The sequence below is a fragment of the Aquimixticola soesokkakensis genome, from assembly GCF_900172375.1.
GTDB lineage: Bacteria > Pseudomonadota > Alphaproteobacteria > Rhodobacterales > Rhodobacteraceae > Aquimixticola > Aquimixticola soesokkakensis.
This window is the reverse complement of sequence record NZ_FWFS01000004.1, coordinates 222,934-277,459: the sequence shown is the minus strand read 5'-3', so window position 1 is coordinate 277,459 and position 54,526 is coordinate 222,934. Positions and strand designations below refer to the sequence as shown.

63 protein-coding genes, 1 tRNA gene and 1 other RNA gene (2 of these 65 running past the window's edge) are annotated in these 54,526 nt (G+C 60.4%); 53 read left to right on the top strand and 12 right to left on the bottom strand.

The window, feature by feature from the left end:
* From AQS8620_RS07175 to AQS8620_RS07160, 3 genes are all read right to left on the bottom strand, one after another.
* Positions 1-457, bottom strand: partial view of a DNA adenine methylase gene (locus AQS8620_RS07175; RefSeq protein WP_085836154.1) — the 5' portion only. Its footprint begins 338 nt before the window's first position; only the first 457 of its 795 coding nucleotides appear in the window; its start codon is at positions 455-457; its stop codon lies beyond the left edge, outside the window.
* Between the two features lie 365 nt (positions 458-822).
* On the bottom strand, positions 823-1,221 hold the full coding sequence (locus AQS8620_RS07165; RefSeq protein ID WP_085836152.1) for a hypothetical protein: 399 nt from the start codon (positions 1,219-1,221) through the stop codon (positions 823-825).
* The gene (locus AQS8620_RS07160; protein WP_085836151.1) at positions 1,221-1,889 is read right to left on the bottom strand and encodes an XRE family transcriptional regulator; all 669 of its coding nucleotides are present in this window, start codon (positions 1,887-1,889) and stop codon (positions 1,221-1,223) included. The genes AQS8620_RS07165 and AQS8620_RS07160 overlap by 1 nt, the downstream gene beginning before the upstream one ends.
* Positions 1,890-2,075: 186 nt before the next feature.
* Between AQS8620_RS07160 and AQS8620_RS07155 the strand changes: the two genes are divergently transcribed.
* The 47 genes from AQS8620_RS07155 to AQS8620_RS16850 all read left to right on the top strand — a co-directional run bounded on the left by AQS8620_RS07155 (position 2,076) and on the right by AQS8620_RS16850 (position 38,602).
* Positions 2,076-2,369: a helix-turn-helix domain-containing protein gene (locus AQS8620_RS07155; RefSeq protein WP_085836150.1), complete on the top strand. Its 294-nt coding sequence runs from the start codon at positions 2,076-2,078 to the stop codon at positions 2,367-2,369.
* Positions 2,366-2,662 (top strand): hypothetical protein, encoded by a 297-nt coding sequence (locus AQS8620_RS07150; RefSeq protein ID WP_085836149.1) that lies wholly within the window; start codon positions 2,366-2,368, stop codon positions 2,660-2,662. The genes AQS8620_RS07155 and AQS8620_RS07150 overlap by 4 nt, the downstream gene beginning before the upstream one ends.
* 129 nt (positions 2,663-2,791) lie before the next feature.
* The gene (locus AQS8620_RS17040) at positions 2,792-2,947 is read left to right on the top strand and encodes a hypothetical protein (RefSeq protein WP_159453212.1); all 156 of its coding nucleotides are present in this window, start codon (positions 2,792-2,794) and stop codon (positions 2,945-2,947) included.
* 64 nt (positions 2,948-3,011) lie between these two features.
* On the top strand, positions 3,012-3,845 hold the full coding sequence (locus tag AQS8620_RS07145; RefSeq protein WP_085836148.1) for a ParB/RepB/Spo0J family partition protein: 834 nt from the start codon (positions 3,012-3,014) through the stop codon (positions 3,843-3,845).
* Positions 3,845-4,309 carry a hypothetical protein gene (locus AQS8620_RS07140; protein WP_085836147.1) on the top strand — a complete coding sequence of 155 codons (465 nt, stop codon included), beginning with the start codon at positions 3,845-3,847 and terminating at the stop codon, positions 4,307-4,309. The genes AQS8620_RS07145 and AQS8620_RS07140 overlap by 1 nt, the downstream gene beginning before the upstream one ends.
* Complete coding sequence (locus tag AQS8620_RS07135; RefSeq protein WP_085836146.1) at positions 4,306-6,585, top strand: Mu transposase C-terminal domain-containing protein; 2,280 nt, start codon at positions 4,306-4,308, stop codon at positions 6,583-6,585. The genes AQS8620_RS07140 and AQS8620_RS07135 overlap by 4 nt, the downstream gene beginning before the upstream one ends.
* 32 nt (positions 6,586-6,617) lie before the next feature.
* Entirely contained in the window at positions 6,618-7,391 is a 774-nt protein-coding gene (locus AQS8620_RS07130) for an AAA family ATPase (protein ID WP_085836145.1), read from the top strand.
* Positions 7,391-7,984, top strand: coding sequence for a hypothetical protein (locus tag AQS8620_RS07125; protein WP_085836144.1), 594 nt, complete (start codon positions 7,391-7,393; stop codon positions 7,982-7,984). The genes AQS8620_RS07130 and AQS8620_RS07125 overlap by 1 nt, the downstream gene beginning before the upstream one ends.
* The gene (locus AQS8620_RS07120) at positions 7,969-8,346 is read left to right on the top strand and encodes a MarR family transcriptional regulator (RefSeq protein WP_234990404.1); all 378 of its coding nucleotides are present in this window, start codon (positions 7,969-7,971) and stop codon (positions 8,344-8,346) included. Before AQS8620_RS07125 ends, AQS8620_RS07120 begins: the two co-directional genes overlap by 16 nt.
* The gene (locus tag AQS8620_RS07115; RefSeq protein WP_085836142.1) at positions 8,339-8,983 is read left to right on the top strand and encodes a DUF3164 family protein; all 645 of its coding nucleotides are present in this window, start codon (positions 8,339-8,341) and stop codon (positions 8,981-8,983) included. The genes AQS8620_RS07120 and AQS8620_RS07115 overlap by 8 nt, the downstream gene beginning before the upstream one ends.
* Before the next feature lie 28 nt (positions 8,984-9,011).
* Positions 9,012-9,281 carry an HU family DNA-binding protein gene (locus tag AQS8620_RS07110; RefSeq protein ID WP_085836141.1) on the top strand — a complete coding sequence of 90 codons (270 nt, stop codon included), beginning with the start codon at positions 9,012-9,014 and terminating at the stop codon, positions 9,279-9,281.
* An RNA gene (locus AQS8620_RS07105) (hammerhead ribozyme type II) lies at positions 9,280-9,344 on the top strand. Before AQS8620_RS07110 ends, AQS8620_RS07105 begins: the two co-directional genes overlap by 2 nt.
* A complete protein-coding gene (locus AQS8620_RS16860; protein ID WP_143267459.1) occupies positions 9,331-9,687 on the top strand; it encodes a hypothetical protein in 357 nt (118 codons plus the stop codon). Before AQS8620_RS07105 ends, AQS8620_RS16860 begins: the two co-directional genes overlap by 14 nt.
* Before the next feature lie 4 nt (positions 9,688-9,691).
* Positions 9,692-9,919, top strand: a complete 228-nt coding sequence (locus AQS8620_RS07100; RefSeq protein ID WP_143267458.1) for a hypothetical protein — start codon at positions 9,692-9,694, stop codon at positions 9,917-9,919.
* Positions 9,916-10,359 carry a regulatory protein GemA gene (locus AQS8620_RS07095; RefSeq protein WP_085836139.1) on the top strand — a complete coding sequence of 148 codons (444 nt, stop codon included), beginning with the start codon at positions 9,916-9,918 and terminating at the stop codon, positions 10,357-10,359. Before AQS8620_RS07100 ends, AQS8620_RS07095 begins: the two co-directional genes overlap by 4 nt.
* Positions 10,352-10,729, top strand: coding sequence for a hypothetical protein (locus AQS8620_RS07090; RefSeq protein ID WP_085836138.1), 378 nt, complete (start codon positions 10,352-10,354; stop codon positions 10,727-10,729). Before AQS8620_RS07095 ends, AQS8620_RS07090 begins: the two co-directional genes overlap by 8 nt.
* 78 nt (positions 10,730-10,807) lie before the next feature.
* A complete protein-coding gene (locus AQS8620_RS07085; protein ID WP_085836137.1) occupies positions 10,808-11,731 on the top strand; it encodes a lysozyme in 924 nt (307 codons plus the stop codon).
* Positions 11,732-11,734: 3 nt separating this feature from the next.
* A complete protein-coding gene (locus AQS8620_RS07080) occupies positions 11,735-12,049 on the top strand; it encodes a hypothetical protein (protein ID WP_085836136.1) in 315 nt (104 codons plus the stop codon).
* A 2-nt stretch (positions 12,050-12,051) separates the two neighbouring features.
* Positions 12,052-12,567, top strand: coding sequence for a hypothetical protein (locus tag AQS8620_RS07075; RefSeq protein WP_085836191.1), 516 nt, complete (start codon positions 12,052-12,054; stop codon positions 12,565-12,567).
* Entirely contained in the window at positions 12,564-12,809 is a 246-nt protein-coding gene (locus AQS8620_RS07070) for a hemolysin XhlA family protein (RefSeq protein WP_234990403.1), read from the top strand. Before AQS8620_RS07075 ends, AQS8620_RS07070 begins: the two co-directional genes overlap by 4 nt.
* Complete coding sequence (locus AQS8620_RS07065; protein WP_085836134.1) at positions 12,799-13,302, top strand: DUF1804 family protein; 504 nt, start codon at positions 12,799-12,801, stop codon at positions 13,300-13,302. The genes AQS8620_RS07070 and AQS8620_RS07065 overlap by 11 nt, the downstream gene beginning before the upstream one ends.
* Complete coding sequence (gene terL / locus AQS8620_RS07060) at positions 13,299-14,960, top strand: phage terminase large subunit (RefSeq protein ID WP_085836133.1); 1,662 nt, start codon at positions 13,299-13,301, stop codon at positions 14,958-14,960. The genes AQS8620_RS07065 and terL overlap by 4 nt, the downstream gene beginning before the upstream one ends.
* Before the next feature lie 112 nt (positions 14,961-15,072).
* Positions 15,073-16,467, top strand: a complete 1,395-nt coding sequence (locus AQS8620_RS07055) for a DUF935 domain-containing protein (protein ID WP_085836132.1) — start codon at positions 15,073-15,075, stop codon at positions 16,465-16,467.
* Positions 16,468-16,658: 191 nt separating this feature from the next.
* Positions 16,659-18,020 (top strand): PBECR2 nuclease fold domain-containing protein, encoded by a 1,362-nt coding sequence (locus tag AQS8620_RS07050; RefSeq protein WP_234990402.1) that lies wholly within the window; start codon positions 16,659-16,661, stop codon positions 18,018-18,020.
* 103 nt (positions 18,021-18,123) lie between these two features.
* Positions 18,124-18,708 carry a phage virion morphogenesis protein gene (locus AQS8620_RS07045; protein ID WP_085836130.1) on the top strand — a complete coding sequence of 195 codons (585 nt, stop codon included), beginning with the start codon at positions 18,124-18,126 and terminating at the stop codon, positions 18,706-18,708.
* A gap of 340 nt (positions 18,709-19,048) precedes the next feature.
* Positions 19,049-19,477, top strand: a complete 429-nt coding sequence (locus AQS8620_RS16855; protein ID WP_143267457.1) for a hypothetical protein — start codon at positions 19,049-19,051, stop codon at positions 19,475-19,477.
* A gap of 182 nt (positions 19,478-19,659) precedes the next feature.
* Positions 19,660-20,790 carry a hypothetical protein gene (locus AQS8620_RS07040; protein ID WP_085836129.1) on the top strand — a complete coding sequence of 377 codons (1,131 nt, stop codon included), beginning with the start codon at positions 19,660-19,662 and terminating at the stop codon, positions 20,788-20,790.
* Between the two features lie 12 nt (positions 20,791-20,802).
* Positions 20,803-21,141 carry a capsid cement protein gene (locus tag AQS8620_RS07035; protein ID WP_085836128.1) on the top strand — a complete coding sequence of 113 codons (339 nt, stop codon included), beginning with the start codon at positions 20,803-20,805 and terminating at the stop codon, positions 21,139-21,141.
* 11 nt (positions 21,142-21,152) lie between these two features.
* Positions 21,153-22,106 (top strand): major capsid protein, encoded by a 954-nt coding sequence (locus tag AQS8620_RS07030; RefSeq protein ID WP_085836127.1) that lies wholly within the window; start codon positions 21,153-21,155, stop codon positions 22,104-22,106.
* Between the two features lie 14 nt (positions 22,107-22,120).
* Entirely contained in the window at positions 22,121-22,591 is a 471-nt protein-coding gene (locus tag AQS8620_RS07025; RefSeq protein WP_085836126.1) for a hypothetical protein, read from the top strand.
* Positions 22,592-22,670: 79 nt separating this feature from the next.
* Positions 22,671-22,922, top strand: a complete 252-nt coding sequence (locus tag AQS8620_RS07020) for an Acb2/Tad1 domain-containing protein (protein ID WP_085836125.1) — start codon at positions 22,671-22,673, stop codon at positions 22,920-22,922.
* 3 nt (positions 22,923-22,925) lie between these two features.
* Positions 22,926-23,348 carry a gp436 family protein gene (locus AQS8620_RS07015; protein WP_085836124.1) on the top strand — a complete coding sequence of 141 codons (423 nt, stop codon included), beginning with the start codon at positions 22,926-22,928 and terminating at the stop codon, positions 23,346-23,348.
* Complete coding sequence (locus AQS8620_RS07010; protein WP_085836123.1) at positions 23,348-23,785, top strand: phage tail terminator protein; 438 nt, start codon at positions 23,348-23,350, stop codon at positions 23,783-23,785. Before AQS8620_RS07015 ends, AQS8620_RS07010 begins: the two co-directional genes overlap by 1 nt.
* Positions 23,782-23,952 carry a hypothetical protein gene (locus AQS8620_RS17035; protein ID WP_159453211.1) on the top strand — a complete coding sequence of 57 codons (171 nt, stop codon included), beginning with the start codon at positions 23,782-23,784 and terminating at the stop codon, positions 23,950-23,952. Before AQS8620_RS07010 ends, AQS8620_RS17035 begins: the two co-directional genes overlap by 4 nt.
* 2 nt (positions 23,953-23,954) lie before the next feature.
* On the top strand, positions 23,955-24,881 hold the full coding sequence (locus AQS8620_RS07005; protein ID WP_085836122.1) for a phage tail tube protein: 927 nt from the start codon (positions 23,955-23,957) through the stop codon (positions 24,879-24,881).
* 58 nt (positions 24,882-24,939) lie between these two features.
* Positions 24,940-25,317, top strand: coding sequence for a hypothetical protein (locus tag AQS8620_RS07000; RefSeq protein ID WP_143267456.1), 378 nt, complete (start codon positions 24,940-24,942; stop codon positions 25,315-25,317).
* A gap of 98 nt (positions 25,318-25,415) precedes the next feature.
* Positions 25,416-25,691, top strand: coding sequence for a DUF1799 domain-containing protein (locus AQS8620_RS06995; protein ID WP_234990401.1), 276 nt, complete (start codon positions 25,416-25,418; stop codon positions 25,689-25,691).
* Complete coding sequence (locus tag AQS8620_RS06990; RefSeq protein ID WP_085836120.1) at positions 25,688-29,560, top strand: phage tail length tape measure family protein; 3,873 nt, start codon at positions 25,688-25,690, stop codon at positions 29,558-29,560. The genes AQS8620_RS06995 and AQS8620_RS06990 overlap by 4 nt, the downstream gene beginning before the upstream one ends.
* Complete coding sequence (locus AQS8620_RS06985) at positions 29,557-29,979, top strand: hypothetical protein (RefSeq protein ID WP_085836119.1); 423 nt, start codon at positions 29,557-29,559, stop codon at positions 29,977-29,979. The genes AQS8620_RS06990 and AQS8620_RS06985 overlap by 4 nt, the downstream gene beginning before the upstream one ends.
* The gene (locus AQS8620_RS06980; protein WP_085836118.1) at positions 29,976-30,500 is read left to right on the top strand and encodes a hypothetical protein; all 525 of its coding nucleotides are present in this window, start codon (positions 29,976-29,978) and stop codon (positions 30,498-30,500) included. The genes AQS8620_RS06985 and AQS8620_RS06980 overlap by 4 nt, the downstream gene beginning before the upstream one ends.
* A gap of 11 nt (positions 30,501-30,511) precedes the next feature.
* Complete coding sequence (locus AQS8620_RS06975; protein WP_085836189.1) at positions 30,512-30,967, top strand: NlpC/P60 family protein; 456 nt, start codon at positions 30,512-30,514, stop codon at positions 30,965-30,967.
* Positions 30,964-34,308 (top strand): TipJ family phage tail tip protein, encoded by a 3,345-nt coding sequence (gene gpJ / locus AQS8620_RS06970; RefSeq protein WP_085836117.1) that lies wholly within the window; start codon positions 30,964-30,966, stop codon positions 34,306-34,308. The genes AQS8620_RS06975 and gpJ overlap by 4 nt, the downstream gene beginning before the upstream one ends.
* Before the next feature lie 9 nt (positions 34,309-34,317).
* Entirely contained in the window at positions 34,318-36,438 is a 2,121-nt protein-coding gene (locus AQS8620_RS06965; RefSeq protein ID WP_085836116.1) for a sialate O-acetylesterase, read from the top strand.
* Between the two features lie 4 nt (positions 36,439-36,442).
* On the top strand, positions 36,443-37,207 hold the full coding sequence (locus AQS8620_RS06960; protein WP_085836115.1) for a hypothetical protein: 765 nt from the start codon (positions 36,443-36,445) through the stop codon (positions 37,205-37,207).
* Positions 37,207-37,542, top strand: coding sequence for a hypothetical protein (locus tag AQS8620_RS06955; protein WP_085836114.1), 336 nt, complete (start codon positions 37,207-37,209; stop codon positions 37,540-37,542). The genes AQS8620_RS06960 and AQS8620_RS06955 overlap by 1 nt, the downstream gene beginning before the upstream one ends.
* A complete protein-coding gene (locus tag AQS8620_RS06950) occupies positions 37,539-37,730 on the top strand; it encodes a phage upper tail fiber protein (protein ID WP_085836113.1) in 192 nt (63 codons plus the stop codon). Before AQS8620_RS06955 ends, AQS8620_RS06950 begins: the two co-directional genes overlap by 4 nt.
* Positions 37,727-38,602 (top strand): glycine-rich domain-containing protein, encoded by an 876-nt coding sequence (locus tag AQS8620_RS16850; protein ID WP_143267455.1) that lies wholly within the window; start codon positions 37,727-37,729, stop codon positions 38,600-38,602. Before AQS8620_RS06950 ends, AQS8620_RS16850 begins: the two co-directional genes overlap by 4 nt.
* Before the next feature lie 173 nt (positions 38,603-38,775).
* Here the strand turns inward: AQS8620_RS16850 and AQS8620_RS06945 are convergent.
* Positions 38,776-38,849: transfer RNA gene (locus tag AQS8620_RS06945), tRNA-Cys, on the bottom strand.
* A 132-nt stretch (positions 38,850-38,981) separates the two neighbouring features.
* Between AQS8620_RS06945 and AQS8620_RS06940 the strand changes: the two genes are divergently transcribed.
* The 3 genes from AQS8620_RS06940 to AQS8620_RS06930 all read left to right on the top strand — a co-directional run bounded on the left by AQS8620_RS06940 (position 38,982) and on the right by AQS8620_RS06930 (position 42,851).
* Positions 38,982-39,635 carry a protein-L-isoaspartate O-methyltransferase family protein gene (locus tag AQS8620_RS06940; protein ID WP_085836112.1) on the top strand — a complete coding sequence of 218 codons (654 nt, stop codon included), beginning with the start codon at positions 38,982-38,984 and terminating at the stop codon, positions 39,633-39,635.
* A gap of 241 nt (positions 39,636-39,876) precedes the next feature.
* Positions 39,877-41,271, top strand: coding sequence for a TolC family protein (locus tag AQS8620_RS06935; RefSeq protein ID WP_234990400.1), 1,395 nt, complete (start codon positions 39,877-39,879; stop codon positions 41,269-41,271).
* Positions 41,272-41,372: 101 nt separating this feature from the next.
* The gene (locus AQS8620_RS06930; RefSeq protein WP_143267454.1) at positions 41,373-42,851 is read left to right on the top strand and encodes a hypothetical protein; all 1,479 of its coding nucleotides are present in this window, start codon (positions 41,373-41,375) and stop codon (positions 42,849-42,851) included.
* A gap of 3 nt (positions 42,852-42,854) precedes the next feature.
* Here the strand turns inward: AQS8620_RS06930 and AQS8620_RS06925 are convergent, their stop codons facing one another.
* Positions 42,855-44,297, bottom strand: coding sequence for a cobyric acid synthase (locus tag AQS8620_RS06925; RefSeq protein WP_085836110.1), 1,443 nt, complete (start codon positions 44,295-44,297; stop codon positions 42,855-42,857).
* A gap of 210 nt (positions 44,298-44,507) precedes the next feature.
* Positions 44,508-44,828 carry a DUF6280 family protein gene (locus tag AQS8620_RS06920; RefSeq protein ID WP_085836109.1) on the bottom strand — a complete coding sequence of 107 codons (321 nt, stop codon included), beginning with the start codon at positions 44,826-44,828 and terminating at the stop codon, positions 44,508-44,510.
* A 213-nt stretch (positions 44,829-45,041) separates the two neighbouring features.
* Between AQS8620_RS06920 and efp the strand changes: the two genes are divergently transcribed.
* A complete protein-coding gene (gene efp / locus AQS8620_RS06915; protein WP_085836108.1) occupies positions 45,042-45,605 on the top strand; it encodes an elongation factor P in 564 nt (187 codons plus the stop codon).
* A gap of 172 nt (positions 45,606-45,777) precedes the next feature.
* Here efp and ygfZ read toward each other — a convergent pair whose 3' ends face one another.
* A complete protein-coding gene (gene ygfZ / locus AQS8620_RS06910) occupies positions 45,778-46,527 on the bottom strand; it encodes a CAF17-like 4Fe-4S cluster assembly/insertion protein YgfZ (protein WP_234990399.1) in 750 nt (249 codons plus the stop codon).
* Positions 46,528-46,637: 110 nt separating this feature from the next.
* On the opposite strand from ygfZ, the gene AQS8620_RS06905 reads away from it, so the two are divergent.
* Positions 46,638-47,039 (top strand): hypothetical protein, encoded by a 402-nt coding sequence (locus tag AQS8620_RS06905; RefSeq protein ID WP_085836107.1) that lies wholly within the window; start codon positions 46,638-46,640, stop codon positions 47,037-47,039.
* On the opposite strand, the gene AQS8620_RS06900 is transcribed toward AQS8620_RS06905, so the two are convergent.
* Both AQS8620_RS06900 and AQS8620_RS06895 read right to left on the bottom strand, forming a co-directional pair.
* On the bottom strand, positions 47,036-48,817 hold the full coding sequence (locus tag AQS8620_RS06900) for an ABC transporter ATP-binding protein (RefSeq protein WP_085836186.1): 1,782 nt from the start codon (positions 48,815-48,817) through the stop codon (positions 47,036-47,038). The genes AQS8620_RS06905 and AQS8620_RS06900 overlap by 4 nt on opposite strands.
* 110 nt (positions 48,818-48,927) lie before the next feature.
* Positions 48,928-49,617 (bottom strand): phosphatase domain-containing protein, encoded by a 690-nt coding sequence (locus AQS8620_RS06895; RefSeq protein WP_085836106.1) that lies wholly within the window; start codon positions 49,615-49,617, stop codon positions 48,928-48,930.
* A 248-nt stretch (positions 49,618-49,865) separates the two neighbouring features.
* Between AQS8620_RS06895 and AQS8620_RS06890 the strand changes: the two genes are divergently transcribed.
* The gene (locus tag AQS8620_RS06890; RefSeq protein ID WP_085836105.1) at positions 49,866-51,056 is read left to right on the top strand and encodes a pyridoxal-phosphate-dependent aminotransferase family protein; all 1,191 of its coding nucleotides are present in this window, start codon (positions 49,866-49,868) and stop codon (positions 51,054-51,056) included.
* Positions 51,057-51,066: 10 nt separating this feature from the next.
* On the opposite strand, the gene AQS8620_RS06885 is transcribed toward AQS8620_RS06890, so the two are convergent.
* The 3 genes in view from AQS8620_RS06885 to AQS8620_RS06875 are tightly spaced (at most 10 nt apart) and all read right to left on the bottom strand, a layout consistent with a single transcriptional unit that may run on beyond the window.
* Positions 51,067-53,430 carry an aldehyde dehydrogenase family protein gene (locus AQS8620_RS06885; RefSeq protein WP_085836104.1) on the bottom strand — a complete coding sequence of 788 codons (2,364 nt, stop codon included), beginning with the start codon at positions 53,428-53,430 and terminating at the stop codon, positions 51,067-51,069.
* A 10-nt stretch (positions 53,431-53,440) separates the two neighbouring features.
* A complete protein-coding gene (gene deoC, locus AQS8620_RS06880; protein ID WP_085836103.1) occupies positions 53,441-54,394 on the bottom strand; it encodes a deoxyribose-phosphate aldolase in 954 nt (317 codons plus the stop codon).
* On the bottom strand, positions 54,391-54,526 hold the end of the coding sequence (locus AQS8620_RS06875; RefSeq protein ID WP_085836102.1) for a sugar-binding transcriptional regulator. Its footprint extends 821 nt past the window's final position; only the last 136 of its 957 coding nucleotides appear in the window; the start codon falls outside the window, past its right edge; it ends in the stop codon at positions 54,391-54,393. The genes deoC and AQS8620_RS06875 overlap by 4 nt, the downstream gene beginning before the upstream one ends.

Below are 54,526 nucleotides of genomic sequence, written 5' to 3'. Positions count from 1 at the left end.
GGTCTTCAAGCATTGGCTCCAAGGTCGTGAGGTTGAACCGTCCGGGGCGGTCACGCGCCACGCCAAAGTTGCGCCCTGAAACCTTGCCGCCAAATGCTGTGCGTTGGAGGTAAAGGAAGCGTGCTGCGCGCTCCAGATCGGTTAAGGTGTCCGGGTCTGTTTTTACAAGGCGGTCGAATTCTGTCCGCGTAGTAAGCTGGAACCGCAGCGTGTCGAGGAATTGCGGGTAGTGGCGCTGAAGGATGCGAAAGAGGTTCGCGATATCGCGCCCTTTGTCGTTGATCGCTTCGGCGCGCGGGCGCAACTTTCGACGCAAGAAAATGCCGCCCATGCCGACAAAAGGTTCTGCATATGTGGTGCAGACGGTTTCGTCGATCCGCGCGCAAATTCGCTTTGCAAGGTTGCGTTTGCCGCCAAGCCAAGGTGCAACCGGTGATGATTTAAGTGCAGTGTCCATGCATAAACTCCAAAATGGTGATTAGAACTTAACATGAACATTTGACACTTTCGCCTGTTAGGAACCATCAGTGGTGGCTCCCGCACAATAAGAAATTATGAGACTGTGCAGTGGCAATAGCTACATGGTAAAGTCATGAAAATAAGGAATATTGGCTTCAGGGAGGTAGGCTTGTGCAGTGCAGTGAGGTACACGCCGCTTGGCGGCGTTTCACAAATGGTGATGAAGAACAAAGGCTTGCAAAGCTGGATGAGCGCATAGAGCGTCAAATTCGGCTTTTGTCTTACAGCCAGAAGGAGCGTGCGCGCATCATGAACAGGGCGATCCGGCGCATGCGGCGTGCTGAGGGGAAAGAGTAAATGCCGTTATTCTAGATCGATGCGTTTGAAGTCGTCTTCAGTAAGCCCGAATGCTTGGCACGAGAGTGCGATCGATCTGGCGGTGTTCACATCATCTTCAATAATTGTATCAGTTAACTCACCGGAGTCTGCATCATACATTGTCTGGAACATCGTTTCACCAGAGTATCCGCCGAAAGCATTCTTGGCATTGAATGCTCCGCATGCCATTAACGGTACTAGATCTGCATCCTCAATCCAAAGCCTTGTAATAACTAGGCTACTTGGGTCTCGAACGTATTTCTTGAGGTGGCGTTCAATAATAGATTTCCCCTGCGGTGAGAGGCCAGTCTCATCTGCCGAGGCTGCGGAATTGGGAAGCGAGAAGATTAAAGCAAGAAATATAATGGTGAATGCTGTTCGCATTATGGCGTCCTGCAAAAATAGACGACGCGACCAATGACGCGAAGCTGGTCTAAAGATGACGTGCCAATAACCTCTGGTGGATAAAGTGGGTTGTCAGATGTCAATTCTACCGTCCCATCGAGGCGATGCCGAACCCTCTTTACCAAAAGGTCTCCGCTAACGTTTATGACCATTATGTGGCCGTTTCTGATTTCTGTCTGACTGTGGTCAACCACTAGCAACGATCCATCAGGAATCATTGGGTGCATGGAATCACCAGACGCAGAAATTATCGAGCAGCTTTCAGGTTTTGCACCGCGGTCCTTTAAGAATTTGCGGTCAAAAGCCAGAGCACCCAACTGAAATTCCTTGTCTGCATAGGCTCCATGGCCAGCAGACGCCTGGACGTTGAACTGAGGAAGCGTGATGTATCCTGCAGGGGTGGGTGCATGTTCAACCGCGCCAGTTGCTGGGCTTTCCGCGAGAATGTTCCCCTCTAGGTCTCTCACTTTTGTCCCGGGCTTTGGCTTAATATTCTGAACCCTTGAGCCTGTTAGAATGTAGACGAGATCAATGCCGATTTCGCCAACAGCCGCCAGATAATCGGCAGTTGGCGCGTTTCCCTTCTCATAGAGAATCTGAGAGCCTTTTGATATTCCAGCCACTTTTGCAAGGGCGGTCTGCGTCATTCCAAGCCTTGAGCGTTCTCGTTTCAGCCTTTCGCCGCGCTCAAAATCTTGAACCTTACTAGTTGACTGGTTCAAAATATTGCACTACCTATTTCATATGCCGTCACCAAACAGGAGCGGCCCTTGTTGCACTTAGTTCTGAAAAAAGCCGATGCGCCAACATCGGCCCCTAACAGGAGACTTACTATGGGAATGATTTGGACCAAGCCCAAGATCAAATGCGCCCTCGAAGAACGTGGCATGACCCTTACGGGCCTTGCGGATCTCAACGGCATCAACCCCAGCGTCATGCGCAATGTTTGGACGCGCGGCAGCCGCGGAGCGGAAAAAGCTTTGGCCGAGTTTCTCGATGTGAAACCCGCTGAGCTGTTTCCTGATCGTTATCCCATTCGGAAGTCTCGCCTTCTATCTAAGGAGAACGAGGCCCTGATTGAAAGAGCAAAAGCGCAGCGCGCTGCTGACAACGGGTGTGCGGCATGAGTGCGATTTCGTCCAAAACAGTGCCCGCCTTTGACATCACCGCTGAGGCTTTTCGCGCTGCTGCCGGTGATCTTGGCGAAGTGATCGCGCACCTGTCAGGCGGGATTGCGCCCGATCCTGACACCAAGGACCGCTTGCTTGGCTCGATGCGCAGCATTCAATCCTTTTTGCGCATTGAGGCAGACGAGCAGCGCGGGCGTGAGGACATCCTGAGTGATGAGGTGCTCGCCAATGCGGTGCGCCAAATCGCCAAGCCGGTCACGTTGCGCCAGATGCCCGTGCGGGCGGTGTGAGGTGCATGATTTGGTGCGCCGCATCATTCGGTCCCACGATGCCTTTGAAGACAGCTTTGCGGGGCGCTTGGTCGGGGCTTGTGCCTGCTTTGTCATCCTGATCGCAATGTTATCGATCGGGGGCGCGCAATGATCGCCTTTTTCGCGATGTGGGTTGTCGAGATCGCCGTGTTTGTGGCGGTCGCGGTCGATCCACGGCTTAGCCCTTTCAGCCTCTATGACAGTTGTCGGCTGCTGGCCCTCATCTGGTGGCTGCACCTGTTCCTGCTGATTGGCGCGATCTGATCAATGTGATCCGCCCTCGCATCCGTGCGGTGGCGAAAAATAATCAAAAAACAACGAGCATACCATGACACCTGAACACCTTCTTGATCTTTCGATCGACCTGATTGACGTGCCCCGTGACCGCGCGCGTGACTTTGATGCTGACAACGCGCAAGCGCTGGCGGCTGTAATTGCCGCGCAGGGGCTGTTCCACCCGATCCGGGTGCGCGCCATCGGGGAGCGCTATGTGCTGATCGCGGGCCTGCATCGCCTGCGGGCCTTCGGGATCAATGGGCAGGCCACTATCCCGGCCATCGTGTCAGCAGCGGATAGTGACGATGCTGCGCGCCTCGAAGAGGTAATGGAAAACCTCGGGCGGGGCGAGCTGATCGCGCTGGACCGCTGCCACCACCTGTTTGAGCTCAAGCAGGTGTGGGAGCGGATGTATCCGCAGGCCGCGCATGGCAAAGCATCACCAAAGGGGCAAACTTTGCCCCTTTCCGAGGATGCTCCTGAAATCTTTGGGTTTGCACGGGCGACAGCAGAGAAAATTGGACTTTCTTCGCGGTCCATAAAGTTGGCAGTCAAAATCTGGTCCGACCTCAGCGCCGCCTCTCGCGGGCGTCTGATCGGCACTGGCTTGGCGCGCAAACAAACCGAGCTGAAGGCGCTCAGCGAGTTGAAACCTGCAAAGCAGGAAAAGGTTCTGGACATGATCCTTGATCCAGAAACGGACGTGGGCAACGTGGCCGGTGCGCTGCAGGCCATGGAAGAGGGGATCGTGATGACCTCGGTCGAGCGTCAGTTCAGCATGGTGTCCAAGGGGCTGAAAGCCATGCCCGATGATGTTTTTGCCCGCCTCATGATTGAACACGAGGCGCGGGTGATTGCAGCGCTCAAACGGGCGGGTCGCCTCTGATGGCCCGCCACCGTGACCCCCTGACACAAGACCTGTTCAACTGGCAGCCCCCGAAGGTGGCTGTCGGTTACAGCGCGGATGTCATCGGTCGCGGGCGCTTGGACAGCAAGATCGCGCGCATCATTGGGCAGGCGCTGCGTGATGCGCGTGATGAAGGTTTGACGCGCGCCATGGTTGCCCGTGATCTGAGCGATTGGCTGGGCCGTCAGGTTTCAGAGAGCATGCTCAACAAATGGAGCTCGGAAGGGTCCGAGGATCACCGTGTTCCGCTCGATGCCTTCATCGGACTGGCGAAAGTGACCGGCGCATCCGAGCTGCTTGGATTTGTCCCTGGTGAATTCGGCCTGACGGTTATCGAGGCCAAATATGCCGATCTTATCGAAGAGCGGCTTCTGGAAGATCACATCGAAGAAATGATGGCCCGTAAGCAAGTTTTGGCTACGAAGCGAAAGGCGCAGCGATGAACGACATGTATTTTGCCTCTTCGGGGCAAGAATTTCTGAGTGCCCGCGAGATTGCCGAACTTGCGAAGACACGCTGGATTGCAGGCTTTCCGAAGACCGAGCGCGGCGTGCAGATTTACGCGCGCAACTGTGGTTGGGTCGGGCTTGGCAAGCATCTCTGCCGCAAGCGGTCTGGGCGCGGCGGCGGTCTCGAATATCACTTTTCGCTCCTGCCAGCTGGTATACGCACAGCTCTGGAAGGCAACGCCACAAAAGCCGCAATTGCGCAACGCCAGTCCGTCGAAATCGATCTGGACCAACGCAGGCTTGATGCGCTCAAAGCATCTACGCTTTCGCCGCGCGCTCGTGCCGTCATGGAGGCACGAGCAGAAATCCTGACATCGATCGAAGGCTACGCCATTGCAAACAATGAAAAGCGCTCATGGGCGCTGGCGCGGTTTCTGACCGCGCAAGATGCCTGCATGGCCCGTCAGGAAATCGAAGCGCGCCGCGATCAAGGCGGTGTCCTGACAGCGCAGGAGGTCCTTAGCCTAGCTGACCCTCTCTTACTGACGGCTCCGCATGGTTTCGACATCGACCCTGCGCGTCTCAAGTTAGCGAATGATCGCAAGGCGAGCGCAAGTATCAAACGCAGCGCTTTGTATGAGTGGTTCAAGGCCAGAGACACGGCGGGCGTGGTCGCTCTTGCGCCAGTGCCGCCCAAGACCAAGGATAAAATCCATCCGGGCTTCGCGGGTTTTCTCAAGTTCTATGCGATTGGCAGCAAGCCGACGATGACGGACGCACTTGGAGAATATCTCAAAACCAACCCTGCGCCTGACATGCGGATTACGCTGTCGCAGGTCCAGCACATCTTGAGAAAGCGCCTTAACAACATCGAGAAGAACGTCGGGCGTGAGGGCCTGCTGACCCTGCGCGCGCGCCTTCCTTATGTGACCCGCACAACAGACGATATGTGGCCCACCACGGCCTACACTGCCGATGGTAAAACCTTTGATGCGGAGATCGCGGACCCTGTGACCCACCGCCCAATCCGGCCCGAAATCACAACCATCATGGATGTGGCCACGCGCAAGATTGTCGGCATTTCACTCGGGCGCTCGGAGAACCAGCGCTCTGTGGCCGAGGCTTTGCGCAACGCCTGCGTGGGCTGCGGTATTCCGGCGATTTTCTATGTGGACCGGGGGCCGGGTTACAAAAATAAAGCGATGGACGCGGATGTCAGCGGTCTGATGGGGCGGCTTGGCATCACCAAGACACACGCCAGGCCCTACGGTTCTCAAGCCAAGGGCCTGATCGAGCGGCCCAATGCCACCGTCTGGGACACGCTGGCCAAGCGTCTGCCAACATACATGGGCAAGGACATGGACAAAGAGGCCGGTGATAAAATCCACAAGATCACCCGTCACGAGATCAAGGAATTTGGACGCTCGCGGCACCTGCCAACATGGCAGGAGTTTGTGAAGCTCTGCGAGGATCGCGTCGAGGAATACAACAACCGGCCACACGGAAGTCTGCCGAGGTTCGAAGATCCCGTCACAGGTCGCTGGCGCACCATGAGCCCCAATGAGGCTTGGCAGGCCCATGCTGCAAGTGGCTTTGAGCCTGTGTCGGTAGAGGCAGGCGAGGTCGATGACCTGTTTCGCCCCTACGAAATCCGCACCTGTCTGCGCGCCGAGGTCAAATGGAACACCAATACGTACTTTCATGCTGACCTTGAGCCGTATCACGAGACCCGCGTCATGGTGGGCTATGATTACCACCAAGCGGACAAGGTCTGGGTGCGCGAGTTCGATGTGGCGACAGGCCAGCCGGGCCGCTTGATCTGTGTTGCCGAGTTCATGGGGAACGCCGAGCGCTATTTCCCGCTCTCCTTTGAAGAGAAGGCTCTGGAGACCCGCACGAACACGCGCAAACAGCGCCTCGAGAACAAGATTGAAGCGGTCGAGGATGAGCGGCGCGCGCCTTATCTGGTCGAACAGGAATCGGCGTTTGAAATGCCGGTCTTTGAAGCCCGCGACCCTGAGGCGATCCCGAGTGAGCGCGTCCAGCTTGCGGTCGATAACACTGCCCCAAAACCCGCTGCGCGCGCACGGCGCACGTTCAATTCTGATGAGGAGTTGGCGGCTTGGGCGCTTGAAAACCCACAAGAGATTTCCCGAAAGCAGGCTGATTTGCTTCGGGACTGCCTGAGCCGCTCCACCGCACGAGAGCTGTTCAGATTGTCAGGTATCGACACGGAGGCGCTTCGAACCCTCCTCCGTGCCGTCGCCTAATTCAAAAAACGTAGGACTGAGGAGAGCATAACATGAGAAATGTCTTTGTCGAGACCAGCAACTTCGCCCGCTTTTCAGGGGCTTTGAAGCGATTGGATGAACGTGGCGCGCAAGAGGCCTGCATGGTTGTCCTGGATGGCAAACCCGGCTTGGGCAAAACCACGACCGTCAACCGCTGGGTGACGCAGACCGGCAGCGTCTATCTGCGCGCTCAGCGGGGCTGGGACTACAACTGGATGATGCAGGATTTGCTGACGGAGCTGTCAGTCAATCACAACCAGTTTCGCGGGCGGCGCGCTCGGTTCGAGCGTGTCACGGCTGAGCTGCGCGAGCGCTCACAACGCGCCATGATTGAAGGCAAGACCTTTGGCCTGGTCATTGACGAATGTGACCAGGTGTCGGGACGCGCCGAGATCATGGAAGGCATTCGCGGCATCACCGACATCCAGTTCATGCCAACCATCCTTGTAGGCATGGGGCAGCTTCGGGACAACCTGCGCCGCTTTCCCCAGATTGAAAGCCGCGCACCGAACAAGGTGGAATTTCTCCCCGCATCCTTGGACGACACCGCTGATCTGATCCGGGGGCGCTGCGAAGTGCCGGTTGCCGATGATCTCATCCATTTCGTCGCCAAGGCTTCAATGGGTTTCAACCGTGAAATCCTTGATGCGATCACCCATATCGAGACCTTCGGGCGGCGCTATGACTACGGCGATGAGGGCGTGACGCTTGCGGATATGAGCAAGCAAATCCTGATGTCAGACCGCAAGACCGGAAAAGACATCTACGTTCCGGAGGCGCACTGATGGACACGCGCAAGCCGGGTGCCGTGCCAACGGCGCTTCTCCAGTTGCTCGCAGACGGGGTCTGCCGCACCCGAGACGAGATTGCCACGCAAGGGCCGACCATGAAGGGTCGCCAGCTGAGCGACGGCCTTATGCGCCTCTGCGATCGCGGATATATGGCCAAAATGGCAGGGGATTGTTTCCAGCTCACCGATGCGGGCCTCACAGCTGCCAAAGCGGGCACGATCATCACCTCAGGGCCAAAAGGGCCGACCAAGATCGTGCACCGTCGCAAGGACACGTTTCGCGGCCGTGCTTGGACGTCCATGCGCATTCGCCACTACTTCACCATCGGCGAGGTCGCAGGGGACGCACAACGCGAGGAGGACAAGGAGCCGGGACAGAACGTCACCCGTTATCTGCTTCAGCTACGCAAGGCAGGATATGTGGCCGAACTGGCGCGTCGTCAGAAGGGCGGGCCGCGCGGGAGCATAGGATACAAGCGCTATGTGCTGGTAAAAAATACTGGCCCCAACGCCCCGGTCTATCGGGCAGCGAAAAACGTCATGCACGATTTCAACACCGGGGAGGACGTGCCGTGCTCCCTAGATTGAACCTCGCACTGCCGGACCCTGAATGGTTGGTGCTGCTCAAAGCAGAGCGTGAGGGCGGCAAGAGCGTCTCTGCGATCGCACGCGAAATCAATATGAAACGGCCCTCAGTGTCGATGCTGCTCAACGGGACATATCCCGCCCAAAGCCTCGATCTTGTGACCCGCAAGCATGGCGCGAAAATCGTCCAGCTTTATCGCAACGAGGTGCTTTGCCCGCACCTGCGCCAGGGCATCTCGGCGGAGGCCTGTCAGGAATACGCCGCCCGTCCAATGTCCACCTCAAATCCTGACAAGCTGCAGCATTGGTCTGCCTGCAAGCATTGCCCGTTTAACCCGATCACTCTGGAGAACACGAATGACTGATCAAACTTTTAAAACAGATGGCGTCGTGGACGTCGATGGAACCCCCCATTTGCGCGATGCAAAAGGCGCGCTGATGCCTTTGAAGCTGGTGAAAGCCACTGACATGCTGATCCACGAACAGGTCTGCAAGGTCGTGGGTTTTGCGTCAGCGCTGAGCGAGCAGATCGCGCGCTTCAAGGTTCATGCCTACGCCGATCTCGCGGCCCTCGATGCCATGCTGGCGCAAGAATACGAGGTGAAGATCGGCGGAAAGAAAGGCAACAAAACCTACTTCTCTTACGATGGCTGCAAGAAGATCGAGGTTCGCATCAACGACCTGATCGATTTCGGGCCTGAGTTGCATTCGGCAAAGGCCCTCATCGATGAATGCCTCAACGACTGGTCGGAGGGGAGCCGCCCCGAGATCCGCGCCATCGTCACGCGCGCCTTCAATACTGACAAGGAGGGCCAGATCAACCGCGGCGAAATCTTCATGTTGCTCAAGCTCGACATTGAAGACGAGCGCTGGCTGCGCGCCATGAAGGCGGTGAAGGAGGCCATCCGCGTGATCGGGGCCAAAGAGTACATTCGCTTTGGCACCCGCGACACCTTCGACGGTGAATGGACCACGATCTCCATCAACATTGCACAAGCCTAACAACCCCAGCCATCAAAGGAGACCTCCAATGGCAACCTACTCCAAAACACAACTCATCGATGATCTCGCAGCGGAACTCGGCTTTGCAAAGCCGAGCACCAAAGAGATGGTCGATGCGCTTTTCGCCAAGATCGCAGCCAAGACTGAGGCCGGTGACAAGGTCAATATTGCAGGCTTTGGCCGGTTCGACATGCGCGAACGCTCCGCGCGTATGGGCCGTAACCCCGCCACAGGCGAAGCGATCCAGATCGCAGCAAGCCGCTCCATCGGCTTCAAGGCCTCCAAAGGCAAAGCATAAGCGAAACGCCCCGTGAGGGGCGTCGTCAGGGCGTGGTGGCCTTGGCCTGATGAGCAGCCAGAAGGTGATCGAAATGGAATACCGGATCAAACGAACAGGTGCTGGCGACTACCAGCTCACGCGCATCGTGCCCCAAGTCGTCGGCACCTTTCCTGACAAGGATACTGCCGAAAAGGTCATGTGGCTGATGGTCAAGGATGTGCCGAGCGTTCCTGCCAACGATGTCTCATCTGAGGCTCTAGCATCCTCGCACGCGATGGTGATACGTGACCGCCCGCACCCCTTTGATGTCGCTAAAAGTGCGATTTCAGATGTTCAGGATATGTGTGCTTGTCGCCTTTGTGGGCGCAAGTTCACCGTCAGCGTCGAGGCGCATGACCTCTGTGCGCGGTGCGCTCGAGGCTAATGGCATGCTCGTGAACCTCGATAACGGTGTCAGCATCAACCCTGATTACGTGGTGATCACGGAGTGGATTGAGGGCGAAATGCCTTTGGATGGCCATTACCGTCTCCTCAAGATCACGATGTCCACAGGTGCAATTCACCACGTTGACGCAAGCAAGCGAGGGAGCCGGGCACATCTCATTGCGCTGAAAATCCAGAAATTTCACCGAGACCAGGAAGGCTTGTTCGAATGAACCACAATGCAATGATCAATATCGCCAAGTCGCAGCTTGGCTTGGCCGAAGATGACTACCGCACAATGCTGTCACGTGTGACGGGCAAAGCCTCGCTGAAGCTCATGACCAACGGGCAAAAGCTGTTGGTGCTCGATGAGCTGAAGCGCTTGGGGTTTCGCGTTAAAAGCAATGGCCGCCGCAAAGCGGCCCCGCGCGCGGACGTGCGGTATTGCCATGTCCTGTGGCGCTTGCTGCATGAGGCGGGCGAGACCCGTGTGGGCGGCTCGAAGGGGCTGAATGACTTTGTGGCGTCCCGGTTCGAGGGCAAATGGGGCCATGTGCCGATCGACATCGATGTGATGACCGAGGCGCGTCAGGTGAGCGATGTGATCGAGGCGCTCAAGGCGTGGTGCGCGCGCGCGGGCATCCCGACCGAGCAGGGTGGACGTAATGGTTGAGGGCCATGACCTGCCATCGTCCCTGTGGGATGTCGCTGACGTGTTTGGGCTTGGAGTCACGCTCAAACTGATGCAGCACTATGGCGGGCAGGATGTGTTGTTTCCCAAGCGTATTCGTGAGGGGCATGAATGGATCGGTCTCTTTGGTGAGGACGTGGCGCATGAACTTTGCCATTTCCTCAGCGGACAACGGATGTATGTTCCAAACGGAAAACCGCTTCAGATGCGCACGCAGGTCAAGAAGCTTGAGATGATCGGTAAAAAGCGCAATGAAATGTCGAGGATGCTCGGTATATCCGAACGGCACATAAGGCGATTATCCAAGGCGGAGCCGCCACCGACCCCTCTCTTTCCAGACCTAGATGATTGAATGCCCGGACATCCGTCCGGGCATTTGCGTTTCGCGCGTGTGCGAAGGGTTGCGAAACAAGCAACCCACTGAGGCATCATGCAAACCAGCGAAAAAGGTATCGAAGCCCTTGAGCTCGAAGAGAACGATGTTCTGAAGGCCTATCGCGATGTGGTTGGCAAATGGACCATCGGAATGGGCCTGACCGCCGCTTCGGGCGTCATCGTGCCCAAAGCCGGAATGACGATCACCAAAAAGCAATCGCAAGACCTGACCCGCAAGGCGCTGACGCTCAACTATGAGCCGTCAGTCAATTCAGCCATGTCGGGTGCCAAGCAGCACGAGTTCGACGCGGGAGTGTTGTTTCATTGGAATACCGGCGCAATCAAGACGGCAAGCTGGGTCGATCTGTGGCGGGCAAAGGCAGGTCGCGCAAAGATCGCCGCGCGGTTCCGGCTTTGGAACAAGGGCAATGGCAAGGTCATTCAGGGGCTCGTCAATCGCCGCGAGCGCGAGTTGAAAATCCTCTTTGACGGTCTCTATTCAAGCATGAGCGAACCTGCATCGGCATCTGTCGCCGTGGCGCGTTGGGTGGTCGTCTTGTCAGGTGATGAAAAAGCCAAAGTTCTCGATGACTTCATGGCTCTCGGATATCTCGTCGGCTCCAATATCAACAACGTCCACGCCTTTGAGGTGCGCCGCTTCCAGGAGGATCACGGCTTGAGCGTTGATGGTAAGATCGGTCGCGCAACATTGTCCACGCTGCAGCGCATGGTTGACGCCAAAGCCAAAACCAAGCCCGTCGCCAGCGCCGCTGCCGTTGCAACTGTGCCAGCGGCGACCTCGATGACAGATGTGGCGCAGGAACTGTCGGCTGCGGGCATCAGCGCCGCATGGCTGTTTGTGCCTCTCGCGTTCGTTTGCCTGTTCGCGCTCTGGCGCGCTTGGCACTACCGCGATGCCGTTGCCGCCCGCCTGCCGCGCAGCCTGTCCAAGCTTGCCCAATTCCTGCGGAGTATTTGATCCATGAAAATCCTGACACTCGCCGGCGCCGCCGGCGTTATCGCCTCGCTTGCCGCGCCCGCCGACGCCGCTTGTGATGTACCCGCAGCGCTGAACGGGGCGCTCCTTGCCCGCGAATTCGGGGAGGTTCCGCTCTGGACCGGAGGTGCCGATCTGTTCTTGGGGGAAGGGCCTGTCACGGGGCAGATCACGCTGTTCACCGCGCCCGACGGGGGCAGCTGGTCGCTTTTGGCTGTCGGTGAAGATGGCGCGTCGTGCATCATTGCCTCCGGTCAGTTCTGGCAGCCCGGTGGGTTCGTGATTGGCGAGGAGGGGTGATGATGCAAGCTGCGCTTATTGCTCTCGCCGCGAAACTCGGTGCGAGTGCTGTCGAAAAAATCCTGACACGCAAACTTGGCCCCGCGACGGGCGAGTTGGTGGCTGATGTCATCCGCTCGATCGCCTCTGCTGCCGGCACGACGCCCGAGCAACTGCCAACGGTTTTGCGTGACGACCCGATGCGGGTCGAGAACGCCATCCTTGATGTTGAGAGCGAAGCCCCTGAAAAGCTCGCGCTCTATGCGCAGGGGCTGGCCTATCAACTCGAAATCGCCAAGCAAGAGGCCACAGGCCCGCTGTGGACATGGGCATGGCGACCGGCGGGCATGTATGGCCTCGGCGCGCTGTGGTTTTGGAACGTGGTCTTTCTTCACATCCTGAACGCGGCTTTCAAGATCGCGCTACCGCCCACGCCGTTTGATGTCCTGTTGCAGCTCACGGCTGCCTACATGGCGCTCTATATGGGCGGTCACACGGTCAAAGATGTTGCTGGAAAGTGGCTGGAGACGCGCAAGTGACGGATGTTCCTGCCCACGTATCTGAGCGCTTGAACCGCTCAGATCAACGTCTCGACGGCCATGAAAAGCGCCTGACACAACTCGAAAAGAACGAAGCCGGAATGGTGCAGTGGCGCATGGGCACCACCAAATCGCTTGAAAGCATCCAGTCGGGTATTCAGTGGATTTTCCGCCTCATTATCGGCGGGCTGATTACTGCTGCCATCGCCTTTGTTATCGCAGGAGGGCTCAATGGCTCGTAACAATGAAGAGCTCAAGCGCAAGGCTCGCGCAGACTACGTGTTTCGCCGCTTTACCCAAGCGACAATCGCGGCAGCCTATGGCCTTTCCGAACCAACAGTGGGGCGCTGGAAGCGCGCGGCCAAGGTTCAGGGCGATGATTGGGACAAGGCGCGCACCGCGAATGTGATCGCGGGTCAAGGCGTTGAAGCCGTGGTGTCGACGGTCGTCGAAGACTTCATGATGCAGGCGCAATCCATCCTTGACGAGATCAAAGATGGAAGCCACTCGACGGTCGATAAAGTGTCGATGCTGGTGGCGCTGTCGGATGCCATGACCAAGATGGCCGCGAGCGCCAAGCGGTTTGCGCCCAAAGTGTCAGAATTGGGCGTTGCACAGGATGTCATGTCCAAGTTGCTTGATTTCGTGCGCGATGAGTTCCCGCACCACGCCAGCGCGATCCTCGAGATCATTGAACCCTTTGGCGAGCATCTGGCAGAGATTTACACGACATGACCCGCAGGCCTAAACTCAGGGCCGCACTCAGCAAGAAGGACTTTCGCGAGAAGTTCCAGGCGATGGCGGATGACTTTGCCCGCCACATCGAGCTGCATGTCGAAGCCTTTACCTCAGATCCTCAAGCCAAGGCCGAGCGCCTGCGCCGGGTCGAGGCGGATGACGGGTTCCAGTTCTTCATGGAAACCTATCTGCCGCACTATGTGCGCGGCGAACACAGCTTGTTTCACCAGCATATCTTTGCCCGCGTGCCCGAAATTCTTGCGTCTGACAAAGGCGCGCGTGACCTGTTTGTTGCGCCGCGTGGCGCGTCCAAATCGACGCACCTGAGCTTGGGCTTTGCGCTCTACTGCATCGTGCGTGGTCTCAAGCGCTACATCATCGAGGTCTGCGACGTTTACGAGCAAGCCGCGTTGCTCGTTGAGGCGATCAAGGCCGAACTCACCACAAACATCCGTCTGCAGAATGATTTTCCTGACGCCTATGGTGTCGGGCGGTTGTGGCGTGAGGGTGAGATCATCACCGCCAACAACGTGCGTGTCGAGGGCTTGGGGGCCGCCAAGAAAATCCGGGGGCGGCGTCATGGCCCCTACCGCCCGGACTTGCTGTTCCTTGACGACATCGAGAACGATGAAAACGTGCGCAGCCCCGAACAGCGCAAGAAGCTGTGGAACTGGATTTATCGCGCGGCGCTCAAGGTTGGGCCTCCGGATGGCAGTATGGATGTAATCTGGGTCGGCACCGTGCTGCACTTTGATGCGGTGATCGTAAGGGCAGCCAAGGCCCCGACATGGAACGTCACCGAGTTTCAGGCTCTGGTCCGATTTCCTGACAATATGGTGCTTTGGGATGAATTTGAGGAAGTCTACCACAACGACGGTGAAGACGCCGCGCGCACCTTTTACGAAGAGCGCAAAGCTGCGATGGACGCAGGGGCGGTGGTCAACTGGCCCTCGGTCCAGTCGCTCTTGTTCCTCATGCTTGAGCGCGCCGCTGATCTTGCCGCCTTCATGACAGAATATCAGAACAAGCCGATCTCGGAGGGCAATCCGTTTGGCGATCTGACCTATTGGGTGCAGCGCCAGTCGGATTGGATTTTCTTTGGCGCAATCGATCCATCGCTTGGCAAAAAGGGCAAAGGGCGCGACCCGTCGGCGATCCTGATCGGGGGCTATGATCGTCTGAACGCCCGCATGGACGTGGTCGAGGCGTCGATCCGCAAGCGTCTGCCCGACATCATCATTTCTGATACCATCGCCCTGCAGCGCGAATACCACGCGCTGCTGTGGTTCGTTGAAGCCGTGCAGTTTCAGGAGTTTCTGCGCACCAGCCTAATGGTTGAGGCCGCAAAATCCGGCGTGGCGATTTCGGCCGTTCCGATCACGCCGAGCACTGACAAGGATTTGCGCATCGAGCGCCTACAGCCGCCCGTGGCCTCTGGGATGATCCGTTTCAGTTCCGGCCATAGCACTTTGATCGATCAGCTGCAGCAATGGCCCAATGCCGACCATGACGACGGTCCGGACTGTCTCGATATGCTCTGGCAAAACACCTTGCTCTACGCGGGCGGCGGGGCCGCTGGTCAAATGCAAACAGCGTCAGCCGCTGCCGGTGATGACCGGCTCGGCGGTTTCAGAATGGGAGGGAACGGGCGATGACTATCGTTGAGTGGTTTGCCATCGGCGCAATCGTAGCCTTGGTCGCGTTGCCGCCCAGGTTCGACCCGGCAATTCGCTGGAAGGAACGCAACGAGCTTCGAAAGGCCAAGAAATGAGTCGCCGCAAACAGAAGAACCGCGCCCAGGCAAAGCCTGCGGCCTTCGCCGATCAGAGCCGCCGCAACCTGCCGACCGAACAGCGCACGTTGATCGCCAATGCGACCAACGACATCACCATCCCGTTCTACACGGGCGTGTTGCAGCATGCTGATGACACGCTGATCCAGCAAGGCGGTGGCAAGGGTCTCAAGATTTACGACGAGATCGAGCGCGACACCCATGCGTTTTCGATGCTGCAAAAGCGCAAGAAAAGTTTGGTTGCGCGCGAATGGGAGGTTGAGCCGGGCGGTGATCGCCCGATTGACAAAAAGGCGGCCGAGCTGGTCGAGAAGCAACTCAAGGCGCTTCCCTTCGACCGCATTTGTGAGGATCTGCTCGATGCCACGCTTAAAGGCTATGCGGTCAGCGAAATCGTCTGGGTCCGCGATGGGGCACAGATCAAGGCCGAGCGGGTCGTGACAGATGAACAGCGCCGCTTTGTGTTTGATCGCGAGGGCAAGCCGCGCTTGCTGACCTGGACTGCCATGATGGACGGCATTGCCCTTCCCGAACGCAAGTTCATCGTCCACCGCGTGGGCGTGAAAGGCAATAACCCTTATGGCCTCGGGATCGGCACGCGCCTGTTCTGGCCTGTGCTGTTCAAGCGCGAAGGCATCACGTTCTGGCTGCACTTCTTGGAGAAGTTCGCAGGGCCTACGGTTGTCGGAAAAACGCCCTATGGAACTCTTTCGGGAGAGCAGAACAAGCTGCTCAACACCCTTGTGAGTGCCCGCACGGCCTCTGCCATTACCGTGCCGATCGGCACCGATGTCGAGTTCCTTGAGGCCTCCCGATCAGGGGCCGTCAGCTATGAACAGTTTCTGGCCTATTGGGATCGGCAGATTTCGATCTGCACCACCGGCGAGACGCTGACAACGCAGGCAGGGGATCAGGGCGGGTCTCGCGCCCTTGGGGAAGTGCATCAGGAGATGCTGGACCTGCTTGTCGACAGCGATGCCGATTTGCTGACAGACACGCTACGAGAGCAGCTGGTGGCGTGGATCGTTGACTACAATATGCCCGGCGCTGCCGTGCCGTCGGTGTGGCGTGTGCGGCCCAAAAACGAGCGGGCGCAGGCGGATACCCGCAAGAGCAAAGCGGCAGCGGCCGAAGCCACGAATAAAGCGATCCGAACCATTGTGTCAGCCTCTGCAAAGTTTGAAGACGATGACGTGGCGCGCGAATATATCGTCTCCTTCGATATCACCGACGCGCTGTCGGATACGGCCATTGAGGCGTTGGTGAACGCCCGTCACGCATTTGCAGGCGGCGAAGAGCCTGATCCGTTCACGACCCAAGATCCAACCGATCCGACTTTTTCGGCCGCGCGGCTCAAAAAAAAACTCTGACGGATCGCCATGTTTGCTTTTCTGAGCCCGGTGGGCCGGTCGAGCGCATTTCTGACAAGGCGGTTGAAGCAGCCGAGCGACATTTTTCTCGCCGCATCGATGCCCTGCGCCGTCTGGTCAATGGCGCAAGCGACTTTGGTGCCATCTCGCGCGGGCTTTTGGAATTGGCCGCGATATGGACGCCCGATGCCTTGGCGGCTCTTGTATCTCAGTCCACAGAATTGGCGGCGCTCGAAGGTCGCGAGGCGGTCTTTGCCGAAGCCGACGACGGCCGTTCTTTTGCTGACATCGATTTTACCCGTCAGGAGTTTCGCGAGCAGATCGACTTTCTGACACAAAAGCGCACCAAGCCGACCCGCGCGTGGACCGACGCGATGCATGGCGATCATGATCGCGCCTTTGTCGTTGCGGGCGCGACCGACATGGCGATGCTTGAGGACTTCCACGCAGCGGTCATCGAGGGCGCTCGGACCTATGACATCAAAGCCTTTGCCGGTGAGTTCGACCGGATCGTCGAGAAATACGGCTGGTCCTACAAGGGCGGGCGTGAATGGCGCATCCGCACAATCTTCGAGACCAACATACGCACAAGTTACATGGCCGGTCGCCTGCGCCAGATGCGCGATCCAGACGTGGTCAAACTGCGGCCCTATTGGCAGTACCGTCATGCCGACACGCGCGTGCCGCTCAATCCACGTCCCCAGCATTTAGGCTGGGATAATCTGGTCCTGAACTGGGACGATCCATGGTGGGACATTCACTTCCCCCCAAATGATTGGGTGTGCAGCTGTGGCGTGCGCACGTTGTCCAAAGGGCAGCTCAAGCGCATGGGCAAGGATGGCCCCGACAAAGCCCCCGAGACTTTGCGCCAGCCCTATACGCACAAGGCAACCGGCCAGAGCGTTTTGCAGCCCGAAGGCGTCGGATATGGCTGGGATTATATGCCGGGCGATAAATGGGAGCGCGGCTTGGTGCCGTCCGTTCTGATCGACGAGGCAGGCAAGCTGGAAGTTGAAGGCCGACACGCCGTGACAATCGATGAGCCGTCCCCGATCGAGGATCTGATGGCGCAGGCTCGCCCGTTCGTTGCCGAGCCTCTGCCCGAGGGTTTGGCCGATGAGGACTATGTGCGCGCCTTCCTTGAGCCCTTTGGGGCTGACATCGGTCAGGCTGTTTTGTGGGAGGACAAGGCGGGCATGAAAATGCCTGTTTCGGATGAGCTGTTCAAAGATCGTGCGGGGAATTGGAAAGTGGGCAAGAGAAACCGAGCTACGCTGACGCCGCTGCTTGCTGAGGCGCTGCTGGATCCGGATGAGATTTGGGTGGGTGTCGCCGCAAAGCAAGACCCGATCAATGAGGACGAACAGGAACTGGTTTTCGACCGTCGTTACATTCGGACAGACGCAAAGACGGGCTTAATGGTCGTTTTCGAGGTTGGCCGAAAATGGTGGGAGGCGATCACCGCCTACGCCCCCGCAGATCGCAAGCAAAAGCCAAGCCTGCATTTGTTGAACTTGCGCCGAGGTGGGAAGCTGGTTTGGAAAAGAAAATGACGACCGAGGGCGATCCGGTCGTCGTCACGGGGAGCTATCAGGACTATCCGCCAGTCTTCGCGTGCCCGCTCTCTTAACTTAGACCATTCCGGAGGTTTTTTCAATGACGGGAATTAGCATCAAGACCCAGCTGCGCGATGCGCAGGCGCGCGAGGGCTTGCGTGACCTGTTGGCACGGATGGATCAGGCGAGGCCCTTCTATTCTGCAGTGGGGGATTTGCTCGTCGGATCTGCGGGTGAGAATTTCCGCACCGAGACCGATCCAGAGGGACGCCCCTGGACGCCGCACCGCCCCTCGACCATCAAAGCGCGCACGCGCAAAGGTCAGGTGCCGCTGACCATCCTGCGCTCGAACTCGAAGGGGATGAGCGGATCATCATTGGCAGGGTCGGTCAACTATGTGGCGGGCGAAGACGAGGTGCGGGTCGGCTCAGCGAAAAAGACGGCCGCCATTCACCAGCTCGGGGGCACCATCAAGCGACCGGCGCGCGCAGGCAAGATTTACCGCATGAAAGGTGAGGACGGTCAGGTCGGGCGCAGGTTCGTGAAAAAGTCGAAAGCCAATCACGTGACCGACGTCGCTATTCCGGCTTACACGATCACGATCCCGGCGCGGCCCTTTATCGGGGTATCGGCCAGTGACCAGGTCGATATCTTGGAGATGGCGGAGGATTGGTTGAGCCGATGAAAAGGCGAGCGCCAGAAATGCGCCGCTGTGGCTGATAGGGGGCGCATGGCGCGCACATGTGGCCAAGAGCCGCTCGAGGCCTGTTAGCCCCCTGTTAGAATCGCTCTGATGGCCACTTCCTTTCGTGTCTGGCCGGGCTTTGACAGTTGATTGCTTAAGAGTTCGCCCACACTGATAACAATACAACGCCATTCGATGCTTATTCTCCGCGCATGCACTAGACTGAGCAAATGTACGGTGTTGTTGAAGCGGCCTTATAAAGTTAGTCGAGGGGAAGTTTCGGGATACCCTTCAATTGGTGTAAACGAGACATGAAAAATGCGATTGAGGGAAAAAATTGATGAAATGGAATTCCAAAATTAGGATGCCAAAGCAGAATAACCTCTACTACGCAGTGCTCCGCTGGGGAAACGACCATATAAATAGTGGGGTGAAATTCAGTGCCTTTAATAGATTTTTGGATACGGAGTATGGAGAAGACTTTGTGTCCACCTCCAGAAGAGAGGAGCTATTTCTAGAACTTTTCACCCCGATTAACAAAGCGAGCTTAACTTCAGCTTATAAAATTCGCGAACGAGATAATGATGGTGAATTTCACCTCAAGATCGATGCAGCCTTCCGGTTTATTGAACTGCAAGAGCTGCAAGAAGCTCGGGATAGCTCTCGATCAGCCATGTCTATAGCGATTGGTGCCATAGCAATAAGCATATTTTTGTGTGTGGCGCAGATTGTTACATCAGTAATTTTGTCCTCGCCAACTTGCTGTTGAGGAGTGTCCTGCTTTTTGGGGTCGCCTAATTTTGTGCAGCAGCATTTTCCCTTGAGCTGTGAGATGGCCCATCGCATGATCCCCGAGAAATCAGACCAAAGACATGAATGCCCGGACATCAGTCCGGGCATCTGCCGTTTCAGCGCGTGCGATGGGTAGTTCGTCAACAAACGGACGGACCCATGACTGCCAAGCCGCTCACAGCTCGCATCGAAGTTTTTCGCACCGGCACTTTCACGCCCCTACAAGGCGGCGATCTTACATTTTCCGCAGCTGACCTGCGGGCGATGGCAGACGCCTATAATGCTGACACCGCACCGGCCCCGATCGTGGTTGGTCATCCGGACGTTGATGCGCCCGCCTTTGGCTGGGTCGAAAGCTTTGACTTCGATGCCAATGCGGATCGGCTCTTTGCCAACGTCCACGAAATCGAGCCGTCGTTCGCCGAATTGGTGAAGGCGGGCCGCTTCAAGAAAGTGTCGATGGCGTTCTTTGCGCCTACTCAAGGCCACAACCCTGTTCCGGGCACTTGGTATCCCAAACATGTCGGCTTCCTTGGTGCTGCGGCCCCAGCCGTCAGTGGCCTCAAGAATGCACAGTTTGCCGGAAAGGCCGATGTCGTCTTTACGGCCAACTTTGGCGAGCGCGGCTTTGAAGAGACCGCCTCACTGTTTCGGATGCTGCGCGAATTCCTCCTGATGAACTTCGATAAGAAGGAGGTCGACGAGGCCCTGCCAGCGTACCGGCTGGAATGGCTCGACAGCATGGAAATCGAAAAGCGTGAGGATCATCCCCGCTTTTCCGCCTCCGATCCGATCCCCGAAAAACCCAAGTCCCCCACAAAGGAGCCTGCTGTGACCAAACAGCCCGATCCGGCCTTCGCTGAACGTGAGGCCCAGCTATCCGAGCGCGAGAAATCTCTCGCCGCGCGGGAGAAAACCATCGCCCACGACAAGAACGCGGCGTTTTCCGAAGAACTGGTGAGCGCAGGCAAGCTTTTGCCCGCCTCCAAAGACAAGGTTGTGGCGCTGCTGGACGCATTGCCCACCGATGCGACCGTCAGCTTCTCGGAAGGTGGCGAAAAGCTGTCGACCGCAGATGCTTTGCGCGCGGTGCTCCAAGCGCAGCCCAAAGTCGTGTCCTTCGGTGCCTTGGATAATCCTGACGGTCTGGGCGGCACACGCGCTGCGGCCTTTGCCGCCGATGGTCACACCGTCGATCCCGCCCAGCTCGAAACCCACACCAAAGCGCTCGCATACCAGCGCTCACATCCCGACACGGCTTATCTCGACGCCGTGCGTGCTGTGTCCTGATTGGAGACAAAAATGCGCACCTACCATTCCATCCTGTCCCTGACCGCCACCATGGCCGCTGTCTGCGCCGCTGGTGACCTGGTCGGCTTTGACGACACGCCGATCACGACTGCCGACGCGCCCGTCAAAGGTGTGGCACAGAACCCTGCCACCGAGGTCGGCCTTGATATCGCCCTGACCGCGATTGGGGTCGAAACCGTGACCGCCTCGGGCGTGATTGCCGTGGGTGACAAGCTCGTCACGGCAGTGGGCGGCGGCGTCTCGGTCGCGGGTGAAACCCCCGAGAACATCTTCGCCACAGCACTGACGGCTGCGGCTGACGGTGACGCTGTCCAAATTCTGATCCGCTGAGGAGCCCCTCCATGAACGCTATCAACCAACGCACTGCGGCTGTGATCGACCCGATCCTGTCCACCCATGCCCGTGGCTATCGCAATGCTGAGTTCATCTCGCACCTGCTGTTCCCGCGTGTGACAATCCCCAACCGCTCGATGCGCGTCATCAAGTTCGGCAAAGAGAGCTTTCGCTTGCTCAACACCCGCCGCGCGCCAGGCGCTGACAAGAAACGCGTGCAATACGGCTATGCCTCCGATCCGGTGTCGCTCCTGCAAGATGCGCTCGAAGGCGTGGTGCCGTTCGAGCATCAAGAAGAGGCAATGTCGGTTCCGGGGATCGATCTGGGGTCCGGTGCGGTCAATATGGTGCTCGACATCATCGATCTGGGCCATGAATACGAGGCGTCGCAACTGGCGCTCAATGCGGCAAACTACGATGCGAACCACAAGCTGACCATGGTCGGTGCTGACCGCTGGGCATCGGAGACTTCCGACCCCGCCGCCGATGTTGCAGCTGGGAATGAAGCCATCCGCCGTTCCATCGGACGCTATGCAAATACGCTGACGCTCAGCCCCTCGGCCTTCAATGCGCTCAAGAAGCATCCGAAGGTCAAAGAGCAATTCAAATACACCTCGAAAGACAGCATCACGACCGACATGCTGGCGACCTATTTCGATGTGAAGCGCGTGCTTGTCGGCAAGGCAGTCTGGTTGCCGGAAAATGCGGATGATGCGGCACAGGCGCAAGATGTCTGGGGCGAGGATGCTGTCCTCGCCTATGTGCCCGAGGTCGGCGACAACTATCAGGTGCCGTCCTATGGCTACACTTACGAGCTGCGCGGCTATCCGCAGGTCGAAGCGCCCTATGCCGAGCGCTCGAACGACAGCTGGATCTACCCCACCAAATCCGAACGCCGCGTCATCCTGACGGGGGCCGAAGGCGGCTTCTTGTTCAAGGGTGCTGGCGGCGCGGCGGCATAGGGGAGGGGTCGGTCATGGATGACGTCACAGTAACCCTCGCCACACCCGCCAAAGTGGGCGGCAAAAACGAGCCGCAGGGCAAGGTGCTGACGGTCTCCCTGACCGTCCGCGACCAGCTTCTTGCTGCCGGTGCACTGGTCTCGGGCGGCGAGGTCGTCGCGCTGCTGCCTGATGAGACCACCTCGGTCTTTGAGCAGGCGGTGGCCGTAAAGGCCAAGCAGATCGCGCAGACCATCGTGGAGGCTGCGGTCGAGGAGGCGGTCACCGAGCTTACCGCATCCGCCAACGAAGCGAACGCCCGTGCGGACACGGCAGAGGCGCACACAGCTGAGGCACAAGCGCAGCTTACGGTGATGCAGGACCGCGTTCTCGAACTGCAAGCGCAGCTTGAGGCTGCGCCCCAGGGAAGTGTCCCGCAAGAGGCCCCCGAAGAGACGGCAAAAACACCCGCGAAAGTAGCGTCCAAGTCGAAGCCCAAGGGCTGACGCCCAGGTCGCATTTCGCCTCGCCGGGGGCGGGCCACTCGGCCCCGGCATTTTCCCCACCCGATTGAAAGCGCGAACCATGAGCCAGCACAACGGTCTGCCCGTTTCCGGATATCGCCCTCAGAGCACTGAGGCGGTCGACCTCGTCAATAGATCCAAAGAAATCGAAGAGCGGGTTCTTCGGTTTTTGGATGCGCTGAAGGCTGAGCGCAGCCTTGATATGCGCTGGTATTCGATCGGGCGCACGCAGATCGAACAAGGCTTCATGGCCGTGAACCGCTCGGTGTTTCAGCCAGAGCGCGGTGCTCTGCCCGAGGATGCGGAGGGCTGATGCATGGCCTACGCCACTCTTGCTGATCTCATTGAACGCGCGGGTGATAACGAGCTTCGCAACATTGCCGATCGCGACCGTGATGGCGTTGCAGACGCCGATGTCATCGCAGCGGCTCTGTCGGACGCCGACAACATGATCAACGGCTATGTCGGCGCAAAATATGCGCTGCCGCTGACGTCCGTCCCCGATCTGGTCACGACATGGGCCGTGTCGATCGCGCGCTATGTGCTGCACCGCAATGGTGCGCCTGACAACGTCAGGGATGATTACAAAGAAGCTATCGCGGCCCTCAAGGACGTGGCGCGGGGCCTGATCGCGTTGCCTGTCAATTTGGGCGACACCGTGCCGGACGCCGTCAATGGCACTGTGATGGCCGTGCATCCCGCCCAGGTGTTCACCCCTCAAAAGCTGCGAGGGTGGTGATGCTTGCTGAAATCCACGCGCGCCTGATCGGCCAAATGTCGGGGGACCGTTGGTCCGGTGTCGAGATCGCCGAAGACATCGACGCCCTGCGCTCTCTGGCCGGACAGGTTGAGAGCGCAACCGCAATTGTCATGCCGTGGCGTGAGCAAGCTGGCGAGCAGCCGTTAATGGCAGGCGGGTTTCGCCAGCGCATCGAGATGCAGTTTCTGACCGGCATTGTGGTGCGCGAATACGACCAATTCATGGGCGCTGAGCGTGCCCTGAAGTTCGATGCTTTGAAAGCCGACGTCGAGGCCGCGCTTGCAGGCTGGGAACCGCCGAGCTGCGTCGAACCTTGCGAGCTGATCGGCGGCGAAAGCAGCCCCATCGACACAGGTGTCAGCATTTACGTCCAGACCTGGGCAACGGCCCGTTTCCTGACAGGAGAATTCTCGTGAAGAGCACAAAACCGACAAGCGGCGGGCGCTACACCCGCAGCCCCAAAAACGGCGTCATTGTCAAAGTCTCTGCGGAGGTGGCGGTGGCCATGGCGGGGGGCAAAGAAACAACCAAGGCGGCAGCTGATCAGTCCAGCACCGAACCTGACACCACGAAGGAGGCCTGATCATGGCTACACGTACCTGGCGCAAGCTTGCCATGCTTCACGCGATCGAGGCGACCTATCTTACCGATGCCGCACCGACGGCCGCTGATGCCATCATCGGCACCAATATCACGTTTACACCGCTCGAGGCCGAAGAGGTCAGCCGCGACTTGTTGCTCCCCTATATGGGCAATCAAGGCGTCGTGTTGGCCGCGGAATACGGCCGTATCGAGTTCGAGGTGGAAATCGCGGGCGCGGGTGCTGCCGGTGATGTTCCGAACTTCGGTTCGCTGCTGCGCGTCTGTGGTCTTGCTGAAACCGTGACCGCTGACACGATGGTCGAATACGAGATCGTCGAGGATGCGATCGAAAGCGGCACGCTTTATTTCAACAGCGATGGCGTCCAGCACGTCTTTCTTGGCGCGCAGGCGAATGTGCAGCTGACCTTTACGCCCAAACAAATCCCGAAATTCCGCTTCACGCTGATCGGCATGCTGGGCGACATCACCGATGCGGCTCTGCCCGCTATTTCCATGGCCGACTGGATCACGCCGCTTGTGGTGTCGAAGGCCGCGACGGTCATGGCGCTGCACGGCTGGGCGGCTGTGTCAGAAAGCCTGTCGGTCGATCTGGGCAATACACTGACGCCGCGTTTTCTCATCGGCGATGAGCGCATCAAGGTCACGGAACGCAGCTCTACGGGCACCACTGTGGTCGAGGCGCGGCATCTGGCCGACATCGACTGGTTTGCAAAGGCGCGCAGCCGCGAGCGCGGGGCATTGAGCCTGATCCACGGCAAAGACGCAGGCAATATCGTCGAGATCAGCGCACCTGCCGTTGAAATCGGGCGTCCGACCCAAGGCGAGACCGACGGCATCGTCAACTACTCGCTGGGCCTGTCGCTTTGCCCCGTCGCTGGCACCGACGAGATGAAAATCACCGTGCGCTAGGCGCGCGGGATCACCGCTACGCCTCAGCTCAACCCGCCTGAAAACCCAAGGATATCCCATGACCAACTACATCCTCGCACAAACGTCGACCTACTGGTGGCCTGTGACCGTTCGTTGTCCTGATCCGACGACACCTGGCAAGTTCGTGAAGCGTACCTTTGAGGCGGAGTTCGAATTCCGTCATCAGGACCAGCTGATCGAAGAAGAAGAGCGCGTTCGCAATGCGGTCGGTCAACGCGCGCAGATCGCGGCAGAACGCGCCAATCTCGTGGGCCGGATTTGTGGCTGGCGTGGTGTGAAGGATGTCTTGGGCGATGATGTCGCGTTCACCAAAGAGCGCCTTGCCGCTGAAATGGGGAACTCGCTGTTTCGGATCGGTGTCTATGAGGCCATCCGCGAAAGCATGTCTGGCGAGGAAGCCCTCTTGGGAAACTGACCGCAGCGGCTCGGCTGTGGGCGCTAACGCGCCTCGGACGGGTCGATGACCGTCAGCCGGTCAGCATCGATGAGGCGCTGATCGAGCAGTTCACCGCCATGGGCGCGCAGATCGCGCCCGGCGATATGCCCCCTTCTACTGTGTCAGAGGAATTTGAAGTCATGCCCGCCAATTGGAAATCGGTCTGTGCCTTTCTCGATTGCCAAACGCAGTGGGCGGCCGTTGCGACTTTTGCGGGCGTGATCTGGCTTGGTCTTGATTATCAGGCGGTGGACGTGGTGCTGCGTCGGCATGATCTCGACAATGCTGTCTTTGCCGACATTCAGGCAATGGAACGCGCCGCGCTCGACGTGTTTGCGGAGGTCGCACGATGAGCGCCAAGCAATTCCTTCTCGAGCTGGTGTTTCGCGGCAATAGCGCGCAGGCGAAAGCTGCTGCAACCGAGGTCCAGACGGCCGTTGCGGGCGTGTCGGCCGAGGCCGAGAAAGCGACCAAAGCGGCCGGTCGCGAAACCACTGCCACCAAGAAGAACACGGACGCCAAAAAGCAAGCGGCGCAAGCGGCGCGTGAGCAGGCGGCGGCGGAAAAGGCCGCGCGCGAGAGTGCCGCGCGCCCCGGCACCGGCGTAGGGCCCGCCGGTCAGGGCATGCCAGCGCAGCCTGTGCCTTCCAGTGTCCCCGCGCCCAAAACCTCACAGACCGACCTTGACGACATTCGCGCCAAATATGTGCCGATCTTCGCGGTGCAGCGCACCTACCAAAAAGAACTTGAAGAGATCGCAAAGCACGAGCGGTCCGGTGCGCTGACAGCAGAGGAGTTTGCCGCTGCGCAAGCGCGTGTGCGGGCAAGCTACGATCGCTCGGTCGAGGCAATCAAACGCTCAGATACGGCCCTGCAAGGCAACACGCGGACCATGAAGCTGCAGGCGCATGAGTCTCGGGTTCTATCCTATCAAGTGACCGATACCTTCCAATCGTTGGCGCTTGGAATGCCGCCATTGCAAGTGCTCATGCAGCAAGGCCCCCAAGTCGTCGATGTCTTCGGGGGTATGGGCAATGCCTTGCGCTACATGCGCCAGTTTCTGTCGCCGGTGCGGGTCGGTCTGGGGCTTTTGGGCGCTGCGGTCGTGACCGTCGCGTCGTCTTGGAGCGGGTATCTCAAATCCACGAAAGCGGTCGAGGTTGCGCATGCAGGCCTTGGACGTGGGTTGGCATCCTCCTCCAGCCAGCTTGAGGCTGTGGCGCGCGCAGGGGCCACGGCTGCGGGGATTTCGATTAAATCGGCGCGCTCGATGGAAGTGCAGTTCTTGCGCACAGGCCGGATCGGTGCCGAGCACTATGACGATCTGATCGGCCTGTCGAAGGACTTTGCTGCCACGCTGGGCCTTGAGCAGAACGCGGCCGGTGCGCAACTGGCCGAAATGTTCGCCGAGCCTGCCAAAGCTGCCGAGACGCTTTATCAAAAATACGGCCTGATCGATGCGGCAACCATGCGCTATGCCCAGACGCTGGTGGCGCAAAACCGTGAAAGCGATGCGCAAGCGGTCCTGCTGGACGCCCTGCCGGACAAGCTCGCCGATGCCGAAAGTGGCATGCATGCGCTTGATCGCGCAATGCAACGGATCAAAAATACTGCGTCGGGTCTATGGGATGGGATTGGCGAGGGCATCGACAATCTGGTTGCGCCTCCCACCGAAGAAGAGCTCCTCGCAATCGCTCGTCAGAGACTGGCGTTGTCGGGCCGCAAGTCTCGTGGTGGAAATAGTACAGCTGTCGAAGGTGAACGTGCATCTGCCCAAGCTGAGATTGACGCACTCGAAGCCATTATCGCTTTGGAAAGCCTTCTTTCGACGAAGAAAGCAGATCGCCGTGAAGCTGAAATCAAGGGCCAGAACGCACTTGAGATCGCGGGCGGGTCCGGGGCCACAAGCCGGATGCGCCGCGAAGAGGAGCTTAAAAACCAGATCGCAGCCCTTGAGGCCGGTATCGCTGCGCCAGGACAAGACAGTGTCCAGCAGAGCGAAATCCAACAAGCGCTCGAGGCCAAACAGCGCGTTCTGGATGCGCTGATCAATAGCCAGCAGCGGCTCAATGAGCTGGACCGTCTGGATGCGCAGATCGCAGCCGAGCGCAATCCTGTGCTACGCGCGGAAATGGAAGCGCGCCGCACGCTTTTGGAAATGGCTGACCAAGAGGTCTCGCAGACGGAAATCGACATGGCCACGCGCCGTGCGCGCCAGAAGGTCATCGAGCAAACGCTCGCCACCGGACAGACGCAGATTTCTGACCTGCGCGCCGAGACGGATATCCGCATGCGGCTCACCGAACAGGTCGCGGCCGGGATCATCAAGGCAGAGGACGTCAACCGCCTGCTGCAAGAAGAATTGACCTTGCGTCCCTTGGTCGCTGCTGCTGCGGCGGCAGAAGGCGACGAGAAGGTCCGCTTGAGCGAAATCACGGATCAGCTGCGCCAAGCCTATGCGGATCAGGCGGCAGCGGACAGGACGGCCGATCGCGCCTCAAAGCTCAGAGAGTATTCGAAGGCCCAGCAAGAGAGCTTGGCGGACCTGCGCCTTGAGCAGATGCTCTTGGGGCAGTCGGAGGCGATCCGGAGCAGGACGCTCGCGCTCTTTGAGGCCGAGAAGAAGATCCGCGAATTGGGCCTGTCAGGAAAGCAAGCCGATCAGATCCGCGACGAAGCCGCAAAAATGGCTGACCTGCGCACTGAGATCGATCGCATGGCGGATGCATGGGATCGGGTCGGCTCGGCTGCTGAAGCCGCGATTGACGGTTCGATTGACAAGTTGCTTGAGGGGGATTTTTCCGGCGCGCTCGAGGGCTTCGCTGACGAAATCAGAGGCATGCTCACCGACATTGCCATCAAGAACCCGCTCAAGAACGCGATTTTGGGAACCAACGGCGGTACCATCGGTGACGTGGGCGGGCTTGGTGGTATCTGGGGCCGGCTGATGGGCAAGGGCGAAGTCGTCGATCCCGCTCATGCCGCGCGCAGTGCCGCGCAATCCATTGCGACGATGCGGGTCACGGCTAGCAGCGTGACGATCAGCACCATGGGCACGCTGGGCGGCTTGGGTGGTCTGGGGGCTGCTGCCCCTTTGACCACGGGTGGCATGCGCGATGGTGTTCTGTCCCTCTCGGCGGCGGACATTGTCAATCTCAAGAAGACAGTCGCAACCGAGTGGGTGCCGAGTGCCGGTGACGGGCAAGCTGAAGGCATCATTGACACGATCATGAACCGGATGGCGTCGGGGAAATGGGGCGACACTGTCGCGGGCGTTGTGAACGCGCGTTCCCAGTTTTCTGACATCAATGGCCCAGTCGCTTGGGCAAACGGGCGTTCTTCGGTCGATGACATTCCCATGTCGCAGGTCTCTGCCAAAATCGACGCGGTTGTCGACAACTGGCTGATCCAGCGCGCTGGAGGAATGTCATCCAGTGTCGGCGATCATCTGAGCTATGCAAATCCAAAATTTTCTGATGCTTCCAATATGTCTTGGATCAGTCAGTTACAGGGGCCGTCTCTTGGTGCAGGCGACGCGACGCACCAGCACGGTACGCCTGAATGGCTCGAGGGAATGCGTCCGGGAGCCTTTGGTATTTCGCTGCCCGGCTCGGAGCTTCAGGGGTTCAGCGACACCATCAAGGACGCCACGCAGAACCTCGGCACGCTTGGCGGTGGCTTTGATGTGTTCGGGCAGGCTTTGGCGGGGATCGGTCAGGGTGGCGGTGCCGGTGGCGGGCTGTTTGGCAGTTTCCTTGGCTCGGTGCTGGGCGGGATCGGCGTTCCGGGCTTTGAGATCGGCGGTGCAACCGGTGGCTCCGATCCCAAGAAAGTCGCCGGTGTGGTCCACCAGAAAGAATATGTGTTCGACGCCGCATCGACCGCGCGCATTGGCGTTGGGAACCTCGAAGCCATCCGGCGCGGCACGATGAAGGGCTATGCCAAGGGCGGCTATGTCAGCGCGGCCAGCGCCTATCCATTCCTGACAGCGGGGGCTGCAAATTCGGCACCTCAGAATGTGGTCCAGCTGCAGCCGGTGCTTGTGAACAACACCTCCGTCCCGATGGCGATGGAGGTTGAGGAAACCACGGACGCGCGCGGACAGCGCCAGCAAAGCTACATCCTCGCTGAAGCGACGGCCACAGGCCTGTCGGGCGGTGCTGCCAAGCGGCAGATGCGCTCGACCTATGGCCTGCGCCAGCGCGGGACGGGTCGCGGATGATCCTGACATGGCCCCCCACACTCCCCAAGCCTGAGCGCAAGACATGGCAGGTCACGCCGCAGGATGCGCGCGCCAAGCGGCAAGCCGATGCGGGGCCGCCCTCGTTCCGGCGCCGGTTTTCCTCGGTGTCCAAAACAGTGAACCTGTCACTGGTCCTCACCCGCAACGGCAAAGCCATTTTTGACCGTTTTTTCCACGAGGACTGCGCCGAGGGCACCCATCTGTTCTGGATGCCCGATCCGACAACCGACGGCTGGCCGCTGCTGGCGACGGATGGCCGCCCGCTGCTGACGGCCGAGGGCGCACCTATCCTGCTTGCGGCACAATGGCTGTGCAGTTTCGGCGAGCAGGTGCCGGTCGAGACCGTTGAAGGCCAAGTCGAGTTTCGCAAAACATTTTCAGTGGTGGTGATGCCATGAGACGCCTTTCTTTGAACGCCCGCATGGCGCAAGACGCTGTCGCCACGAGCGAGATCGAGGTGATCCTGTTCGAGATCAACCATCCCGATCTTGACGCGCCGATCCGGCTCTCGACCGACAACGCCGAGCGGATATCGAGCGATCCGTTGATCTATGGCACGCGCTCGAGCTGGCGCGGCGCAAATCCGGCCACTGATCCATATCTGTTCGTGCTCGCCTCTGCCGTGCTGCCGTCGGATAGCCAGGACGATCCGGGCGAGGCGCGCATCGTGCTGGACGTTCTGGACGCGGCCTACGCCGAGGTGCTGCGCTCGTTCACCGATCTGGCAACGATCCACATTGCGGGCGTTCTGGCCTCGTCGCCCGACCTGATTGAGGAGGAGGTGCTGGACCTCCAGCTGAGCGTGGCCGAGATCGCCGACACCGAGATCAGCCTCACGCTGTCACGCGAGGAGATCGAGCTGGAGTATTACCCGCCCGGTCGCATGACGCGGGCGAAGTTTCCGGGGCTGCATCAATGAGGATGGATCGCATGAGCTGGTCGAACAAATTCATTGGCATTCCGCAGGCCGACCTTGGCCGCACGCGCGAGGGCGCAGATTGCTGGGGGCTGGCCTGCGTCATCTACCAAGAGGAGCTGGGCATCAGCCTGCCGGAATACCTCGGCTACAGCTCGCCAGACGAGCAAGGCGAATGCGCGGCCATGATCGCAGGGGCCACGTCCTCGCCGCTCTGGGTGCCGGTCACTGGCCCCGCCGTGGCCTTTGACATCGCCGTATTCCGGCAGGGGCGGTTCTCGTCGCATGTGGGGATCGTGGTGCGCCATGGGCTGATGATCCACATCGCGGCCGAGGATCAGGCCAAGCTCGAGGAGTACCACTCAGGTAAATGGCAACACCGTTTTGACGGGCATTACAGGCACCGTTCACGGGTCTTTGAAACGGATGTTCAACGCCCCGTACAAATCATCTGCGAGGCCGCGCGATGAGCCGGGATTTGACCCATGTACCGGTGCTCGCCGCCCCGCGTTGGCCCGGTGCTCAGGAACAGGTGCGCCTCGACGTACCGCATGGCATGACGCTCGATCAGATCGTGCGAATGGCCCTGCCGGGGGCCACGGGGGCTGATCTGGCGCATACGCAAGTCGCGCTCGTGACGGCCACAGCCATGGACACGGTTGCGCCGCAGTATTGGCGGGGGGTGCGTCCGCGCCCCGGTGTGCAGGTCGTGATCCGCATCGTGCCGGGCAAAGGGGCGCTGGGTTCAATCCTGTCCATCGTGGTTTCGGTCGCGGCTATCGCGGCGGGGGGTGCGTTTGGCGCGGCGGTCGCAGGGGCACTGGGTGTGTCGACCACGGTTGGCACGGCGTTGGTGATGACCGGCGTCACCCTGCTGGGCAACCTTTTGATCAATGCCCTGATCCCGCCCGCCAGCGCAGATGATGCGAATAATACCTATTCAATCACAGGCCTGAAGAACCAGGCACTGCCCAATGGCGCGGTGCCGGTCATCTTGGGGCGGATGCGTGTTGCGCCGCCTCTTGCAGCCTTGCCCTACAGCGAAATCGTCGGAAATACGCAGTTTTTGCGCGTGTTCTATGTGTTGGGCGAGGGGCAAGTTGCGGTTGACGACATGCGCATCGGTGAAACCAGCCTGTCAGAATATGACGAGGTCGAAACCGAAGTGCGCTACGGCCTTGCCGGTGAGCTGCCTTGCAGCCTTTATCCGCGTCAGGTTGTTGAGGAGCAAGTCGGGGTCGAACTGACGCGCCCGCTGCCTCGTGACGATGCAGGGGAGGTCATTGACGACGAGCCTGCCGTCGAGACACCGATTGTGCGCACCACCGGCCCCGATGCCTCCGGTGCCTCTGTGCTGTTGTCGTGGCCCTCCGGTCTGATCAAGTACAACAGAGATGGCGACAAGGTGAAACGCACGGTGTTCGTGCGGATCGAGCAGCGCCTCGTCGAGGCCACGGAATGGCAGCTGGTGGAGGAACTGAAGGTATCGGCCAAGAAGGCCGAAGGATTTTACCGTCAGCACACGTGGCAGTTTCCAAGCCGTGCGCGCTGGCAGGTCCGCCTGACGATGCTGACGGATGAGACCACCAGCACCAAAGTCCAACAAAGCACGACATGGGCCGCGCTGCAGACCCTGCGCCCTGAATACCCGCTGGCCTATCCGCGCCCTTTGGCTCTGGTCGCCCTGCGGATCAAGGCCACGCATCAACTGTCCGGGACACTGGATAATTTCAATTGCATGATTGCGCGGGTTTGCCCGGATTGGGACAGCGCATCCGGCACATGGATCACCCGTGCGACCGAGAACCCTGCCTCGCTCTACCGCCACGTTTTGCAAGCCCCGGCGCTCCCTGAACCACGTAGCGATGCCCAGCTTGATCTGGACCTGCTGCAGGACTGGCACGACTTTTGCACGACACGCGGTCTGACCTACAATGCCGCGCTGTCGGACACCGGCACGACCCTGCGCGATATCCTCACAGAGGTCGCAGCTGCGGGGCGCGCCACGCCGCGCCATGACGGGCGCAAGTATGGCGTGGTGATCGACCGGCCCTCGCAGGACGCGCTGATCGTCGATCACATCAGCCCGCGCAACTCGTGGTCGTTCAAGACGCGGCGGTCGTATTTCAAGCCGCCACATGCCTCGGTGGTCACGTTTTTGGACGCTGACAACGACTACAAGGAAACGCAGCGTCAAATTCGCTGGCCCGGTTACGAGGGCGATATCGAGATCACCGAAGAGCTGCCGATGTCCGGCAAGGTCTACGCGCCCGAGGTCTGGCGCGAGGTGCGTCGTCGTCAGCTTGAGGCCCTCTATCGCCCTGACACCTTCGAGGCCACGCAGGACGGGCTGTTTCGCGTGGCCACGCGCGGAGATGACGTGATGACCAACCACTACACCCTTTCGCGCGACCATATGACGGGTCGTGTGCGCAAAATCTTTGGCTCGATCATCGAGCTGGATGACCACGTCGAGATGGCCGAGGGCGTGGACTATGCGTTGCGGTTTCGTTGGTTCGAGGATGCGGACGATGTCGTCGGCATCTCGACTGTCAGGATCGTGCAGACGGTGGCGGGCGAGACCGCGATCCTGACACTTGTCGGCACGGGGCCGGTGCCTGCGATTGGCGAGATCGTCCAGTTCGGGCGTGCCACCCAGACGGCCTACCACCACATCGTGCGCAATGTCGAAACCACGACCGACGCCTGTTCTATCCTGAGCATGGTGGCCGCTGCCCCCGAGATCGACATTGAGCTTGCCGCGACCGAGATCCCCGCGTGGTCCAGCCGTGTGGGGGCAGAGATCGACGAGAACCTGCTGCAACCCTCGGCCCCGCGTTTCGTGTCGGTCGTGAGCGGCGTGTCGGGCACCGAGACCGAGGGCCTCGTCACCTACCTGATCGAGCCGGGAGCGGGTACGGTGCCCACATCAAAGTTCGAGATCGATCATCGCGCGTCAGGGGCCACCGAGTGGACCACGGTGACGATTGCGGCCGCTGAGGGCGGTGGCGATATCGCTGGCTATGAAACCGGCGATCCGGTCGAGATCCGCGCGCGCGGCCTCAGCGCCACGGACATCACAGGGCCATATACACCGACCGTCGCGATTGTCGTCGGCGCGCAGGATGCGGATATTCCTGCCGCTCTGGATGAAGCCGGGATCACGATCACCACGCTGCTCGGCGGGGCGCTGATCCAGATCGCCACCGGCGATGACACGGCCACCACGGCGCTGCAAATCTATCGCTCTACGTCGGCCACGCTGGACCGCGAGACCGACGCGGTCGGCGCTGCAATCGCCGTCACGCCGCAGTCGAGCTACTCGACCACGCTGGGCGACACGACGCGCGAGAACCTTGTTGCGGGCGGTTCGATGAACAACGCGGGGGATTGGACGCTGGAGGCGGGCTGGGCCATCGCGGGCGGGGTTGCCCCCCATACCGCAGGCACGGCCGACGCCATCAGCCAGCCAATCGACACGACGGCGGGCAAGTTCTACCGCATCGGCTTTGCGGTCGACGGCAGCTCGGCCGGAACCCTGACACCGCGCCTGACCGGCGGTTCGGATCGCCCCGGAACGGCCATCACAGCCAGCGGCACCTACAGCGACCGCATTCAGGCCGTGAGCGGCAATGACACGCTCGGGTTTGCCGCCTCCAGCGCCTTTGATGGCGCGCTGGACGACGTCACCGCTTACCTCGAAACCTCTGGCTGCCTCACACAGGGCACCCACTTCATCTGGATCGAGCCGCGCAATGCAGACGATCTGCCGGGGCCGGTCGCCGGCCCCTTTGAAATCAGCATCATTTAGGAGACGCCCATGGCCAATGGTGTAGCAACGAACAACGTCGATACGGTGCCGCTGTCTGATGCGGTGCTGGTCAATAAGGACGGATCGACCGCGCAACAGATGGTTGCCGATCTGTTCATCCAAGCCGCCGGTTCTGGCGCGATCAGCGAGCGATTGGCTTCGGTTGATGCGCAGGCGAGCAGTTTGGCCACACGCGCCACGGACCTCGAAGAGACGGCGTCAGCACACGACACCCGCCTTGCCGCCCAAGAAGCGCGCGAGTTCGTGGAAAGCCCGATCTATGCCAACACGGCAGCGGGCCTTGCTGCAACTGCCGTCAGCGACATTTTCAAAGTTCGCACAGATGATCCGGCCACCGTCGCTTACTATGAGTACCTGCACGACACGGGCGATGTAGCAGTTCTCACGACAACGGTGCCAGCCACGGCAGTGATGGTCGATAAAGTCAGCCAGGCGCAGTTTGATGCGACAATAGAGCAGGACGATGCAGCCGAGGTTGATCAAGCTGTTGTCGATGACGATGGGTTCGCGAGCGCCTACATCGCTGCAGACGGTGCCTATTATGGCGCCCCCAGCGGCTTACGGTTTGCGTTGGGCGCTATCGACGCGGGAACAATTGGCATCGAACAAGATGACCGGCACAGCCTCGTCCTGATGATTGATGACGATGGGTTCGCGAGCGTCGATGCGCTGGACGGGCCAAAGCTGCTACCATCTGCCTCGGCTACGACGTTCTCTGCGGCTGAAATCGCAGCTATCGACAGCGCGGCATATGCGGCATCGATGCAAGTGCGTGGGCGGCAATCGAATGTCGCGCGGCCTGTTTGGGGCATCTCGCACCACATCACGACAGGGCAGTCTCTCTCTAACGGGCAAGAAGCATGGCCAGCGCTCACCACATCGACCGCACTGACAACATCGCTGGGCATCTACATGCTTGGCGATAGCATTCGTCCTGATGGCAAATTCACCGATGGTTGGGCAGCTCTTGGGACTGATGTCCTAAACCCTGCACGATGTGTCACCCAATCTGCCGATTTTTCGGCGATACTGACGGACGTCGAGGTCGCGGCACTTGCTGCTGGAGATAATGTGCCTGGGGAAATGCCTGACCTCGCTGCTCTGATCACCTTACAAATTGAGTGGCTTCGTCAGCAAATGCGCGCGAGCGAGGTCACTAAGAAAATTGTGCTGACATCTTGCGGTGTCGGGGGGAAGTCGATTTCCGAGCTGTCTGATGGGTCATCGCCGGATTATTATGCGCGTGTTGAGGACGCTGTTGCCGCAGTAAAAGCCCAAGCAATTGCTGCGGGGGTAAGCTATGGCGTCAACTCTATTCTTCATATGCAAGGAGAGAGTGACCAAGACGGCACAGACGGCACAGACTTTAAGTCTGGCACACTTGCGTACTTCGATGCACTAGAGGCCACAATTCTCGCGGCGTCTGGTCAGAGCGCCCGGCCCGCGATTTACACGTACCAAACAAAGCAGACATATGCGAGCGCGCGGGTTGCGCAGCGCCAGTTGGAAATGGCGCAAGAGCGCGCGAATGTTTTCCTCGCCGCGCCCTCATACCCTGTAACAGACAAGGGCACGCACCTGGACAGTAATGGCAGCAGGTGGCTGGCGTGTCAGATCGGAAAAGTCATGTCGCTGGTGACGCTGCATGGCCACGATTGGCACCCGCTCTCACCGCGCGCAGCACGCGTGCGCGGGCCTGAAATTCTGGTCGATTTTCATACCCCGGAGCCTCCACTTCAATGGCGCTCGTTTTACAATGGCAGTGCCGCAACATTGCTGAGCAATCGTGGGTTTAAGGTCTATGTCAATGATAGCGCGGTGACAATTTCGAGCGTCGAAATTGTCGGTAACTGCACAGTAAAGATCACGCTCGGTACGCCCCCGCTCTCCGGTGCGCAGGTCCGTGTCGCATACGCGGATGGATCAGACGGCGATGCCACGGGCGGCAATCTAGCGGATAGCGATCCATGGGTTGCACCATTTAGCTACGAATACCTGCCTGACAGCGGAATGTATGCCGTTGCCGAAATCGCGGCGCTGGTCGACAAGCCATATCCCCTGAACAATTTCTGCGCGGCGTTTTGCGCGCTCATCGCCGAGGAGGCATAATAAAATGGGTATCAAATTAAAATCAGCAGGCGCAGTGTCGCGGTTCAACGATCCGGTCGCAAAGGCGTTTCCGCCGGTCTCCTCTGGTCTCGAATACCTCAACTTTTTCGGCCTAGATGCCGCGCTGAGTGCACGCAACCTTGCTGCGTTGCGCCCAAATGGGGCGCTGATTGGCATTCCGGTTGTAAACAGTGACCACATCGTCCTGACGTCTCAAGACGCTTATATCGAGACCGGAATTGCGCAGCCTGACAGCTTCACCTTTATTTCGGTCGCCAAGCCCACAGCCGACGCAATCAATGCGCCGTTGATCGGGAACGCAGGGTCGCCATTTGTCGGTGGCGCGGGCAATACAAATGGGGCTCTGCTCTATTTCAACAAAGGGACCGCATCAGATGCGATGACGACCCCCTCGCTGAATGTCACCGAGAACATCGGGGGCACTGCCACCATCAACTCGATTGGACTGGCGAGCACGGCGTTTACGGACCTTCCTGCGTGCTTCATCGGCACATATGACGCTTCAACGGGGGTGCGTGCGCTCTACAATATGACTGCAGGGACATCCATAATTGGCACCGCTAGTGCCTATGCTTCGGCCAAAGGCTCATCGCTGCGCATCGGTTCGACCTACAACACAAACTATGGCGGGCCTGTCGCGCACTACGCCGGGGGAATTTATGACCGTGCGCTGACAGCCGGCGAATGCCAGAAACTCTATCAGTGGATTGCCGGTCTGCTGCTTGCCAAGCGTGGGATCACGGTCTGATGTCCGACAGCCCCCCGATCCTCATCCGTCGCGGTGACACGTTTGATCTCAATTTGACCTGGGACAGCGTGCAGTCCGAGCCTCTGGGCGCGGAGACGGTGATCGAGGCGCAGATCCGCTGGTCTACCGGCGCGGCCCCGCTTGATCTCGGTGTGGTCATCGATGACCGCGCGGCGGGGGAGTGCTCGATCTACATCCCCGCCAGCGAGACGCTGGACTGGCCGCCTGCGCGCTCGCATCAGCTGCTGATTTCTCGGGTCGATGTCGGGGCTGGCGAGCAGGGCGATGACTACCGGTGGCCGACCCTCGCGCGCTATTTGCGGGTGATTGCATGAGCTGGACAATCACACAGCGCCGCGCGGATAGTACCGTTGTCACGACCACGACCGGCATGACGCTCGACCAGTTGCGCGGGCCGCGCGGTGCGCGGGGAGAGGATGCTACATGGGTGTCACTCACGCAGGCGGAATATGACGCTCTGACACCGGACCCTGCCACGCTCTACATCGTGGTGCCAGAATGACGCTGATCAATGACGCGGCGGCGGTTTATCTGGGATCAACGGCGGTCGAGCGGGCCTATCTAGGCGCGCAATTGGTTTGGCCTGCTATTATCGACCCCGCTGCATCGGGCGGCATCGAGACGGTCATCGAGCAGGGTGGTCGGTTCTGGCGCGTCCACACGTTCCTGGGCGACGGGGTGCTAAACGTATCTCGAGACATTGCTCATGCGGAATATCTGATCGCGGGTGGCGGCGGCGCTGGCGGCTATGCCGCCTATGATGTCAGTGGCGGGGGTGGTGCTGGACAGTACCTAGATGGTGGTATCGCTGTATCCATAGCGGAATACCCCATAACTGTCGGTAGCGGAGGCACTAGCAGTACCGACGCAGGATCAACAACCGCATTAGGGCTCACCGCACACGGTGGCGGGAACGGTAACGTCCTCACGCCCGCTCTGGGTTCCGGCGGCGGGCAAAAATCTAGGAGCGGTGATGACGGCGGCGCACCTGCATCAAACCCCGGAACGAACAGCGGGGGGGCTGGATATTCTCCCAATCGCCGTGGTGGCGGCGGAGGTGGTGCGGGAGGTGCAGGCGGGGATGCAGCCACCGGCGTAGAGCACATAGGCGGCTCATCGGGTGTAGGCGTGGTTTCGGAAATAAATGGCCAGTCTCTTGAGTACTGCTCAGGCGGTTCGGGCGCGTTTGATGGCCCTGTGTCTGGCCGCGCTGGTCGCGGCGGTTCGGACTTCAGCGTGGATAACGCCACATCTGCACAGCCCAATTCAGGTTCAGGCGGCGGCGGTGGTTCATATGGAAACTACGGCGGCAACGGTGGATCGGGCATCGTGATCGTGCGCTACGAAATCACGGAAGCGGAGTATCGGGCATGATCCTCCTGCTGAGATGTGACGTGAGTTGAAAAATTTTCGTCCGGAAGCTGGTACATTTTCGTCCGGAAGCTGACCCGCCGCTACAGAAGCAAGACCGAAACGTGAAAGTTTCAACGAGTGTTTCAAAAATAGCAGTGAAGGAGAGGAAGGATGACGCAAGTCATTGGTTTTATTGGAGGCGAGTACCGGAATCGAACCGGTCTACACGGATTTGCAATCCGCTGCGTAACCTCTCCGCCAACTCGCCGCCGAAAGTGGGCTGTATTTAGCGCAAGGAAAAAATGGCCGCAAGCCCGAATGCGCAGGGCCTGTGTATTGCCGCTTGGCGTTAGATGTGGCAAGACTGTTTATAAGCAATGTGAACGAAAGAGTTTAGTCCATGCCCGACTACACCGCACGCCGCACGATGATGGTCGACACGCAAGTGCGTCCCTCTGATGTGACCAAATTCCCGATCATCGAAGCCATGCTTACGATCGCGCGCGAAAATTTTGTGCCGAGCTCAAAGCGCGAAGCGGCCTATGTCGGTGAGAATATCACTTTCGCGCCGGGGCGGGTTGTTCTGGAGCCGCGCACTTTGGCTAAGATGTTGGATGCGCTGAACATTACCGGTGATGAGTTGGTGCTCGATATCGGGTGTGGCCTTGGCTATTCCTCGGCGGTGATCGCGCGCATCGCACAGGCGGTTGTGGCTGTCGAGGCCGATGAGGCGCTTGTTGGCGAGGCGCAAGCCGCCCTGACGCAGGCCAGCGCCGACAATGTCATCCTCGAACAGGGGCCGCTTGCGGGCGGTGCCGCGCAGCACGGTCCCTACGATGCCATCCTGATTGAGGGCGGCGTCGAGGAGGTTCCCGCGGCGATTCTCGACCAGCTTAAAGACGGCGGGCGTATCGCTTGCATTTTTGTCGACGGATCGTTGGGCACGGTGCGTATAGGATACAAGCTTGACGGTGGTATGTCGTGGCGGATGTCCTTTAACGCCGCGGCGCCGGTTCTGGCGGGCTTTGAAAAGACGACAGCTTTCGCGCTGTAAGGATGATGCGGCGCCCGATAGGGCGCTGCTGCATTTTCGCCGCACCGCTTTCGGTTGGGCATTGATTTGGTTGGGCATTGATTTGAAGCGCGCTCGACACAAAGCGGGCACGACGAAACGCGTCAGGCGAGACAGGTAAGACAAAACAGGCAGGCGAGGGGAGACATCCCCCACCCAATTCAAGATATAGCGCCGCAGAGACATCCGACGCTGGTAAATTCGACACGAGGACGTGAGCAGAATGATCAAGTTTGGCAAATTGGTAGCAGCCGCGGGCATGGGCCGCGCGATTGCGGTTTCCACCATCGCGGTGGTCTGTGGTGTGATGCCGGCAAGCCTGAGCGCGGAAACGCTTGGGGATGCTTTGGCGGCCGCCTACAAACACTCCGGCGTTCTGGAGCAAAACCGCGCATTGCTGCGGGTGCAGGATGAAGATGTCGCATCGTCGCTTTCGAACATGATGCCGAGCCTGAGCTACACGCTTTCCAGCACGCCGTTCAGCACGGCCAACGCCGAAACATGGACCAAAACGCTGAGTTTTGTCGCGTCGATGGATCTCTATACCTTCGGCCAGAACGAATTGTCCGTCGCCGCCGCCAAAGAGACGGTGCTTGCCACGCGCGAGTCGCTTGTGGGTGTCGAACAGACGGTGTTGCAGGACACGGTGACCGCCTACATGAACGTGCGTGAAGCGCTTGCGCTGATCAACCTGCAACAAAGCAACGTGCGCCTGCAGACCCAGAACTTGCGCGCCTCGCGCGATCGCTTGGATGTGGGCGAGGTGACGCGCACCGACGTGAGCCAGTTCGAGGCCTCGCTTGGGGCCGCGCGCGCCAGCCTTGCCTCGGCGCAGGGGACGCTGGCGTCGGCCCGCGAAACCTACAAGGAACTTGTGGGCTTTTACCCCGGGAATCTCGTGGCGCCCGACCCCGCGCCGCTGCCGGTGAAATCCGATGCCGAGGCGCGGGCCTTCGCGCTGCGCAACCACCCCTCGATCAAAGAAGTACAGCATCAGGTGGCAGCCTATGATCTTGCGGTGCAAATCGCACAGCGCAGCCGCTATCCGACCCTGTCCGCCACGACGACCGTGGCAAGCGACCTGGAAGGGGCGACAGGCGCAAGCGCCGGTTTGACCCTTGACGGGACGATTTACTCCGGCGGGGAACTGTCCTCGGCGATCCGCAAGGCCAAGGCAAATGAAGAGGCCGGCCGTGCGAACCTCTTGTCCACCAGCCGCTCGGTCGAAGCCGAAGTGGGGTCGCAATGGGCGCTTTTGTCGGTGTACCGCGCGCAGGTCGAGGCCAACGCGCAGTTGATCCGCGCATCGCGTGTGGCCTATGAGGGCATCCGCGAGGAGGCCGCGCTTGGCGCATCGACCACGCTTGATGTGCTCGATGCCGAACAGACGCTGCTCGACGCGCAGGTCTCCGCTATTCAGGCGCAAATCGACTCCGATCAGGCCTCCTATGATCTTTTGGCGGCGATGGGGCTTTTGACCGCCTCCCACCTGAAGCTCGGCGTGCCGACCTATGATCCCACCGGCTATTACAATGCTGTCTCCAATGCGCCCCTGACCACCAAAATCAGCCCCCAAGGCCAAAAGCTGGATCGCGTCCTCAAAGCGATCGGCCAGTAATATCGGCCAGTAATACCGCGTCCTCGCGATTTCATGTGTTGTAGCGATCTGCTGCATTCTTTACCGTGGAATTCGGGGATGTTGGACTGGCGGGATTTGATATGGGGTCATCGAGAACAACCAAATCTGCGGGGGACATGATTTCGTCGATCCGCAGGTTGGTGATAGATGTCGAAGCGGATGCCCAAGCGGCACCGGTGGCACCGGTGGCTGCGGGCGCGTGGCGCTTGGCCGATCTTTTGCCTTCGATATCCCTCGGCGAAGACGCGCAGGATGCGCAGGGACAGGCACCGCAACAGGCACCGGAACAGGCGCAGAATGCTCCCCAGCTTGTGTTGTCCGACAGCGACCGTGTCGATGCGCCCCAACAGTGCAGCGCAGACACGTTTACCCGACCAGCCGCCGTGATGGCGCGCCGAACGGTTGCAAACCGGTTAAAAACGGGTCACGCTCTTGACGGAACGTCAGGCATGGCGAGGGACGAAGCCACGTGGGTTTCGGGCCTGTCTGGTGATGAGTTGAGAGCAGCGGGAGTGGCTATGACATCGGAAACGGACCATGCGACTGCCTATGCACCCGCCGAACCCGCGCCCGACGGGGGCGAAGCTGCGGCGGTGATTGCCTCCTATGCGCCGCTGGTTCTGGGCGCTGCCGAACGCATCGACCTCCCGCAGCAGGACGCTGATGTGGATCAGCCAGAGGTCAGAGATGAGTTCTTCGCGCGCGATCCGCATCTGGCTTTTTACTCCGGTGAGGAGCTTGACCCCAATCTCTCGCTTGAGGCCCGTATCGCGGAATTGGAAGCCGCCGTCAGTTCCTATGCCGACGAGTTCGAACCCGATGGCAGCGAGGACCAGACCGACACCACCCCCACAGCGATGATCTTGAGCTACCCCAAGCGCCAGGAAACCCCGGCCGCCCAAGACACGCGGGCGGAAGAACACGCACAGGCCGCTGCGCACGAGACGTCTCACGCCGATGCGGACGACAGCGGCGCGCAAGAGGCCGATAGCGCCGAGAGCGGCGCGCAGGAGGACCAGCACGTCATCGGCAAGGACGAAGAGCGCGACGCGCAGATTTTGTCATTTGTCACCGCGCGTTACGCGGTTGACGAGGGGGCTGACGTTGCACCTGACACGCCTGAGGTCGAGACCCGCGATCACGACGCACAGGCCGAATCCGACACTTTGGTGGAGGTCCACGACTGGCTCGATGCGGAAATCACCGAGGATGTCGTGGATCTGGCCGAATTGCAGGCACTTGCCGCCGCGACGCTGATCGAAAACGATGAAATTGAGTCGGTCGAGACCGAGGAGCCCGTCGCTTTGGCCGAAGATGACGCGCTCGACATTGATTTCGACCAACTTGAAGCGCAAGAGCCCGATTTCGACGAGGACGAAGACCTTGATGCCGCGGGCTATGCGGATGACGTTTTCGACGAAGAGGCGCTGCGCGATCTGGTGACAACGATTATTCGCGAGGAGTTGCAAGGCACGATGGGCGAGCGGATCACCCGCAACCTTCGCCGCCTTGTGCGCCGCGAAGTGCAGCGTGCCATGACCCTCAAGGACTTCGAATAAGCGTTAGACGTCTGCCGCCAGCGCCAGCAGCTGCGCGATGTCGAGATGCGCCTCGACATGGCTGGCAAGCGCGTCGAGCGCGGCCTCCACACCGGCCTCAAAGGCGAGGTCACCGGCGGTAAGGCCAAGGTAGGCGGCGCGAAACGCATCGCTCGCGAACAGCCCGTGCAAGTAACACCCCTGCACCAAACCACTCGCGCTGGTGGCGCCCTCGGGGCGACCGTCCACGCTGAGCCATGCGCGCGCGCAGTCGGGGCCTATGGTCGTGCCGATGTGGATTTCATAGGCCTCCAGCGCGGTTCCAGAGGCGTGGTGCGTCGCGCGCACCTTGGCGAGCCGCTTGTGCGCTGTCATGGTCGTGGTGATGTCGAGCAGGCCCAGCCCCGCGTGTCGCCCCGCTACGCCCTCGATGCCGTCGGGATCATCTATCCACTGGCCAAGCATCTGATAGCCCCCGCAAATTCCCAGCACACGCCCCCCACGACGCACATGGGCGAGAAGGTCGATATCCCAGCCTTGGGCGCGGAAATAGGCCAGATCGCCGGTGGTGGATTTACTCCCGGGAAGCAGCACAAGATCGGCATCGGCGGGCAGGGGGCGACCGGCTTCGATGATGTCGACGCGATTGTCGGGCTCGGCTGCAAGCGGGTCGAGGTCATCGAAATTGGCGATGCGCGACAGTTTGGGCACCGCAATCTTGAAGCGCCCCGTCCCGCGCGAGGCAATGTCCATCACGTCCTCGGCGGGCAGGCGGTGTGCCTGTGAAAACCACGGCAGGGTGCCCAGATCGGGCCAGCCGGTATGGGTGGTGATGGCACGCGCGCCATCGGCAAACAGCGATACATCGCCGCGAAACTTGTTTACGATGAAGGCTTTGATCCGGTCGCGATCTTGCGCGGGCAGTACCAGATGGGTGCCCGCCAGCTGCGCGATCACGCCGCCACGGTCGATGTCACCCACCAGAATGACGGGTACATTCGCCGCCTCGGCAAACCCCATATTGGCAATGTCCCCCGCGCGCAGGTTGATTTCGGCAGGGCTTCCGGCGCCTTCGATGATCACAAGATCGGCACTGGCGGCAAGGCGGTGGAAACTGTCGAGAACACGCGGCATCAGGCCGGCTTTCATCGCACCGTAGTCGCGTGCCTTGAGGGTCGCGACGCGCTGCCCCTGCACGATAACCTGCGCGCCGGTGTCCGTTTCAGGCTTGAGCAGCACGGGGTTCATATCCGTATGGGGCGCGCGGTGGCAGGCGCGCGCCTGCAAGGCCTGCGCGCGGCCGATCTCGCCGCCATCCTCGGTCACGGCCGCGTTGTTGGACATGTTTTGCGGTTTGAACGGGGCCACGCTGAGCCCGCGATTATGCGCCGCGCGGCACAGGCCCGCGACGATCATCGATTTGCCGACATTCGATCCTGCCCCTTGGATCATAATCGCTTTTGCCATGCCTGCGCGCTCCGTTGCTTTGGCGCAGGTGTAGCGGAGTTCGTGTCAAAGCAGAAGAGCGCGGCGGCAGCGGGTGAAAACCAAAAGCAGCGGGTGAAAACCAAAAGAGGCGTCCCCCAGCAGTAGGGGACGCCTCTTTTCTCAAGATCAGGCAGCGTGGTCGGCGGGTTTCAAAAAGCCACCCGTTGACCGCAGTGGGGAAGTCGCGCTTTAGGCGGCTTCCGCTTCGGCTTGTGCGTGGCGGCGTTCGCTTTCCTCGCGCGAAAGCGCGACGGAGGTGCGGATGCCTTTGGACACGAATTCCATCAGACCGGACACAACCCGTTCGTTGGGGTCGATACCGGCACATGACAGAACTTCGCGACCATCACGCGAGCGTGCCCAGCGCGCGATTTGCTCTGGGCCGTTGCCGTATTTCTTGTCATCGGCGATTGCATCGTCGAGGGCGGCGAGAACGACAGCGGCAAAGAGTTTGCGCGCGCGTTGGCCTTGCTCGTAATTATATGCAGTGCCGTCAACAAAATCAGCCATTCTGTTTCCTTGCTTTATTGCTCTTGTCATCTTGGCGTGGGCCCTTATGACAGGTTCGCCTTGATTCGGGTAACCGGTTCTTGCATATCACCTATGCGATTGGCGCATTGATGAACAGTTAACGTTACTCGATCTTGTTTCCTTGCTCTGCAGGGATAGGCCAGATATAGGGTCAGCCAGAATTCAGTCAACCTTCTGTCATGGTTTTGCCCAATGCCCAAAATTAACGGAAACGAGATCCGCCCCGGTTATGTTCTGGAGCACGACGGGGGCCTTTGGGGCGCCGTCAAAGTCGACCACGTCAAGCCCGGCAAGGGCGGTGCCTTTGCCCAGGTCGAAATGAAGAACCTGCGCGACGGGCGCAAACTCAACGAACGCTTCCGCTCTGCTGATAAGGTCGAGCGTGTACGTCTTGAGCAAAAAGACATGCAGTTCCTGTTCGAATCCGACGGTCAGCTGACCTTTATGGATGTCGAAACCTATGACCAAGTCACTCTGGATGCTGAACTTTTGGGGGATCGTCGCCCCTTCTTGCAAGACGGGATGACCATCGTCGTCGAATTCCACGACGAAGAGGCGTTGAACGCGACCGTTCCGCAAAAAGTGACCTGCGTCATCGTCGAAACCGAGCCGGTGGTCAAAGGCCAGACGGCGGCAAATTCGTTCAAACCCGCGATCCTCGACAATGGCGTGCGCGTCATGGTGCCGCCCTTTGTCGGTCAGGACGAGGCGATCATCGTCAACACCGAGACCATGGAATATTCCGAACGCGCCTGATCCCCGCGCCTGATCCCTAGGTGATCCCTAGGTGATCCGCGCCTCATTGCGGGCGGGGGCAGCGCGCGGGCGCGCCGCAACCGATCACGGCGCGCTCACGCAAGTATGATGACAAAGGCCACCCCGCGCGGGTGGCCTTTTCGGTCTGTGGGGGCGGCTGCGGCTTGCGGCGTCAGGGCGTGATCACCGCGTCGCCCGCGCGTAACGGGCCGGTGGCGCGGTCAAACCGCAGGTAGGCGATGGCGTGACCATCGGCTTGGGAATACAGCGTGCCCGCCTCTTTGCCGCTGTCGTTTAACAGGGGCGTGCCGATGGGCGCATGGCCGGTGAGGGCGACGCGGCGCAGGCCCTTGCGCAGCTCGGTCTTATGTTTCATCCGCGCGGTCACCTCTTGGCCGACGTAGCAACCTTTGCGAAAATCAACACCGTTGAGGGCTTCGAAGCGGCTTTCCAACAGGTAGCTGTCGGGGGTCAATTCAATTCCCGCTTCGGGAATGCACTGCGCGACACGCAGCGCGGTCCAGTCGTGATCCTCGCTGTCGCGCCCGTCATAGGCCCGCCAGCCAAGGGCCGGGTCGCGCGGGTCGGCGTAGGCACCGGCGGGCACGTCGCCCAGACCTCGCGCCAGCGCGCGCTGTGAGGGCGTCAGAGTGACATCGGAGCGCAGTTTGTACATGCCCAGTCGCTGGAACAGGGCCGGCGCCAGCGGGGCAGGGGCGTCGAGCAGGATCACCCCGTCCTCTTCCACCAGCAGGAAGTCGCACAGATATTTTCCCTGCGGGGTCAGAAGGGCGGCATAGACCATGCCCTCATCCAGCCGGTTCACGTCGTTGGACACCAGCCCTTGCAGGAACTTGCGCCGCTGCGTACCGCTGATTTCCAGAATGTGACGGGGGGTGTCGTGCTCGGGAATGCTCATCATTCGGCCTCTCGTTGCGCCCCTTTGCAATTATGTCTCGTCTTTGGGCGTGCGCATGGAATATAGGTCTGCAGGCCCGAAAACAGAAGGGCCGAGTTGTTGGAGAGTTTGCGATGCGCGCACCGGTTTCGGTTGTGATCACAGGGGTGGCGAATGCAGCCGGATTTACGGCGCAGGTCAAAGACCTCATGGCCGGAATTGACGCGGGTCTGATCCGCGAAGTGCTGGTCTGTGATCTTGCCCATGACGGTTTGGCGGATCTGATCGATGCGGTCGGGGCCGAGATTGTCGAGGGCGGCGTGACGGCGGCGCGCGCCGCCTGCGGCGCGGCATGGCGGCTGGAACTGGCGCAGGGCGCGCGTTTGCCCGAGGGCTGGGTGGGCCGTGTCGAAGCGCTGGTGTTGAGCGGCGCGCAGGGCGCAAGGCGCTCTGCCTTTCGACTGCCGGTCGGACTTCGCGCGCGCATCTGGGGGCGCTTTGGCCTGATGCCGGTCGCGCGTCTTTTGCGCGCCTAGCGTTTCCAGATCGTTGAAAAGGCGCTGAACATCCGCGCGAGCGGGCTCGGGGTTTCATCGCTGTCCTGCGCAGCATCGGGGGCGGCGATCGCCTTGGCCCTGGCATCCGACACGGTTTTGCCTTCGGAATATTGCAGGCGATAGAGGTCGGCATAGATGCCGCCCCGCGCCAGAAGCTCCTCATGGGTGCCTTGGTCCACCACGCGTCCGCGATCCATCACCACGATGGAATGCGCGGCGCGGATGGTCGAGAGGCGGTGCGCGATCACCAGCGTTGTGCGCCCTTTCGACAGGCGTTCCAGGGCCTCTTGCACGATCTTTTCCGAGCGCGCATCCAGCGCCGATGTCGCCTCGTCGAGCAAAAGCACCGGACGGTCGCGCAGCACTGCGCGCGCAATCGCGATCCGTTGGCGTTGCCCGCCCGACAGCGCCGAGCCGCGCGGACCGGCCGCCGTGTCCAGGCCATTGCCAAGACCTTGCACGAATTCCGACACATGCGCGGCGTCCATCGCCGCCGTCAGCTGCGCAGGATCAGGCGTTTCGCCCATGGTGATATTGTCGCGCAGGCTTTCGTCAAACAGCAGGGTCTCCTGGCTGACGACCGAATAGAGGTTGCGCAATTGGGGCAGGGCGAGGGTTCGGATATCCTGCCCGCCGATGGTAATTTCGCCGTCCGTGGCGTCCACGAGCCGCGTGAGCAGGTTGAAAACGGTGGATTTTCCTGCGCCCGACGCCCCCACAAGCGCGGTGGTCTCGCCCGCGCGCGCCGTGAAGGTTGCGCCGCGCAGCACGGGGGCGGTGCCATAGGCAAAGGACACGTTGGCCAAGGTGATGTCCGCCTCGCGCGCGGGTTTGGCAAGAGCGACAGGGGTGGCGGGCGATTTGATCGTCGGCTTGGCCTCGAAAATCCCGTGGATGCGTTCGATGGACCCCAAGGCCACCTGCCATGTGCCCGAAATATTGCCCACGCGGCGCAGCGGTTCGAACACCAGTGCGATGGCGGTGAAAAACGACATGAATTCCCCGACGGTTTTCTCGCCCGCAACGATCTGCCCGCCGCCGTAGTACAGGACCCCCGCAAGGCCGATGCCGGCCACAAGGTCGATCAGCCCGGGAATGGCCGCTTGTCCCATCACCGCCTTCAGTTCCGCGCGGCGCTGGGTGTTGAGCGTCGCTCCAAAACGTTTGGCTTCGCGTTTTTCGGTCGCGGACAGTTTGATCGTGACGGCCCCGTGGAAAATTTCGTCCAGCCGGTTGGACACGGTGGCGGCGGCGGCGCGCGCGGCGCGGGTGGCGCGGCGCACCCGTTTTTGCAGCACCGTGATCGGGAACAGCACCAAGGGCGCCCCCGCCACGGCGATCAGCGTCCAGGTCCAGTCGGTGTAAAGGGCAACGCCCAGCAGAGAGATCAGGCTGACCATATCGCGCCCCACCGAGGTCGCGACGGTGTTCCAGATGGTGGAGGCGGCCAGCGTGTCGCCGCGCGTGCGCTCGATCAGAACGCCGGGGGTGTTGTCTTGGTAGAAATCGCCATCGAGCGTCAGCATGTGGGCGACCATATCGGCCTGCAACGTGGTCGAGACTTTGGTCTGCACCGAGGCCATCAGGTTGCGCTGGGTGAAGGTCGACACCGCGCGCAAAGACAGGATGCCAACCGCGCCAAGCGCCACCCATTTCAACGCCGCGCCATCCGAGCCGACAAGCACATTGTCAAACATCGGCTGGACGAAGTAGCTCAGGATGCCCAGAACCGACCCCTCCAGCGCCATGAACAGCATGGCAAGCAGGATCTTGCCCGTGTGCCGCCGGATGTAGGCCCGCCACAGCCACAGGCCAAGCCGCTGGTTTTGACCCTGTTTTGCGGGGAGGGGGGCGGTGGGCTGTTGGCTCACTTGCGCCCCCAGCGCGGGGTGAACCCGTCGTTTACGGCCTTGCGGTCGTAGTGATGGGTCAGCCAGTCGCGCAGCGGGATCGGCCCAAGGCGCGCCAGATCGGCTTCAAAGCAATCAAGCAGATAGTCCAGCACGCCGGTTTTGGTTGTCGAGAGGTGCATATAGCGGATGTGCAGTTGCTTTCGGGCCTCTGGCACGCTCGCCCCGCAGGCATGCAGCAGGTAAAAGGCACTGGCCAGACCCGCGCGGTCCGCGCCCGATTTGCAATGCATCAAAAACGGCTTCTCGACGCGATCAAACAGATCGAGCAGCGCAAGGTAGTCTTCGGTCTTGGCCGCGTGGCGGGCTTTGAGCGCCAGAGATTCCAGCGCAATGCCATGGGCGGCGCAGGCCTGGCGTTCCAGCAGATAGTGGCTGACATTGGGGGTGCCACGCAGGTTGATGATCGTTTTGATCCCCATTTTGGCGTAGCGTTCGACGCGCGCCGGTCCCGGCTGGTTCGAGCGCCAAACCTGCGGCGCGATCTGGTCGAGGTTGGTCCAAAGGCCGCGCAGGAACGCATGATCAACGAGGTGGAAATGCCACATCGCGGCGCGGCGGCCCTTGGGGCTTTCGATGTCATTTCCAAAAGAGCCGACTTTCGCCCGTTCCAGTTTCTTGAAGGATTGCTGGAGTTTGGAAAACATGGGCGGGTTCCTTTGCGGACCGTCGTGGCGTGTTTGATGTCATGAGACAGTCTGGGCTGACTGCCGATTTAACCGCCCCCACGCTCTGGCGCAAGGTTTTCGCGCCCCGCAGCCTGCCTGCGAAAGTGGCATGTGCCGCAAAGGGATGCGGTGCAGGGGCCCTGAGGGGAGCCGCGGCGATTGACCGGCGCAGATGCGAAGGGTACGGCTTTTGATCAGATAGTCCACTTTTACAGAAAGCCGCGCCGATGTCCCTTGCCAATGGTCGCACCTACCTTGCTATTCCGGGCCCCTCTGTGATGCCCGAGCGCGTTCTGCGCGCGATGATGCGGTCCGCGCCCAATATCTATACCGGCGAGATGGTCGACATGACCCACGGCCTGGTGCCCGACCTGAAAACCATTGCCGGCACCTCGCAGAATCTGGCGATGTATATCACCAACGGTCATGGTCTTTGGGAAGCATCCCTGAGCAATGTGATCTCGCGCGGGGATCGGGTTTTGTCGCTGGTCACGGGCAACTTCGGCTCCGGTTGGGCAGGGGTGGCGCGCGCCTTGGGCGCGCAGGTTGCAGAGCTTGATTTTGGCAATCGCGCCGCGTTGGAAGTGGCGCAGGTGATCAATGCGCTCAAGCTTGACAGCCATCACACCATCAAGGCGGTGACCTGCGTTCACGTCGATACGGCCACGTCGGTGCGCAATGATATCAAAGCCTTGGGGGCGGCGATGCGCGATTTGGGGCATCCGGCGCTGTTGATGGTGGATTGCATTGCCTCGCTGGGCTGCGACGAGTTCCGGTTTGACGACTGGAACGTCGATGTGATGATCGCCGCCTCGCAAAAGGGTCTGATGACCCCGCCGGGCATGGGATTTATCTGGTTCTCCGACCGCGCCTTGGAGGCGGGAAAAGCCGCAGATTTGCGCACGCCCTATTGGGATTGGACGGGGCGCGCCACGCCTGCGCAACTCTATGAATATTTCGACGGGACGGCACCGACCCATCACCTCTACGCCCTGCGCGCGGCGGTCGATATGATCCTCGAGGAGGGGTTGGAGGCCGTCTGGGCCCGCCATGCGACCCTTGCCAGCGCCTATCACGCGGCCTTTGCGGCATGGGGATGCACCGAGTTGAACATCGCCGATCCCGCCGCGCGGTCGAATGCTGTCACGACGCTGCGCATGACCGCCCCCGATGCCACCCGTCTGCGCGAATGGATGGAACAGGAGGCTGGCGTGACGCTTGGCATTTCCCTTGGTCTGGTCGATCCCGCGTCACCCGAATGGCACGGGTTTTTCCGCGTCGGCCATATGGGGCATTTGAACGCCCATATGGTCTTGGGCAATATCGCCAGCCTTGAAGCGGCTTTCGAGGCCTTGGGAATCGCGCGCGGCGCAGGCGCGCTTGAGGCCGCGACCAAGGTGATCGCTGCGGGCGCATAAGGCCCGCGGCCTAGATGCCGTAGGGCACCCAGATGTTCTTGACCTGCGTGGCGCGGTGAAGGAATCCTTTGCCATAGCCCGCAGAGCTTGAGAAATCGCGCAGACCCGCCACCTCGACCCAGGTTTGCTTGAGGTTCCCCGCCGAGCGGGCTTCAACATCCGCGCAGCTCTGCGCCGTACCGAAATACCACTGTGCGGCCACATCGTCGTGATCGGCCAACACGCGCGCAAGGTCGTCGCGCGGGCCTGTCACGATGTTGATGACCCCTGCGGGAATGTCGGAGGTTTCCATGACTTGCACCAGATCGCAGGCGATCAACGGATGGCTTTGCGAGGGCGTGACCACCACCGCATTGCCCGTGGCAATCGCGGGCAGCACCAGCGAGACAAAGCCCAAAAGCGGGCTGCGATCCGGGCAGGAAATTGCGATGACGCCCATCGGTTCATGCATGGCGAGCGTTACGTGATTGGCCTGTGTGGAATGCACATGCCCGTCGAATTTATCAGCCTGTGCGGCGTACCAGAAGGCACGCTGCACCGCTGTGTCGACTTCGGATCTGGCGGATTTGCCAAGGCCCATGGCCGTGAGCCGTGCGACGAATTCCTCGGCGCGCGCCTCCAGGTTTTCGGCGAAATAATACAGCACCTGCGCGCGGTTATGGCCGGTGGCTTTGCCCCAGCCAAAGGCTTTGTGCGCGGCTTCCACCGCGTTGCGGATATCCTTGCGATTGCCCAAAGGCGCAAGGCCGATTGCGCCCTTGGGACCCTGCACCGCATAGGAATAGCCGCTGTCGGGGCGGGTCTGCTTGCCGGCGATGTAGAGCTTGGCCGTGCGGTCTATGCCCCCCTTTGCCCCTGGCGCTGTGTCACCTGGCAAGGGATCACAGGCGGCGGGCGGCGTTTCGGCCTTGCCCGCTTTGGGCGATGGCATGGCCAGATAGGCCACCATGCCTTCGCGCCCGCCCTCGCGGCCAAAGCCGCTTTCGCGCATCCCGCCAAAGCCCGCAGCCGCATCAAACAGGTTGGTGGCATTGATCCAGACAACCCCCGCTTTCACCTTGGCTGCCATGTCGAGGGCAAGCGAAATATTTTCCGACCAGATCGAGGCGGCCAGCCCGTAGTTGGTGGCATTTGCCAACACCAGCGCGTCAGCGGGCGTGCGAAAGGTCGTGAGCGTCGCCACGGGGCCAAAAATTTCCGTGGTCGCCAGAATGCTGGCCGGATCGACGTTTTCGGCCAGCGTGGGCGCAAAGAAACAGCCCTCGGGGGCGGCTCCTTGCGTCAAGACGGCCCCCTCGGCAACGCCCTGATCGACCAGCGAGGTGATCCGCTCAAGCTGCACAGGATGCACGATGGCCCCGAGATCCACAGATTTATCCAGCGGATCGCCCGTCACCAATTTGCCAAGCCGCGCTTTGAGCAAAGCGGTGAACCGGGGGGCGACAGCTTCGGCCACCAACAGCCGCGATCCCGCGCAACACACCTGCCCGCCGTTAAACCAGATGGCGTCCACGACACCTTCGACCGCCGCGTCCAGATCCGCGTCCGCAAAGACGATGAAAGGCGATTTCCCCCCGAGTTCCAGCGTCAGGGCCTTGCCCGATCCCGCGATCTGCTTGCGAATGAGACGGCCCACCTCGGTCGATCCGGTGAAGGCGACTTTATCCACGCCCGCATGCCCCGTCAGCAGCGCCCCTGTCTCGCCGTCCCCCGTCACGATGTTGAGCACACCCTCCGGCAAACCCGCTTCATGGGCGATTTGCGCAAAGGCCAGCGCCGTGAGCGGGGTGTATTCGGCAGGTTTGAGAACGACTGTGTTGCCCGCAGCCAGAGCGGGCGCGACCTTCCACGCCAGCATCAACAGCGGGAAATTCCACGGGATCACCTGCGCACAGACCCCCAGCGGCGTGGCGGCGGGGAATTCGTCGGCCAGCACTTCGGCCCAGCCGGCATGGTGGTAGAAATGGCGGATCACCAGCGGGATATCGATATCGCGGCTTTCGCGGATCGGCTTGCCGTTGTCCAGCGTTTCCAGCACCGACAAAAGCCGCGCGTGCTGCTGGACGTGGCGGGCCAGCGCGTACAAATGCCGCGCGCGTTGATGCCCCGACAGGGCCGCCCATTTGGGCTGCGCCGCGCGCGCGGCCTCCACGGCGGCATCGACATCGGCCGCGCTGCCCGCACTCACCTGCGCCAGCTCGACAGAGGTTGCCGGGTTGATCGTGGCAAATGTGGTGTGGGGGCTGGTCAGCGTGCCAGCGATGAAATGACCAAACCGCGCGCCGTGACGGGCCAGCCAGTCATGGGCGATCGAAGCGTCCTCGGGGGCAGGGCCGTAGTCCATGGTCATGAGAATCTCGGAAATTGTGGGCATTTTTAGACCTTTACGCAACAGCGTGGCGGTGGGCGGCGGCGTAGCGCCCGGTGACGTGATGTTCCAACTGGCGCTCGATGTCGCCCAAAAGCGAGGACGCCCCGATGCGAAACAGATCGGGCGCAAGCCAAGGGGCCCCCATCTCCTCTTTCATCAGGCTCTGCCAGACAATGGCATCCTTGGCGGTTTTCAGGCCACCTGCGGGTTTGAACCCGACCATCTGCCCCGTGGCATCGCGGTAGTCGCGCAGCGCCCGCACCATGGTCAGCGAGACGGGCAGGGTGGCATTGACGCCCTCCTTGCCGGTCGAGGTTTTGATGAAATCCGCCCCCGCCTGCATCGCAACCATCGACGCGGCGTAGACATTGGACAGGGTTTGCAAGTCGCCGGTCGCCAGAATGGCCTTGAGGTGGGCGTTGCCACAGGCCGCGCGCATCGCCGCGACCTCGTCGTAAAGCGCCTGCCAGTTGCCACCAAGCACATGCTCGCGGGTGATCACGATGTCGATCTCGGCGGCGCCTTGCGCCACCGCCCAGCGGATCTCCTCAAGCCGCAGGGGCAGGGGCATCAAACCCGCGGGAAACCCCGTCGCGACAGAGGCCACGGGAATGCCCGTGCCGGCCAAAGCATCCACCGCGTGGGGCACCATCGTGGGGTAGACGCACACAGCCCCTGTCGTCACCGGTGCGATCCCGAGACCCTGGAGAATATGCGGGGCAAGCGGCTGACGGGCCTTGGCACAGAGCCTGCGCACCCGCGCGGCCGTGTCATCCCCCGCCAGTGTGGTCAGATCAATCACCTTGATCGCATTGACCAACCACGCGGCTTGGTAGTTTTTCTTGACCGAGCGACGGGTTGCAATCTGCGCTGCACGCCGCTCGGTTGCGCGCAGATTGATCTGCTGGCGTTCGAAAGCGCTCGTGTCGAGCGGCTGACCCGGATTGCGGGGGAAATCATGGCTCATGTGGTCTGCTCCAGAGCGAAAATTGCGGTGTCCTCGTCGGTGACGAGCGTGTTTACAAGACCCGCGCGCAGGGCGGCGCGCGTCACGGCATGTTTTTGCGCGCCATAGGCCACGCCGACAGAGCGCTCGGCC

Coding starts and splice junctions, on each gene's coding strand:
- AQS8620_RS07165 (WP_085836152.1), bottom strand. CDS start 1,221: ATGCGAACAGCATTCACCATTATATTTCTTGCTTTAATCTTCTCGCTT.
- AQS8620_RS07160 (WP_085836151.1), bottom strand. CDS start 1,889: ATGACGCAGACCGCCCTTGCAAAAGTGGCTGGAATATCAAAAGGCTCT.
- AQS8620_RS07155 (WP_085836150.1), top strand. CDS start 2,076: ATGGGAATGATTTGGACCAAGCCCAAGATCAAATGCGCCCTCGAAGAA.
- AQS8620_RS07150 (WP_085836149.1), top strand. CDS start 2,366: ATGAGTGCGATTTCGTCCAAAACAGTGCCCGCCTTTGACATCACCGCT.
- AQS8620_RS17040 (WP_159453212.1), top strand. CDS start 2,792: ATGATCGCCTTTTTCGCGATGTGGGTTGTCGAGATCGCCGTGTTTGTG.
- AQS8620_RS07145 (WP_085836148.1), top strand. CDS start 3,012: ATGACACCTGAACACCTTCTTGATCTTTCGATCGACCTGATTGACGTG.
- AQS8620_RS07140 (WP_085836147.1), top strand. CDS start 3,845: ATGGCCCGCCACCGTGACCCCCTGACACAAGACCTGTTCAACTGGCAG.
- AQS8620_RS07135 (WP_085836146.1), top strand. CDS start 4,306: ATGAACGACATGTATTTTGCCTCTTCGGGGCAAGAATTTCTGAGTGCC.
- AQS8620_RS07130 (WP_085836145.1), top strand. CDS start 6,618: ATGAGAAATGTCTTTGTCGAGACCAGCAACTTCGCCCGCTTTTCAGGG.
- AQS8620_RS07125 (WP_085836144.1), top strand. CDS start 7,391: ATGGACACGCGCAAGCCGGGTGCCGTGCCAACGGCGCTTCTCCAGTTG.
- AQS8620_RS07115 (WP_085836142.1), top strand. CDS start 8,339: ATGACTGATCAAACTTTTAAAACAGATGGCGTCGTGGACGTCGATGGA.
- AQS8620_RS07110 (WP_085836141.1), top strand. CDS start 9,012: ATGGCAACCTACTCCAAAACACAACTCATCGATGATCTCGCAGCGGAA.
- AQS8620_RS16860 (WP_143267459.1), top strand. CDS start 9,331: ATGAGCAGCCAGAAGGTGATCGAAATGGAATACCGGATCAAACGAACA.
- AQS8620_RS07100 (WP_143267458.1), top strand. CDS start 9,692: ATGCTCGTGAACCTCGATAACGGTGTCAGCATCAACCCTGATTACGTG.
- AQS8620_RS07095 (WP_085836139.1), top strand. CDS start 9,916: ATGAACCACAATGCAATGATCAATATCGCCAAGTCGCAGCTTGGCTTG.
- AQS8620_RS07090 (WP_085836138.1), top strand. CDS start 10,352: ATGGTTGAGGGCCATGACCTGCCATCGTCCCTGTGGGATGTCGCTGAC.
- AQS8620_RS07085 (WP_085836137.1), top strand. CDS start 10,808: ATGCAAACCAGCGAAAAAGGTATCGAAGCCCTTGAGCTCGAAGAGAAC.
- AQS8620_RS07080 (WP_085836136.1), top strand. CDS start 11,735: ATGAAAATCCTGACACTCGCCGGCGCCGCCGGCGTTATCGCCTCGCTT.
- AQS8620_RS07075 (WP_085836191.1), top strand. CDS start 12,052: ATGCAAGCTGCGCTTATTGCTCTCGCCGCGAAACTCGGTGCGAGTGCT.
- AQS8620_RS07065 (WP_085836134.1), top strand. CDS start 12,799: ATGGCTCGTAACAATGAAGAGCTCAAGCGCAAGGCTCGCGCAGACTAC.
- terL (WP_085836133.1), top strand. CDS start 13,299: ATGACCCGCAGGCCTAAACTCAGGGCCGCACTCAGCAAGAAGGACTTT.
- AQS8620_RS07055 (WP_085836132.1), top strand. CDS start 15,073: ATGAGTCGCCGCAAACAGAAGAACCGCGCCCAGGCAAAGCCTGCGGCC.
- AQS8620_RS07045 (WP_085836130.1), top strand. CDS start 18,124: ATGACGGGAATTAGCATCAAGACCCAGCTGCGCGATGCGCAGGCGCGC.
- AQS8620_RS16855 (WP_143267457.1), top strand. CDS start 19,049: ATGAAATGGAATTCCAAAATTAGGATGCCAAAGCAGAATAACCTCTAC.
- AQS8620_RS07040 (WP_085836129.1), top strand. CDS start 19,660: ATGACTGCCAAGCCGCTCACAGCTCGCATCGAAGTTTTTCGCACCGGC.
- AQS8620_RS07035 (WP_085836128.1), top strand. CDS start 20,803: ATGCGCACCTACCATTCCATCCTGTCCCTGACCGCCACCATGGCCGCT.
- AQS8620_RS07030 (WP_085836127.1), top strand. CDS start 21,153: ATGAACGCTATCAACCAACGCACTGCGGCTGTGATCGACCCGATCCTG.
- AQS8620_RS07025 (WP_085836126.1), top strand. CDS start 22,121: ATGGATGACGTCACAGTAACCCTCGCCACACCCGCCAAAGTGGGCGGC.
- AQS8620_RS07020 (WP_085836125.1), top strand. CDS start 22,671: ATGAGCCAGCACAACGGTCTGCCCGTTTCCGGATATCGCCCTCAGAGC.
- AQS8620_RS07015 (WP_085836124.1), top strand. CDS start 22,926: ATGGCCTACGCCACTCTTGCTGATCTCATTGAACGCGCGGGTGATAAC.
- AQS8620_RS07010 (WP_085836123.1), top strand. CDS start 23,348: ATGCTTGCTGAAATCCACGCGCGCCTGATCGGCCAAATGTCGGGGGAC.
- AQS8620_RS07005 (WP_085836122.1), top strand. CDS start 23,955: ATGGCTACACGTACCTGGCGCAAGCTTGCCATGCTTCACGCGATCGAG.
- AQS8620_RS07000 (WP_143267456.1), top strand. CDS start 24,940: ATGACCAACTACATCCTCGCACAAACGTCGACCTACTGGTGGCCTGTG.
- AQS8620_RS06995 (WP_234990401.1), top strand. CDS start 25,416: ATGGGCGCGCAGATCGCGCCCGGCGATATGCCCCCTTCTACTGTGTCA.
- AQS8620_RS06990 (WP_085836120.1), top strand. CDS start 25,688: ATGAGCGCCAAGCAATTCCTTCTCGAGCTGGTGTTTCGCGGCAATAGC.
- AQS8620_RS06985 (WP_085836119.1), top strand. CDS start 29,557: ATGATCCTGACATGGCCCCCCACACTCCCCAAGCCTGAGCGCAAGACA.
- AQS8620_RS06980 (WP_085836118.1), top strand. CDS start 29,976: ATGAGACGCCTTTCTTTGAACGCCCGCATGGCGCAAGACGCTGTCGCC.
- AQS8620_RS06975 (WP_085836189.1), top strand. CDS start 30,512: ATGAGCTGGTCGAACAAATTCATTGGCATTCCGCAGGCCGACCTTGGC.
- gpJ (WP_085836117.1), top strand. CDS start 30,964: ATGAGCCGGGATTTGACCCATGTACCGGTGCTCGCCGCCCCGCGTTGG.
- AQS8620_RS06965 (WP_085836116.1), top strand. CDS start 34,318: ATGGCCAATGGTGTAGCAACGAACAACGTCGATACGGTGCCGCTGTCT.
- AQS8620_RS06960 (WP_085836115.1), top strand. CDS start 36,443: ATGGGTATCAAATTAAAATCAGCAGGCGCAGTGTCGCGGTTCAACGAT.
- AQS8620_RS06955 (WP_085836114.1), top strand. CDS start 37,207: ATGTCCGACAGCCCCCCGATCCTCATCCGTCGCGGTGACACGTTTGAT.
- AQS8620_RS06950 (WP_085836113.1), top strand. CDS start 37,539: ATGAGCTGGACAATCACACAGCGCCGCGCGGATAGTACCGTTGTCACG.
- AQS8620_RS16850 (WP_143267455.1), top strand. CDS start 37,727: ATGACGCTGATCAATGACGCGGCGGCGGTTTATCTGGGATCAACGGCG.
- AQS8620_RS06940 (WP_085836112.1), top strand. CDS start 38,982: ATGCCCGACTACACCGCACGCCGCACGATGATGGTCGACACGCAAGTG.
- AQS8620_RS06935 (WP_234990400.1), top strand. CDS start 39,877: ATGATCAAGTTTGGCAAATTGGTAGCAGCCGCGGGCATGGGCCGCGCG.
- AQS8620_RS06930 (WP_143267454.1), top strand. CDS start 41,373: ATGGGGTCATCGAGAACAACCAAATCTGCGGGGGACATGATTTCGTCG.
- AQS8620_RS06925 (WP_085836110.1), bottom strand. CDS start 44,297: ATGGCAAAAGCGATTATGATCCAAGGGGCAGGATCGAATGTCGGCAAA.
- AQS8620_RS06920 (WP_085836109.1), bottom strand. CDS start 44,828: ATGGCTGATTTTGTTGACGGCACTGCATATAATTACGAGCAAGGCCAA.
- efp (WP_085836108.1), top strand. CDS start 45,042: ATGCCCAAAATTAACGGAAACGAGATCCGCCCCGGTTATGTTCTGGAG.
- ygfZ (WP_234990399.1), bottom strand. CDS start 46,527: ATGATGAGCATTCCCGAGCACGACACCCCCCGTCACATTCTGGAAATC.
- AQS8620_RS06905 (WP_085836107.1), top strand. CDS start 46,638: ATGCGCGCACCGGTTTCGGTTGTGATCACAGGGGTGGCGAATGCAGCC.
- AQS8620_RS06900 (WP_085836186.1), bottom strand. CDS start 48,817: ATGCTGTTCATGGCGCTGGAGGGGTCGGTTCTGGGCATCCTGAGCTAC.
- AQS8620_RS06895 (WP_085836106.1), bottom strand. CDS start 49,617: ATGTTTTCCAAACTCCAGCAATCCTTCAAGAAACTGGAACGGGCGAAA.
- AQS8620_RS06890 (WP_085836105.1), top strand. CDS start 49,866: ATGTCCCTTGCCAATGGTCGCACCTACCTTGCTATTCCGGGCCCCTCT.
- AQS8620_RS06885 (WP_085836104.1), bottom strand. CDS start 53,430: ATGCCCACAATTTCCGAGATTCTCATGACCATGGACTACGGCCCTGCC.
- deoC (WP_085836103.1), bottom strand. CDS start 54,394: ATGAGCCATGATTTCCCCCGCAATCCGGGTCAGCCGCTCGACACGAGC.